This window comes from Microbacterium sp. NPDC056057 (genome assembly GCF_042266945.1).
Taxonomy (GTDB): Bacteria; Actinomycetota; Actinomycetes; order Actinomycetales; family Microbacteriaceae; genus Microbacterium; species Microbacterium trichothecenolyticum_C.
Window position 1 is genome coordinate 1,750,179 of record NZ_JBHJWS010000001.1, and the last position, 53,622, is coordinate 1,803,800.

At 71.4% G+C, this 53,622-nt stretch carries 58 protein-coding genes (1 of these 58 cut by a window edge); 28 read left to right on the plus strand and 30 right to left on the minus strand.

Annotated elements, in window-relative coordinates; translation table 11 throughout:
- Positions 1-141 carry the beginning of a cytochrome ubiquinol oxidase subunit I gene (locus tag ACFC1K_RS07405; protein WP_375871066.1) on the minus strand. Its footprint begins 1,305 nt before the window's first position, so only the first 141 of its 1,446 coding nucleotides appear in the window; the start codon lies at positions 139-141; its stop codon lies off the left edge, out of view.
- Between the two features lie 260 nt (positions 142-401).
- On the opposite strand from ACFC1K_RS07405, the gene moaA reads away from it, so the two are divergent.
- Positions 402-1,466, plus strand: a complete 1,065-nt coding sequence (gene moaA / locus ACFC1K_RS07410) for a GTP 3',8-cyclase MoaA (protein ID WP_375871165.1) — start codon at positions 402-404, stop codon at positions 1,464-1,466.
- 1 nt (position 1,467) lies between these two features.
- A complete protein-coding gene (fdhD, locus tag ACFC1K_RS07415) occupies positions 1,468-2,382 on the plus strand; it encodes a formate dehydrogenase accessory sulfurtransferase FdhD (protein ID WP_375871067.1) in 915 nt (304 codons plus the stop codon).
- Positions 2,383-2,393: 11 nt separating this feature from the next.
- Here the strand turns inward: fdhD and ACFC1K_RS07420 are convergent, their stop codons facing one another.
- Both ACFC1K_RS07420 and ACFC1K_RS07425 read right to left on the minus strand, forming a co-directional pair.
- The gene (locus tag ACFC1K_RS07420) at positions 2,394-3,002 is read right to left on the minus strand and encodes an ArsR family transcriptional regulator (RefSeq protein ID WP_375871068.1); all 609 of its coding nucleotides are present in this window, start codon (positions 3,000-3,002) and stop codon (positions 2,394-2,396) included.
- A gap of 59 nt (positions 3,003-3,061) precedes the next feature.
- A complete protein-coding gene (locus ACFC1K_RS07425; protein WP_310285004.1) occupies positions 3,062-3,433 on the minus strand; it encodes a hypothetical protein in 372 nt (123 codons plus the stop codon).
- Positions 3,434-3,758: 325 nt separating this feature from the next.
- Here ACFC1K_RS07425 and ACFC1K_RS07430 point away from each other — a divergent pair, with 325 nt between their 5' ends.
- Positions 3,759-5,174, plus strand: coding sequence for an amidase (locus ACFC1K_RS07430; protein WP_375871069.1), 1,416 nt, complete (start codon positions 3,759-3,761; stop codon positions 5,172-5,174).
- A gap of 118 nt (positions 5,175-5,292) precedes the next feature.
- Complete coding sequence (locus ACFC1K_RS07435) at positions 5,293-6,228, plus strand: SDR family oxidoreductase (protein ID WP_375871070.1); 936 nt, start codon at positions 5,293-5,295, stop codon at positions 6,226-6,228.
- A gap of 13 nt (positions 6,229-6,241) precedes the next feature.
- On the opposite strand, the gene ACFC1K_RS07440 is transcribed toward ACFC1K_RS07435, so the two are convergent.
- Complete coding sequence (locus tag ACFC1K_RS07440; protein ID WP_375871071.1) at positions 6,242-6,463, minus strand: hypothetical protein; 222 nt, start codon at positions 6,461-6,463, stop codon at positions 6,242-6,244.
- A 143-nt stretch (positions 6,464-6,606) separates the two neighbouring features.
- Between ACFC1K_RS07440 and ACFC1K_RS07445 the strand changes: the two genes are divergently transcribed.
- Together ACFC1K_RS07445 and ACFC1K_RS07450 are read left to right on the plus strand one after the other, a co-directional pair.
- Positions 6,607-7,350 carry a sulfurtransferase gene (locus tag ACFC1K_RS07445; protein WP_375871072.1) on the plus strand — a complete coding sequence of 248 codons (744 nt, stop codon included), beginning with the start codon at positions 6,607-6,609 and terminating at the stop codon, positions 7,348-7,350.
- Entirely contained in the window at positions 7,347-7,748 is a 402-nt protein-coding gene (locus ACFC1K_RS07450) for a DUF3054 domain-containing protein (RefSeq protein ID WP_375871073.1), read from the plus strand. Before ACFC1K_RS07445 ends, ACFC1K_RS07450 begins: the two co-directional genes overlap by 4 nt.
- Positions 7,749-7,759: 11 nt before the next feature.
- Here the strand turns inward: ACFC1K_RS07450 and ACFC1K_RS07455 are convergent, their stop codons facing one another.
- The 6 genes from ACFC1K_RS07455 to ACFC1K_RS07480 form a co-directional block, all read right to left on the minus strand.
- Entirely contained in the window at positions 7,760-8,059 is a 300-nt protein-coding gene (locus tag ACFC1K_RS07455; RefSeq protein ID WP_375871074.1) for a hypothetical protein, read from the minus strand.
- Between the two features lie 19 nt (positions 8,060-8,078).
- On the minus strand, positions 8,079-9,242 hold the full coding sequence (locus ACFC1K_RS07460) for a hypothetical protein (protein WP_375871075.1): 1,164 nt from the start codon (positions 9,240-9,242) through the stop codon (positions 8,079-8,081).
- A 149-nt stretch (positions 9,243-9,391) separates the two neighbouring features.
- The gene (locus ACFC1K_RS07465) at positions 9,392-10,306 is read right to left on the minus strand and encodes a glycine betaine ABC transporter substrate-binding protein (RefSeq protein WP_375871076.1); all 915 of its coding nucleotides are present in this window, start codon (positions 10,304-10,306) and stop codon (positions 9,392-9,394) included.
- Between the two features lie 29 nt (positions 10,307-10,335).
- Entirely contained in the window at positions 10,336-11,064 is a 729-nt protein-coding gene (locus ACFC1K_RS07470) for an ABC transporter permease (RefSeq protein WP_375871077.1), read from the minus strand.
- Positions 11,061-11,735, minus strand: coding sequence for an ABC transporter permease (locus ACFC1K_RS07475; RefSeq protein ID WP_375871078.1), 675 nt, complete (start codon positions 11,733-11,735; stop codon positions 11,061-11,063). The genes ACFC1K_RS07470 and ACFC1K_RS07475 overlap by 4 nt, the downstream gene beginning before the upstream one ends.
- A complete protein-coding gene (locus ACFC1K_RS07480) occupies positions 11,732-12,556 on the minus strand; it encodes an ABC transporter ATP-binding protein (RefSeq protein ID WP_375871079.1) in 825 nt (274 codons plus the stop codon). The genes ACFC1K_RS07475 and ACFC1K_RS07480 overlap by 4 nt, the downstream gene beginning before the upstream one ends.
- Before the next feature lie 151 nt (positions 12,557-12,707).
- Between ACFC1K_RS07480 and ACFC1K_RS07485 the strand changes: the two genes are divergently transcribed.
- From ACFC1K_RS07485 to ACFC1K_RS07500, 4 genes are all read left to right on the plus strand, one after another.
- On the plus strand, positions 12,708-14,126 hold the full coding sequence (locus ACFC1K_RS07485) for a dihydrolipoyl dehydrogenase family protein (RefSeq protein WP_375871080.1): 1,419 nt from the start codon (positions 12,708-12,710) through the stop codon (positions 14,124-14,126).
- Between the two features lie 79 nt (positions 14,127-14,205).
- Positions 14,206-14,700, plus strand: a complete 495-nt coding sequence (locus ACFC1K_RS07490) for a DUF427 domain-containing protein (RefSeq protein WP_310284975.1) — start codon at positions 14,206-14,208, stop codon at positions 14,698-14,700.
- Between the two features lie 125 nt (positions 14,701-14,825).
- The gene (locus ACFC1K_RS07495; RefSeq protein WP_310284973.1) at positions 14,826-15,386 is read left to right on the plus strand and encodes a PadR family transcriptional regulator; all 561 of its coding nucleotides are present in this window, start codon (positions 14,826-14,828) and stop codon (positions 15,384-15,386) included.
- A 121-nt stretch (positions 15,387-15,507) separates the two neighbouring features.
- Positions 15,508-17,208 carry an AarF/UbiB family protein gene (locus ACFC1K_RS07500; RefSeq protein WP_310284971.1) on the plus strand — a complete coding sequence of 567 codons (1,701 nt, stop codon included), beginning with the start codon at positions 15,508-15,510 and terminating at the stop codon, positions 17,206-17,208.
- Between the two features lie 49 nt (positions 17,209-17,257).
- On the opposite strand, the gene ACFC1K_RS07505 is transcribed toward ACFC1K_RS07500, so the two are convergent.
- Positions 17,258-17,803, minus strand: coding sequence for a hypothetical protein (locus tag ACFC1K_RS07505; RefSeq protein ID WP_375871081.1), 546 nt, complete (start codon positions 17,801-17,803; stop codon positions 17,258-17,260).
- 55 nt (positions 17,804-17,858) lie between these two features.
- On the opposite strand from ACFC1K_RS07505, the gene ACFC1K_RS07510 reads away from it, so the two are divergent.
- The 3 genes from ACFC1K_RS07510 to ACFC1K_RS07520 are packed head-to-tail and all read left to right on the plus strand — an operon-like array spanning position 17,859 to position 20,319.
- Complete coding sequence (locus tag ACFC1K_RS07510) at positions 17,859-18,554, plus strand: DUF1345 domain-containing protein (RefSeq protein ID WP_375871082.1); 696 nt, start codon at positions 17,859-17,861, stop codon at positions 18,552-18,554.
- 59 nt (positions 18,555-18,613) lie between these two features.
- Positions 18,614-19,702 carry a phosphogluconate dehydrogenase (NAD(+)-dependent, decarboxylating) gene (gnd, locus tag ACFC1K_RS07515; RefSeq protein ID WP_375871083.1) on the plus strand — a complete coding sequence of 363 codons (1,089 nt, stop codon included), beginning with the start codon at positions 18,614-18,616 and terminating at the stop codon, positions 19,700-19,702.
- Positions 19,699-20,319 carry a GyrI-like domain-containing protein gene (locus ACFC1K_RS07520; protein ID WP_375871084.1) on the plus strand — a complete coding sequence of 207 codons (621 nt, stop codon included), beginning with the start codon at positions 19,699-19,701 and terminating at the stop codon, positions 20,317-20,319. Before gnd ends, ACFC1K_RS07520 begins: the two co-directional genes overlap by 4 nt.
- 3 nt (positions 20,320-20,322) lie before the next feature.
- On the opposite strand, the gene ACFC1K_RS07525 is transcribed toward ACFC1K_RS07520, so the two are convergent.
- The 3 genes from ACFC1K_RS07525 to msrB form a co-directional block, all read right to left on the minus strand.
- Positions 20,323-21,270 carry a hypothetical protein gene (locus ACFC1K_RS07525; protein WP_375871085.1) on the minus strand — a complete coding sequence of 316 codons (948 nt, stop codon included), beginning with the start codon at positions 21,268-21,270 and terminating at the stop codon, positions 20,323-20,325.
- Positions 21,271-21,406: 136 nt separating this feature from the next.
- On the minus strand, positions 21,407-21,961 hold the full coding sequence (gene msrA, locus ACFC1K_RS07530; RefSeq protein ID WP_310284961.1) for a peptide-methionine (S)-S-oxide reductase MsrA: 555 nt from the start codon (positions 21,959-21,961) through the stop codon (positions 21,407-21,409).
- A complete protein-coding gene (msrB, locus tag ACFC1K_RS07535; RefSeq protein WP_375871086.1) occupies positions 21,958-22,425 on the minus strand; it encodes a peptide-methionine (R)-S-oxide reductase MsrB in 468 nt (155 codons plus the stop codon). The genes msrA and msrB overlap by 4 nt, the downstream gene beginning before the upstream one ends.
- A 202-nt stretch (positions 22,426-22,627) precedes the next feature.
- Between msrB and ACFC1K_RS07540 the strand changes: the two genes are divergently transcribed.
- Positions 22,628-23,092, plus strand: a complete 465-nt coding sequence (locus tag ACFC1K_RS07540) for a VanZ family protein (protein WP_375871087.1) — start codon at positions 22,628-22,630, stop codon at positions 23,090-23,092.
- Here the strand turns inward: ACFC1K_RS07540 and ACFC1K_RS07545 are convergent.
- Positions 23,067-24,569 (minus strand): SulP family inorganic anion transporter, encoded by a 1,503-nt coding sequence (locus tag ACFC1K_RS07545; RefSeq protein WP_375871088.1) that lies wholly within the window; start codon positions 24,567-24,569, stop codon positions 23,067-23,069. The genes ACFC1K_RS07540 and ACFC1K_RS07545 overlap by 26 nt on opposite strands.
- A 160-nt stretch (positions 24,570-24,729) precedes the next feature.
- Between ACFC1K_RS07545 and ACFC1K_RS07550 the strand changes: the two genes are divergently transcribed.
- The 4 genes from ACFC1K_RS07550 to ACFC1K_RS07565 all read left to right on the plus strand — a co-directional run bounded on the left by ACFC1K_RS07550 (position 24,730) and on the right by ACFC1K_RS07565 (position 29,723).
- Entirely contained in the window at positions 24,730-25,950 is a 1,221-nt protein-coding gene (locus ACFC1K_RS07550) for an MFS transporter (RefSeq protein WP_375871089.1), read from the plus strand.
- Between the two features lie 111 nt (positions 25,951-26,061).
- Positions 26,062-28,080, plus strand: coding sequence for an acyltransferase family protein (locus tag ACFC1K_RS07555; RefSeq protein WP_375871090.1), 2,019 nt, complete (start codon positions 26,062-26,064; stop codon positions 28,078-28,080).
- A gap of 71 nt (positions 28,081-28,151) precedes the next feature.
- Complete coding sequence (locus ACFC1K_RS07560; protein ID WP_310284949.1) at positions 28,152-29,105, plus strand: NAD(P)-dependent alcohol dehydrogenase; 954 nt, start codon at positions 28,152-28,154, stop codon at positions 29,103-29,105.
- 273 nt (positions 29,106-29,378) lie between these two features.
- Complete coding sequence (locus tag ACFC1K_RS07565; RefSeq protein WP_375871091.1) at positions 29,379-29,723, plus strand: DUF2200 domain-containing protein; 345 nt, start codon at positions 29,379-29,381, stop codon at positions 29,721-29,723.
- On the opposite strand, the gene ACFC1K_RS07570 is transcribed toward ACFC1K_RS07565, so the two are convergent.
- From ACFC1K_RS07570 to ACFC1K_RS07600, 7 genes are all read right to left on the minus strand, one after another.
- A complete protein-coding gene (locus ACFC1K_RS07570; protein ID WP_375871092.1) occupies positions 29,654-30,511 on the minus strand; it encodes an FAD:protein FMN transferase in 858 nt (285 codons plus the stop codon). The genes ACFC1K_RS07565 and ACFC1K_RS07570 overlap by 70 nt on opposite strands.
- Entirely contained in the window at positions 30,508-31,068 is a 561-nt protein-coding gene (locus ACFC1K_RS07575) for an FMN-binding protein (protein WP_375871093.1), read from the minus strand. Before ACFC1K_RS07575 ends, ACFC1K_RS07570 begins: the two co-directional genes overlap by 4 nt.
- Before the next feature lie 30 nt (positions 31,069-31,098).
- Complete coding sequence (locus ACFC1K_RS07580; RefSeq protein ID WP_375871094.1) at positions 31,099-32,517, minus strand: ferric reductase-like transmembrane domain-containing protein; 1,419 nt, start codon at positions 32,515-32,517, stop codon at positions 31,099-31,101.
- Between the two features lie 29 nt (positions 32,518-32,546).
- Entirely contained in the window at positions 32,547-33,074 is a 528-nt protein-coding gene (locus ACFC1K_RS07585) for a hypothetical protein (protein WP_375871095.1), read from the minus strand.
- An 84-nt stretch (positions 33,075-33,158) separates the two neighbouring features.
- Positions 33,159-34,196 carry a sensor histidine kinase gene (locus ACFC1K_RS07590; RefSeq protein WP_375871096.1) on the minus strand — a complete coding sequence of 346 codons (1,038 nt, stop codon included), beginning with the start codon at positions 34,194-34,196 and terminating at the stop codon, positions 33,159-33,161.
- Positions 34,193-34,873, minus strand: a complete 681-nt coding sequence (locus ACFC1K_RS07595) for a response regulator transcription factor (protein ID WP_375871097.1) — start codon at positions 34,871-34,873, stop codon at positions 34,193-34,195. The genes ACFC1K_RS07590 and ACFC1K_RS07595 overlap by 4 nt, the downstream gene beginning before the upstream one ends.
- Positions 34,874-34,949: 76 nt before the next feature.
- Positions 34,950-35,936: a lytic transglycosylase domain-containing protein gene (locus ACFC1K_RS07600; protein WP_375871098.1), complete on the minus strand. Its 987-nt coding sequence runs from the start codon at positions 35,934-35,936 to the stop codon at positions 34,950-34,952.
- A 248-nt stretch (positions 35,937-36,184) separates the two neighbouring features.
- Between ACFC1K_RS07600 and ACFC1K_RS07605 the strand changes: the two genes are divergently transcribed.
- The gene (locus ACFC1K_RS07605; protein WP_375871099.1) at positions 36,185-37,486 is read left to right on the plus strand and encodes a M18 family aminopeptidase; all 1,302 of its coding nucleotides are present in this window, start codon (positions 36,185-36,187) and stop codon (positions 37,484-37,486) included.
- 96 nt (positions 37,487-37,582) lie between these two features.
- Here ACFC1K_RS07605 and ACFC1K_RS07610 read toward each other — a convergent pair whose 3' ends face one another.
- Complete coding sequence (locus ACFC1K_RS07610; RefSeq protein ID WP_375871100.1) at positions 37,583-39,211, minus strand: FAD-dependent oxidoreductase; 1,629 nt, start codon at positions 39,209-39,211, stop codon at positions 37,583-37,585.
- Positions 39,212-39,364: 153 nt separating this feature from the next.
- Here ACFC1K_RS07610 and ACFC1K_RS07615 point away from each other — a divergent pair, with 153 nt between their 5' ends.
- Complete coding sequence (locus tag ACFC1K_RS07615; RefSeq protein ID WP_310284935.1) at positions 39,365-40,102, plus strand: CoA pyrophosphatase; 738 nt, start codon at positions 39,365-39,367, stop codon at positions 40,100-40,102.
- Positions 40,103-40,112: 10 nt separating this feature from the next.
- Here the strand turns inward: ACFC1K_RS07615 and ACFC1K_RS07620 are convergent, their stop codons facing one another.
- Positions 40,113-40,688: a DUF2510 domain-containing protein gene (locus ACFC1K_RS07620; RefSeq protein WP_375871101.1), complete on the minus strand. Its 576-nt coding sequence runs from the start codon at positions 40,686-40,688 to the stop codon at positions 40,113-40,115.
- A 244-nt stretch (positions 40,689-40,932) separates the two neighbouring features.
- Here ACFC1K_RS07620 and ACFC1K_RS07625 point away from each other — a divergent pair, with 244 nt between their 5' ends.
- Together ACFC1K_RS07625 and ACFC1K_RS07630 are read left to right on the plus strand one after the other, a co-directional pair.
- On the plus strand, positions 40,933-42,606 hold the full coding sequence (locus ACFC1K_RS07625; protein ID WP_375871102.1) for an ATP-binding cassette domain-containing protein: 1,674 nt from the start codon (positions 40,933-40,935) through the stop codon (positions 42,604-42,606).
- A gap of 44 nt (positions 42,607-42,650) precedes the next feature.
- Positions 42,651-43,052 (plus strand): PPOX class F420-dependent oxidoreductase, encoded by a 402-nt coding sequence (locus ACFC1K_RS07630; RefSeq protein ID WP_310284930.1) that lies wholly within the window; start codon positions 42,651-42,653, stop codon positions 43,050-43,052.
- Positions 43,053-43,218: 166 nt separating this feature from the next.
- On the opposite strand, the gene ACFC1K_RS07635 is transcribed toward ACFC1K_RS07630, so the two are convergent.
- The gene (locus ACFC1K_RS07635; RefSeq protein ID WP_375871103.1) at positions 43,219-44,094 is read right to left on the minus strand and encodes an SDR family oxidoreductase; all 876 of its coding nucleotides are present in this window, start codon (positions 44,092-44,094) and stop codon (positions 43,219-43,221) included.
- 108 nt (positions 44,095-44,202) lie between these two features.
- On the opposite strand from ACFC1K_RS07635, the gene ACFC1K_RS07640 reads away from it, so the two are divergent.
- The 4 genes from ACFC1K_RS07640 (at position 44,203) to ACFC1K_RS07655 (ending at position 47,630) form a co-directional block, all read left to right on the plus strand.
- Positions 44,203-44,565, plus strand: a complete 363-nt coding sequence (locus ACFC1K_RS07640) for a helix-turn-helix domain-containing protein (RefSeq protein WP_310245260.1) — start codon at positions 44,203-44,205, stop codon at positions 44,563-44,565.
- Positions 44,566-44,600: 35 nt separating this feature from the next.
- Positions 44,601-45,833 carry a glycosyltransferase gene (locus ACFC1K_RS07645; RefSeq protein ID WP_375871104.1) on the plus strand — a complete coding sequence of 411 codons (1,233 nt, stop codon included), beginning with the start codon at positions 44,601-44,603 and terminating at the stop codon, positions 45,831-45,833.
- A 94-nt stretch (positions 45,834-45,927) separates the two neighbouring features.
- A complete protein-coding gene (locus tag ACFC1K_RS07650) occupies positions 45,928-46,545 on the plus strand; it encodes a dihydrofolate reductase family protein (protein ID WP_375871105.1) in 618 nt (205 codons plus the stop codon).
- Positions 46,542-47,630, plus strand: coding sequence for a DNA glycosylase AlkZ-like family protein (locus tag ACFC1K_RS07655; RefSeq protein ID WP_375871106.1), 1,089 nt, complete (start codon positions 46,542-46,544; stop codon positions 47,628-47,630). The genes ACFC1K_RS07650 and ACFC1K_RS07655 overlap by 4 nt, the downstream gene beginning before the upstream one ends.
- Before the next feature lie 26 nt (positions 47,631-47,656).
- On the opposite strand, the gene ACFC1K_RS07660 is transcribed toward ACFC1K_RS07655, so the two are convergent.
- On the minus strand, positions 47,657-47,992 hold the full coding sequence (locus ACFC1K_RS07660; RefSeq protein WP_310284923.1) for a cupin domain-containing protein: 336 nt from the start codon (positions 47,990-47,992) through the stop codon (positions 47,657-47,659).
- A gap of 148 nt (positions 47,993-48,140) precedes the next feature.
- Here ACFC1K_RS07660 and ACFC1K_RS07665 point away from each other — a divergent pair, with 148 nt between their 5' ends.
- Entirely contained in the window at positions 48,141-49,835 is a 1,695-nt protein-coding gene (locus ACFC1K_RS07665; RefSeq protein ID WP_310284922.1) for a Na+/H+ antiporter, read from the plus strand.
- Positions 49,836-49,850: 15 nt separating this feature from the next.
- On the opposite strand, the gene ACFC1K_RS07670 is transcribed toward ACFC1K_RS07665, so the two are convergent.
- The 3 genes from ACFC1K_RS07670 to ACFC1K_RS07680 form a co-directional block, all read right to left on the minus strand.
- On the minus strand, positions 49,851-50,459 hold the full coding sequence (locus ACFC1K_RS07670) for a TetR/AcrR family transcriptional regulator (RefSeq protein ID WP_375871107.1): 609 nt from the start codon (positions 50,457-50,459) through the stop codon (positions 49,851-49,853).
- A 66-nt stretch (positions 50,460-50,525) separates the two neighbouring features.
- Positions 50,526-50,882 (minus strand): SPW repeat protein, encoded by a 357-nt coding sequence (locus tag ACFC1K_RS07675; RefSeq protein WP_310284920.1) that lies wholly within the window; start codon positions 50,880-50,882, stop codon positions 50,526-50,528.
- Positions 50,883-51,019: 137 nt separating this feature from the next.
- A complete protein-coding gene (locus ACFC1K_RS07680; protein ID WP_375871108.1) occupies positions 51,020-52,051 on the minus strand; it encodes an LLM class flavin-dependent oxidoreductase in 1,032 nt (343 codons plus the stop codon).
- A gap of 135 nt (positions 52,052-52,186) precedes the next feature.
- Here ACFC1K_RS07680 and ACFC1K_RS07685 point away from each other — a divergent pair, with 135 nt between their 5' ends.
- Positions 52,187-53,140, plus strand: a complete 954-nt coding sequence (locus ACFC1K_RS07685) for an aldo/keto reductase (protein WP_375871109.1) — start codon at positions 52,187-52,189, stop codon at positions 53,138-53,140.
- A gap of 24 nt (positions 53,141-53,164) precedes the next feature.
- Here the strand turns inward: ACFC1K_RS07685 and ACFC1K_RS07690 are convergent, their stop codons facing one another.
- On the minus strand, positions 53,165-53,617 hold the full coding sequence (locus ACFC1K_RS07690) for a MarR family winged helix-turn-helix transcriptional regulator (RefSeq protein ID WP_375871110.1): 453 nt from the start codon (positions 53,615-53,617) through the stop codon (positions 53,165-53,167).
- Positions 53,618-53,622 lie beyond the last annotated feature (5 nt).

The following is a 53,622-nucleotide window of genomic DNA, read 5'->3' on the forward strand; positions in this document are numbered from 1 at the left end:
GTTGCCGGTGCGGAACCACGCGGTCTGGAAGATCGCGACCGTCAGCGCCATGCCGAGCGTGAGGGGGACGAAGAGGAAGTGGTACAGCGTCGTGAGGCCGAACTGCCAGCGCGCCAGCAGCAGAGGGTCCAGCAGATCCACGATGCGTTCTCCGATCGTTCCGGACTGGGTCTGATCACCGTAGCATGTGGTCAGACCACACGGGCGACGAATCCCCAGGGGCGCCCGATGGTCCCAGATTCCCAGGAATCCGCGCAGGGGGCGAGTCTCCTCGCCGTGAATAAAGCGGTTGCACCGGCGCCCGTCGCCCGTCGCGCGACTACCCTCGGAATCATGGCGAGCCGGGCACAGCGATCGGAGCCGGACGCGTGAGTGCGATCCCGGTGACGATCGGGCGACGGATGCCTCTTCCCGCGGCATCCGCGGACCTCGGCGCGTTCGAGGGGACAGCGCCGGCGGCTGCGATCGGTGCAGCACTGGTCGACACGCACGGGCGTGTGCATCGCGATCTGCGGATCTCGTTGACGGATCGGTGTTCGCTGCGGTGCACGTACTGCATGCCGGAGCAGGGCAACGAGTGGCTCGCGAAGACGAGCATCCTGACGCTGGACGAGATCGTCCGCATCGCGCGGGTGGCCGCGGCCGACGGCATCACGACGTTCCGGCTCACCGGTGGGGAACCGCTGCTGCGCACCGACATCGTCGAGGTGGTGCGGCGGCTGTCGGCGATCACCGGACCGGACGGCCGGCCCGTCGAGATCGCGATGACCACGAACGGCATCCGGCTGCCCGAGCTGCTGCCCGCGCTGGTGGAGGCCGGGCTGACCCGGCTCAACATCTCGATCGACACGCTGCGCCGTGACCGGTTCCACGCCCTCACCCGCCGGGACCGGCTGGACGATGTGCGGGACGGGATCGCGGCGGCCGGAGCATCCGGTCTGCGTCCGTTGAAGCTGAACGCGGTGGCGATGCGCGACGTCAACGACGACGAGCTCGTCGACCTCGTCGAGTTCGCGACCGCGCATGATGCGCAGATGCGGTTCATCGAGCAGATGCCGTTGGATGCCGGGCATACGTGGGATCGGTCGCGGATGGTGACGCAGGACGAGATCCTCACCGCCCTGTCGGCGCGGTGGACGTTGACGCCGGTGCCGGGTCGGGGTGGGGCGCCCGCGGCGCGGTGGACCCTGGACGGCGGGCCGCACACCGTGGGCGTGATCGCGTCGGTGACGGCGCCGTTCTGCGGCGACTGCGACCGGTTGCGGCTCACCGCGGACGGGCAGTTGCGCAACTGCCTGTTCTCGACCACGGAGTACGACCTGCTGCCGATCCTCCGCGGCGGCGGCGATGACGGCGAAGTGGACGGGATGCTGCGGTCCTGCGTGCACGGCAAGCTGCCGGGGCATGCGATCAACGACCCGTCGTTCCTGCAGCCCGCCCGGGGTATGAACGCGATCGGCGGCTGACATGGGCCGCATCACGACCCGCACGCCCGTCACCCGCATCGCGCTGAACGACGGAGACGTGGCGGTGCGCCGCCGCGCCGACACGCTCGTCGTGGAGGAGCCGCTCGAGATCCGCATCGCCGGCGAGCCGCTCACCGTCACGATGCGCACCCCCGGCAACGACCTCGACCTCGCCGCCGGATTCCTGGTCTCGGAGGGCGTGATCTCGGCCGCCGCAGACCTGCATTCGGCGATCCACTGCGGCGGGCCGGGCACCGGGGCTGTGCCGTCCACCCCGCTGCTCACGATCGGCATCGGACCCACGGAGCCGACGACCTCGAACGAGAACACCTACAACGTCCTCGACATCGCGCTCGCGCCTGAGCTCGCACCGCTCGTCACCGACATCGCCCGCAACTTCTACACGACGAGTTCGTGCGGTGTCTGCGGCACGGCGTCCATCGAGGCCATCGAGAAGCAGTCGCGCTACGACGTCGGGACGGATGCCGCAGCCGTCGACGCGACCATGCTCGCCGGTCTTCCCGACGCGCTGCGCGCCGGACAGACGGTGTTCGACAAGACCGGAGGCCTTCACGCGGCGGCGCTGTTCGACGCCGCGTCCGGCGAGCTGCTCGTGCTGCGGGAAGACGTCGGCCGGCACAACGCCGTCGACAAGGTCATCGGCTGGGCAGTGCTGGAGGATCGCCTGCCGTTGAGTGGAACCGTGCTGCAGGTGTCGGGCCGCGCCAGCTTCGAGCTCGTGCAGAAGGCGGTCATGGCCGGCATCCCGATCCTGTCCGCCGTGTCGGCACCGTCGTCACTGGCCGTCGAGCTGGCCGCGGCCTCGGGGCTCACCCTCGTCGGGTTCGTGCGCGGGTCGTCGATGAACGTCTACGCCCGGCCCGACCGGGTGCGGGTCACCGCTGCGGTGCGCTGACCGCGCCGGGATCAGCCGCGCGAAGCGGCGAGCTGCACGACGCACTGCGTCGGGTCGCACGACGGTGCGATGCCCTCGACGCGCAGCGGGCCGCCGGCCTGCGCGAGCACGCTGTCCATGAGTGCGATGTGCACGCTGCACAGCACGCCGCGGTGCTCGACGGCGGGCACGTGCGGGCACGGCGTCAGATCGACCGTGAGGTCGCGTTCGTCGACGAGAGGGTCGAAGCCGGCGTCGCCGAGGTCCTCCACGAGCGCGTCGAGCTGGTGCAGCGCGTCTGCGCCTAGTGCGGCATCCGTGTCGGATCCGTACACGCGACGCAGCAGGTCTCCGCGACGAGCCGCCTCCTCCGCCCGGCGGACGGCGACAGGGCTCGAGGCCTCGTCGGCGCCGGTGGCCGCGGAGTAGAGCATGCGCGGGCGTCCGCGCGTGGTGCGGTGCTCGGTCTCGGCGATCACGTACCCGGCGTCGATGAGGCGCTGCACGTGCTCGCGCACGGTGTTGGCGTGCAGACCTGTCGCCTCGACGAGCTCGGAGATCGCCCGCTGCGGGCGCTCCTGCAGCAGGTGCATGATCTCGACGCGGGAGTAGCTCGAGATCGCGCTGTACCCGGTCGTCATGGTCCCATTATCGCGGGGCGCCACGACGACCGGGTGCCCGCAGGTTCACCCGTGTCGGATCAGAACAGCTGGCCGAAGATGAGGATCGCGATGAAGAACACCGCGACGATGCCGACGATGATCGCGAGCGTGCGGCCGGAAAGCTTCGCGACGCCCCAGCCGACCAGCACGGGGATGGCGAAGAGGAACAGCGCGACGATCCACCAGAACGCGGAGTAGGCGCCGCTGGTCGCGTCCTCGAGGCGTCCGCCGAACAGCGACTGCGTCGCCGGGTGCGTCGCGAAGCGGACCGCGATCGAGATGGGAACCGCCACGAACACGAAGACGATGAGTCCGATGAGCCAGCCCCAGAGGGTGGAGCTTCCGCCGCCCGAGAGGACGCCGCCGTGGAGCTCGGGTTCGGGCTTCTGCTGCTGCTTGCCTGATGCCATGGGCATGACTCTAGTGGCGCGCGGTGGCGGGGCATCGCATGATTCGCACGATTTCGCCCGGACATGGCGCTGTCCGCCGGCGGGGACGGGCGGACAGCGTCGGGGCGCCAGGGAGAACCGCCACTGGGGGAGCGATCTCCGCGCTCACCATCCACGATCGCCGTCCGTCAGGGGGTGGAGCTTCTGGGCGCGCGGTCGCGGGGTCTGAGGGAGAAGCTACGCCCGCCGCCGGTGTTCGCAAGGGGGATTGCCTGTGCGTCTCCTGAGTGCTATCCGGCCGTGCCGATCGCCGGCGTTCGCACACTCGTGGTGGGATGGGACCGACATGAGCCAGCCGCCGCCTCCCCTCGATTCCGCCACCGCGATCGCCGCTGCCGTGCGGCAGGGGGAGGTGACCGCGCAGGAGGTCGTGGAGGAGCATCTGGCCCGCATCGCGCGGATCGATCCGGCACTCAACGCGCTCACCGTGGTCTTGGCAGACCGTGCGCGGGCCGCTGCCGCTGACGTGGACGCCGCAGTCAAGGCGGGTCGCGACCCTGGGCCTCTCGCGGGCGTGCCGATCTCGGTGAAGGAGAACATCGACCTCACCTGGTCGGCGACGACGAACGGCTGGCGAGGGCTGACCGACGCCGTGCCGGCCCGAGACGCCACCGTCGTGCGGCGGTTGCGGGATGCCGGGGCGGTGCCCGTCGCCCGGGGAAACATGTCCGACTTCGGGATGCGGTGGGACACCGACAACGACGTGTTCGGCCGCACCGTGAACCCGTGGAACCGCGCACGAAGTGCCGGCGGATCCAGCGGAGGCGACGCCGTCGCCGTGGCGACCGGGATGAGCGCCATCGGCCTCGGCAACGACTTCGGCGGCTCGGTCCGCCTCCCCGCGTACGCGGCAGGCGTGGTCGGACTCCGCCCCTCGCAAGGGCGTGTGCCACGTGCGGCCGTGCGTGAGCAGCCGGTGGCGCTCACGCTTCAGCAATTCTCCGTGAACGGCCCCATGGCGCGGCGCGTCGACGACGTCGCGCGCGCACTCGGTGTGATGCAGGGATGGGATGCCGACGACCCGGTGTCGCTCGCCGCTCCCGCGGTGCACCCCGACACGGTGCCGCGCCGCGTCGGCGTCGTGCGCGATCCTGCGGGCCTCGAGGTGGATCCGGATGTGGCGGTCGGAATCGACCGGGCCGCGGCATCCCTCGCGCGGGAAGGCTGGGAAGTCGTCGACGTCGGCGTTCCGCTGCTCGAGGAGGCGGCCGTGCTGTGGCGGCGGCTGTCGTGCACCGACATGCTCATCTCGCTCGACCCCGCGGCCCTCGGCCTGCCGCTGGGGCGCTCCGCCACGGCATTCCTGCGCGACAGCACGGCGGCGGCGCGCCCGTACGAGTCGGCGCGCGAGTACGGGGAGGCGTGGGCACGGCGAGCCGCGATCGCGGCGGAGTGGCGACGGCTGCAGGTCGAGGTCCCCGTGATCCTGGGACCTGTGTCGACCTCGCGGATGCGCGAGCCCGACTACGATCTGGGCGGTCAGGAGGCCGCGGACCGCGCATGGCGCGATCTGTGGCTGACGGTGGTCGTCAACTTCCTCGGACTGCCGGCGCTGGCCCTGCCCACTGGTCTCGGCGCCGACGGAATGCCCACCGGTGTGCAGCTCATCGGCCCCGCGTTCGGCGAGGACGTGCTGTTCGAGGCGGGACGCGCGGTCGAGGCCGGAGTACCGGCTCTTCCCCCGGTTCCTTCGCTGGTCTGAGGCACCTCTGGCGCACGGAGGCGCCGCTGCGCCAGGCTGAGGCAGGCCCGCCGGGGGTGCGGGCGGTATCAGCGGCATCCGTCCCTCCTCTTCCGAGACGGAGCCGAACGGAGGACCCATGTCTCGCACGCAGGCGTCGCCGGTCGCGCTGCCCGATCTGCGGGGGCGCACCGCGCTGGTCACGGGCGCGAGCGACGGCGTCGGCGTCGAGATCGCGCGTGGCCTTGCGGCGGCCGGCGCCGATCTCGTGCTGCCGGTGCGCAATCGCGTCAAGGGAGAGCGGGCGGTCGAACGCATCCGGGAGAGCGCGCCCGACGCCCGTGCCGACCTGGTCGACCTCGACCTCGCGCGCCTCGACTCGGTGCGCGCGCTCGCCACGGCGGTCCTGGCCGATCGCACGCCCCTCGATCTGGTCGTGCTCAACGCCGGCATCGTGCTGCTCGGCGACCGCGACCGCCACGTGAGCACCGATGGGTTCGAGCTGCACTTCCAGACGAACTTCCTGGGGCACTTCGCGCTCACGACGGCGCTGCTGCCGCTGCTGCAGGCGCGGGGAGCGCGCGTCGTCGTGCAGCTGAGCCTGGCCGCCCGCTTCGGGCGGCCCGCCTGGGACGATCTGCAGAGCGAGCGCCGCTACTCCCCGCTGCGCGCCTACGGGGCGTCGAAGGTGGCGTTGGGACTGTTCGGCTACGAACTCGCCCGTCGCGTGGCGACGGGAGACGGTGGCGTCACGGTGCACCTCAGTCATCCCGGCGTGGTGCCCGACACCGGGATCGCGCCGGCCATGCGCGCCCGCGATCGCGGCGGCCTCGGACGCCGACTCGCCGACGGCCTCGGCAATACGCCCGCGCGGGCCGCGCAGCCGGCGCTGCTCGCTGCGGTCACAGATGAGGCGCCCCCGGGCTTCTTCGGCCCCACAGGTGAGCTGCACTTCGGTGGGGCCGCCGGCCCTGTGCGCCCGTACCGACGTCTCGCCGACCCCCTCGACGGTGCGCGGATGTGGGCGGTGGCCGAACAGCTGCTGCAGGACCGCAGCGACGCCGTGCGCGCCTGACCCGGAGCGTCGGCTACGGTCCGGGCGTCTCGGGCGTCTGCGGGAACGGCGGCTCCTCCGGGTGAGGCGCCAGCGGCTCATCGGGCCAGGGCGCCATCGGCTCGTCCGGCGGCGACGGGATGCTGGGGCCGGGGCCCGGGTCAGGGCTTCCCGGTCCGGGAGAGCCCGGCCCGGGAGGCATCTCGCCCGGCGGGGTCTGGTCCGGCATGGGCTCGGGGACTGTGGGGTCGGTCATGACGTCTCCTGGGAGGAACGAGGGCCGCGCGTCGTGCCCTGCATCACTTTCAGCCTGCGGCGCGGGCGACGACGCGGCGAGGCCCTTGACCTACGCGCACACAGGGATTAGTCGTGCCCCGGACCGCTCCTTAGGCTGGAGGGGTGGCATCCATTCTCAACATCTCGGCGTACCTCTTCACGCGCATCGACAACACCGGCGAGTTGCGCCCGCTGCTGCGTGAGCGCGCGGTCGGTGCCGGATTGAAGGGGACGATCCTGCTCGCCGAGGAGGGGATCAACCTCTTCCTCGCGGGTGACGCCGAGGGGGTGCGCGGCTTCGTCGCGGCGCTGCGGGCGGATCCGCGCTTCGCCGCACTCGCGACGAAGGAGAGCTGGTCGGACGCGCAGCCGTTCGGCAAGATGCTCGTCAAGGTCAAGCGCGAGATCATCCGCATGGACCACCCCACCATTCGCCCCGAGGGCAATCGCGCGCCCGCCGTCGCTCCCACCACGCTGCGCCGCTGGCTCGACAGCGGTCACGACGATGACGGTCGCGAGGTCGTGCTGCTCGACACCCGCAACGCCTTCGAGGTCGACTACGGCGCCTTCGACGGCGCTCTCGACTGGCGCATCGAGCGGTTCACGCAGTTCCCGGATGCCGCGGCCGCCGCCGCGGCCGACCTCGAAGGCAAGACCGTCGTGAGTTACTGCACCGGCGGCATCCGGTGCGAGAAGGCGGCGATCTACCTGCGCGAGGCCGGCGTCGAGGCCTACCAGCTGGACGGCGGCATCCTGGGCTACTTCGAGCACGTGGGCGGCGACCACTGGAGCGGCGACTGCTTCGTGTTCGATGAGCGGGAGGCTCTGACGCCGGGCCTCGCCCCGCGGCCGGGAGCAATCGCATGACCGCGCAGGAACCGGCGGCCGCAGCTCGTCCCGTCGGCCGCGCCGCGGTCCTGGGTGCGCTCGGGGTCGATGTGGTCCTCGTTCTCGCGTTCGCCGCCATCGGTCGCGCGAGCCACGACTCCGACGTCTGGGCCGGCCTCTGGCAGACCGCTTGGCCGTTCCTGGCGGGCCTCGGCATCGGCTGGCTCGTCACGCGAGCGTGGTGCGCACCGGCGGCGCCGGTGCGCACCGGCCTGGGCGTCTGGGCGATCACCGTCGGCGGTGGGATGCTGCTGCGCTGGGTGTCGGGTCAGGGCACCGCGCTCGCGTTCATCATCGTGGCATCGCTCACGCTGCTGGTTGCACTCGTGGGCTGGCGGGTCATCGTCGCGATCGTGCGTCGCGCGCGCCGGCGCTGAATCGGGCGGGCTCAGGCGGTCTTGCGCAGGCCGGTCTCGATCACGATCCGGTTCCCCTCGATCACGCCGGGGCCGTCGCCGGAAAGCGGGGCGGGTGCCGGCGTGATCTGCTCCGCCTCCCACACCGCGCGGGCGTTCTCGGCCGTCGGGTAGAAGAACTCCTCGACTCCGAGCAGTCCGCCCGACGAGTGCGACGGCGTCTCTCCGCGCCGGCGACGACGGTGCGTGTCGAACGCGAACCACAGGAAGTACACCGGCAGCGCGACGACCGCGGCGACGAATCCCCACACCATCGCGTCGCCCACGGTCATGCCGACAGCGTACGTCGCCTCAGCGGTGAGCGGAGGCCTGGAGGGTCACGTCGGCAGGGAACTCGGCGAACCACGCCTCGAAGGGCACCGGAGTCCCATCGCCGGGCACCTCGTCGACATACGCCGTGGCGGCGCGCACGATGCGGCCGTCGATCGCCCGCGCGACCACGGTGACGGCGACGTAGCGCTGGTCGTCGGCGAAGCGCCCGCTCACCGTGCCGGTCGCCGTGCCCGGCGGGGTGCGCGTCGACGTGCCGCCGGGATCGGGCGTGCCCGCGAGCCCGTCGACGGTGAACGAGCCGGTCTCGTCCGCCGGCGAGAGCGTCGCCTGCGAGGCCTCGGGTGCGGTCACTTCGATGGTGTCGATCAGCTCTTCGCCCTCGATGGTGAAGGAGCCGACGACCGCGGTCTGGCCCGACAACAGGGTCGCGATGGCGGTCGAGGAACCGATGACGGTGCCGTCCTCGGCGTACGCCTGTGCGTCGAGGAAGGCGTCGAACACATAGTCGGCGTTCGGGTTGTCGACCACGACGACGTACCACCAGATGTCGCCGAAGTCGTGCCCGAAGGCGGTCTCCGTCACCGTCGGCCGCTGGGGCGTCGGGAACTGCGCGCCGGGGTCGGGCTGGCCGTCCGTGCCCGGCGCGGCGACGCCGGGGATGGCGTCATCGTCGTAACCGTCGCCTGCGTTCGGGACGACGTCATCGCCGGAGGAGGTGCCGCACGGCCCGAGCACCGAGACCACGACCACGACGGACACCAGGCCCCCGAGGACCGAGGTCACCAGCGCGCCCGCGCCGAAGCCCTTGCCTCCCTGATTCCGGCTGAGGAGAGCCACCAGCGACAGCACGAACGCCGCGAGCAGCAGCAGGGGAGCGAGCAAACCGGCGCCCGATCCGAGCCCGACACGGACGAAGAGCAGGAGCACACCGGCACCGGCGAGGACCAGCGCGACGATGGCGAGCGCCTTGGGCCGGCTGTCGCGACCTCCGGGCACCGGGTACGCGCCTTCGGGCGCTGCCGTCGGGGAGCCGGGTGCGGCGTCGCCGGGTTCCGGCGCCGCGTACGCCGGGATCGCGTACTGCGGGGCGTCGAGGTCGGGTGTGCGATAGCGCCGCGGGGTGGGCGCGCCGTCCGGAGTCGCCGCGTCGGCGGGGTCGCCCGCAGGCAGGGGATCGGGCATGCGGCTCCTGTTCGCGGTCTCCTGGGTGCCCAACCTAGCGAAGGTGCGTGCGCGCGGTCGGGCGACTCGGGCGCGCCGACATGACGACAGCGCCCCCTGCGCGGCCCTGGACGGGCGGCGCAGGAGGCGCTGTCGGTGGCTTCGCGGAGTCAGCTCAGGCCGTTCGCGGCGAGCCAATCCTTGGCGATGTCTTCGGACGAGCGCTGGTCGACCGTTGATTCGACATTCAGTGCGACGAGGCCCTCGGGTGTCAGCGCGGCGCTCACCGCATTGATCACGTCGGCGATCTCGTCGGCGATGTCGGCGTTGACCACGGGGACGACGTTCGACGCCAGGAAGAGGCCCTTCGGGTCCTCGAGCGTCACCAGATCGTCGGTCTTGATGCGGGGGTCGGCGCTGTAGACGTTCGCCACCTGGATGTTGCCGGCGACCAGCTCATCGACGGTGGTGTCCGCGGTGGCGTTGAAGGTCACGTCGACGTCGTACAGGTCCTTGAGACCCTTCGGACCGTACGGCCGCTCCTCGAGCTCGGGCGCCCCACCCAGCACGAGACCCTCGATGCCGGCGAGGTCGGCGATCGAGGTGAGGCTGTGCTCCTCGGCAAACGCGGCGGTGACGTTGTACGAGTCCTGATCCGTGGCCGGTGACTGGTCGAGCACGGTCAGGCCGTCGGGCAGCGCATCCTTGAGGGCCGCGTACACGTCATCCGATGTCGTGGCCGTCGTCTGAGGATCGAAGAACTGCAGCAGATTGCCGGTGTACTCCGGGAACAGGTCGATGGATCCGTCTTCGAGCGAGGGGATGTACGTGTCGCGCTGGCCGATGTTGAAGTTGCGCTCAACCGTGAAGCCGGCGCCCTCCAGCGCCTGCGCGTAGATCTCGGCGATGATCTCGTTCGAGTAGTACGCCTGCGAGCCGATGACGATCGTCGATGAGTCGGGCGTGGAGCCGCTGTCGGTGCTGTCGCCGCCGAGCGGGTCGCTCGAGGCGCAGCCCGCGAGGGCGAGTGCCGCGACGGCGGTTCCGGCAAGGACGGCCGCGAGGCGGGTTCGTGCTGTGGACATTGTCGTACCTCCGGTGTGGTGGTGGGGGATCAGTGGGAGACCTGCAGTGAGCGAACCGTTTCGGTGCCGGTGGCTCGTGACGGCCGACGGCGCAGGCGGTCGGTGCGTGGCACGGCGAAGCGGGCGAGCAGCGCGAAGAGTCCGTCGAGCACGAGTGCGAGGGCTACGACGATGATCGAGGCCCCCAGGATCTCTGCGAAGTCGCGCAGCGCGATTCCCTGGAGGATGTAGAACCCGAGGCCGCCCACCCCGATATACGCCCCGATGGTCACCGTGGCGACCACCTGCAGCGTCGCGGAGCGGAAACCGCCGATGAGGAGAGAGAGTCCGAGAGGCACTTCGATCCGGAACAGGATCTGCCACTGGGTCATTCCCATCGCGCGGCCGGCGTCGATCACAGCGCGGTCGATCGCCTCGATGCCGGCATACGCTCCGGCGAGGATCGACGGGATGGCGAGCACCACGAACGCGGCGACGGCGGCCTCGGTCTTGAGCGTGACCCCGAACAGCAGATACAGGAGTACGACGAGCCCGAGGGCGGGCAGCGCGCGGGCGGCCCCCGAGAGGAACACCGCTATCTCGCGGCCCTTGCCCGTGTGACCGATCAGCCAGCCGATGGGGACGGCGATCACGGCCGCGATCGCAACCGAGCCGAACGTGTAGGCGAGGTGCTGGGCGATGGCGGTCGGCAGCGGCAGGGAGCCCGTCAGCCGTGCGGGGGAGAAGATCCAGGCGAACGCGTCCGCGAGCAGGTTCATGCGGTCACCGCCCGGAGCCTGGCGCGGCGCGGCGGGGCGATCCGCCGCGTCCACGGCATGAGCGCGCGCCCCGCCAGCATGAGCAGCAGGTCGATGACGACCGCGATCACGACGACGGCGACGACGCCTGCGAACACCTCGGCGAGGATGCGGCGCTGCGACCCGTTCGTGAACAGGTAGCCCAGGTTCTGCACGCCGATCAGCGCTCCGACGGTCGCCAGAGAGATCGTGGACATCGCGGTCACGCGCAGCCCCGCGAGCACCACGGGACCGGCGAGGGGGAAGTCCACCGTCCAGAAACGTCGCCAGGCGCCGAAGCCGACCGCGATTGCGGCGGACCTCGTGCCGGTGTCGACCGAGGCGAGTCCGTCCGTGACGGATCGGGTCAAGATCGCCACGGCGTAGATCGTGAGCGCGACGATGAGATTCAGCTCGGACTGGTAGGGGATTCCGAACAGGGTGGTGAGCAGGGCGAAGAGCGCGAACGACGGGATCGTGAACAGCAGTCCGACGATGGTGAGGATGGTGCCTCGAAGCCGTGTGTACCGGAAGGCCAGCCACCCGAGCGGCACCGACAGGACGAAGCCCGCGATGATCGCGATGGCGCTCTGCCGCAGATGATCGAGTGTCAGCGCCCAGATCAGGTCGACGTTGTCGGCGACCCAGCTCACCGCTCGTCCTCCACGAGAACGCCCTGCGTGCGGCCGGCGTCGTCGACGAGCACCGTGCCGCGCGCGGTGCGCTTGGCGCGCAGCGCCCGCGTGCCGCGCTCGACGCCGATGAAGTCGGCGACGAAGTCGCTCGCCGGGTTCTCGATGATCTCGCTGGGGCTGCCGATCTGCGCGATGCGCGCGCCCTTCTCGAGGATCACCACCTGGTCGCCGAGCAGGAACGCCTCGTCGATGTCGTGGGTGACGAAGACGATCGTCTTGTCGAGCTCCTTCTGCAGGCGGAGCGTCTCGGTCTGCAGTTCGCGACGCACGATGGGGTCGACGGCGCCGAAGGGCTCGTCCATCAAGAGGATGTTCGGGTCGACGGCGAGGGCGCGGGCGACGCCGACGCGCTGCTGCTGGCCGCCCGAGAGCTGGCTCGGATACCGCTTGGCCAGACCGCGCTCGAGGCCGACGACATCCATGAGCTCCAGGGCCCGCTCGCGCGCCTTCGCCTTCGGGACGCCGTTCAGCACCGGCACCGTCGCGATGTTGTCGACGACCGAGAAGTGGGGGAGGAGGCCGGCGTTCTGCAGCACGTAGCCGATGCCCCGGCGCAGCGTGACGGGGTCGCGTTCCGAGATCGGCTCGTCGTCGATCGTGATGACCCCGCCGGTGGGGTCGACGAGCCGGTTGATCATGCGCAGCAACGTGGTCTTGCCGCTGCCGGACGAACCGACGAGCACCGTGGTCTTGTGTGCGGGGATGAGCACACTGAAGTCCTCGACCGCGGCCGTGCCATCGGGGTACCGCTTCGAGACCCCACGGAATTCGATCGCCATGCTGCCCTTTCGGCCGGGTTCCCAGATAACCACAGCCTTCGGACATGACGGCGGCGCTGGACAGAGGCCGTAACCTGGGCCATCCTTCCGCCTGCAGGCGCCGCAGGCAATGGCTTCGCCGCTGTCACCGGCGGCCGCTACCGTGGGGCGCATGACTGCTCGGGAGTACGACCTCATCGTCATCGGCGGCGGTCCTGTCGGCGAGAACGTCGCCGACAGGGCGACCCAGGGCGGCCTGTCGGTCGTCGTGGTCGAGAGCGAGCTCGTCGGCGGCGAGTGCTCGTACTGGGCCTGCATCCCCTCGAAGGCGATGCTGCGCGCAGGCGCCGCGGTGCGTGCCGCGCAGCGCGTGAAGGGCGCCGCCGAGGCGGTGACCGGAGACGTCGACGTGGCCAGGACCCTGGTGCGACGCGACGAGCTGGTGCACAACTGGGACGACACGTCGCAGGTCGAGTGGCTCCAGGGTGCGGGCATCGATCTCGTCCGCGGGCACGGGCGCCTGACCGGCGAGCGCGAGGTCACCGTCACCGGTGCCGACGGTGGTGAGACCGAGCTCGTCGCCCGCCACGCGGTCGTGGTGTCCACCGGGTCGGCGGCGCTCCTGCCCGATATCCCGGGGCTGGGCGACGTCGCACCGTGGACGAGCCGCGAGGCGACCGGCGTGCACGATGTCCCGGCGTCGCTGGCGGTGCTCGGCGGGGGCACCGTCGGCACCGAGATGGCGACCCTGTACGCGTCGTTCGGCTCCACCGTGACCGTGATCGCCCGTTCCGGCCTGCTGCGAGGCGTCGAGCCCTTCGCGGGCGAGGCGGTCGAGAAGGCGCTGACGGATGCCGGAACCACCGTCAAGACCGGCGTCGAGGTCGAGCGGGTCTCGCGTGACGACGGCGGCGACGTGGTGCTGGCGCTGTCGGACGGGTCCGAAGTCCGGGCCGCCGAGGTGCTGGTCGCGACGGGCAGGGTGCCGCGGACGGAGGATCTCGGGCTCCAGGCGATCGGGCTCGAGCCCGGTTCGTGGCTCGACGTCGATGACACGCTCCGCGTGCGCGGCGTGGACTGGCTGTACGCAGTCGGCGACGTGAACCACCGCGCGCTGCTCACCCACCAGGGCAAGTACCAGGGGCGGGCCGCGGGCGACGTCATCGCCGCGCGCGCGAAAGCCGCCGACGTCGACGACGCCCCGTGGGGGAGGCACGTGGCCACGGCCGATCACGCGGCGGTGCCGCAGGTGGTCTTCACCGACCCCGAGGTCGCCGCGGTGGGGCACACCGAGAAGTCGGCGCGCGAGGCAGGTCTCAGCATCCGTGTCATCGATTACGACCTGTACTGGATCGCGGGTGCGAGCGAGGTCGCCGACGACTACCAGGGACGAGCTCGGGCGATCGTCGACGAGGAGCGCCGCGTGCTCGTCGGCGCCACGTTCGTCGGCCAGGACGTCGGAGAGATGCTCCACGCGGCCACGATCGCGATCGTGGGCGAGGTGCCGATCGAGCGCCTGTGGCACGCCGTGCCGTCGTATCCGACGATCAGCGAGGTCTGGCTCCGCTGGCTCGAGGTGTACGGCCGCTGAGCCGCGCCTGGTCCGCCGAGGATGCTCGGAGCATCGCGCTGTACGCTGACCGCGCACCGCCACCGTGAGGAGGACCGCCATGCGACCCGAGCCCCTTCCCGCCGGTCCCGGCCAGGAGTCGGTCTGGGACTACCCGCGCCCGCCGCGTCTCGAGCGGGTCGCACGCCGGGCGCGGATCCGGCTGGGTGGCGAGGTCATCGTCGACACCGACGATGTCGTCCGCGTCCTCGAGACGAGCCACCCGCCGGTCTACTATCTGCCGATCCAGGCATTCGCCGAGGGGACGCTCACGCCCGGCGAGGGGTCCTCGTACTGCGAGTTCAAAGGCGGTGCCGCCTACTTCGACGTGCGCGGTGGCGACGAGGTGCGCCCGCGCGCGGCGTGGACGTACCCGCGTCCTTCCGCGGGGTTCGAGCAGCTCGCGGATCGGGTCGCGGTGTACGCCCGTGAGATGGACGACTGCACGCTCGACGGCGTGGAGGTCGTGCCCCAGCCCGGGCGCTTCTACGGCGGCTGGATCACCCCCGACGTCGTCGGTCCGTTCAAGGGGGAGCCGGGTTCGCTCGGCTGGTGAGACACCCGGATGCTTCGGCATCCGTCCTGCGAACTGCACAGCGAACGCTCAGGCCCGACTCTTGTTCACCGATATATCGGTAAGTATCGTCGGGGTATCGGCACATGCTCGTTCAGGAGGTTGCCATGAGCGGTTCATTCCAGGGATTCGGTTCGCGTCCGGGAGGGCAGGGCTCGGGGCTTCCGAGCAGCTTCTGGGACGCGATGGATCAGTTGAAAGAGACGTTCGAGAAGAGCTTCTCGCCGCGGGCCACGAAGGGAGACGTGCGCGCAGCGGTGCTCGCGATCCTCGCCGAGAAGCCCATGCACGGGTACCAGATCATCCAGGAGATCGAGGAGCGCAGCGACGGCGCGTGGAAGCCGAGCCCCGGCTCGGTGTACCCGACGCTGCAGATGCTCGCCGACGAGGGGCTCGTCGCCGCCGAGGAATCGAACGGCAAGAAGACCTACTCGCTGACCGAGGCGGGTCGTGCGGCGGCGGCGGCCGCCGAGGGGCAGTCGGCCCCGTGGGAGGCGGCAGGGTCACGCGACGCGGGGCGCGCCACAGCGCTCCCCAAGGCCGGCGCGAAGCTCGCTCAGGCGGCCGCGACGGTCGGTCGCAGCGGCACGCCCGAGCAGGTGGCCAAGGCCGTCGAAGTGCTCGACGACGCGCGGCGTAAGCTCTACTCGATCCTGGCTCAGGACTGACGGCCGGCGTGCCGGCAGACGGCGTCGGCCCGAGTCCGCGGGTTCGGCGGGGCGCACGATCCCGGGCGACCGGGATCGCAGGCACCGTTAACCGCTGAACAGCACCGTCCGAGGAGCTTCGATGGCCGACGTCGGGAACCCGCGCGCCCGCTACCGCCGGATCCTGCGCTTCGCCGGCCGGTACATCGTGCAGGCCTGGTGGTACGAGCTGTTCCTGCCGCGGTTCGGCTTCGGCGCGCTCGCCGCGCGCGGCCGCACCCAGCGCTTCCAGAACATCGCCCGCCGGTTCCACGTGCTCGCGGTCCAGTACGGCGGGCTCATGATCAAGGTGGGGCAGTTCCTCTCGTCCCGACTCGACGTGCTGCCGCCCGAGATCACGAAGGAGCTGGAGGGGCTGCAGGACGAGGTCCCGCCGGTCGCCTTCCCCGCGATCCGCGCGCTCGCCGAGGCGGAGTTGGGCATTCCACTCAGCCGCGCGTTCGAGTGGATCGACGAGACCCCTCTGGCCGCGGCATCCCTCGGTCAAGCGCATCGTGCGCGGCTGACGCCGGCCGACGCGGCTGAGACCGGGTTCGCCGGCGTCGTCGTCAAGGTGCAGCGGCCCGGGATCGAGGAGATCGTCGACGTCGACCTGGCGGCGCTGCGCCGCGTGGCCGGCTGGCTCACCCGCGTGCGGATCGTGCGCGATCACGTCGACCTGCCCGCGCTGGTGGAGGAGTTCGCGCACACGAGCCGTCTGGAGATCGACTACCTTCACGAGGCGCAGAATGCGGAGCGGTTCGCGACGGACTTCGCGGGCGACCCCCGCGTCACGGTGCCCGAGATCGCGTGGGAGCGCACGACGCGCCGCGTGCTGACGCTCGCCGACGTCACGGCGATCAAGATCAACGACATCGACGGGCTGCGGGCGGCGGGCATCGACCCGTCGGAGGTCGCGGTCGAGTTCGCGAACGTGATGTTCGACCAGCTCTTCCTGCGCGGGTTCTTCCATGCCGATCCCCACCCCGGGAACATCTTCGTGACGCCGGTCACGCGGGCCGCCGGCGACAACCGGCATCCGTGGACCCTCACCTTCATCGACTTCGGCATGATGGGCGAGGTCCCCGACAAGCTGCGCCACAACCTGCAGCAGCTCATGATCGCCGTCGCCTCGCGCAACAGCGCGCAGATGATCGACAGCATCCGTGCCGTCGGCGTGCTCCTCCCGTCGGCGGACACGGTCGAGCTCGAGCGCGCCATGACGGCGCTGTTCGGGCGCTTCGGGGGCATGGGGTTCGCGGAGCTGCAGGAGGTCGACCCGCGCGAGTTCCGCCAGTTCGCCAAGGAGTTCGGCGACGTCATGCGGTCACTGCCGTTCCAGCTGCCCGAGAACTTCCTGCTCATCATCCGCGCGGTCTCGCTCACCAGCGGCATGTGCAGCTCGCTCGACCCCGCCTTCAACGTATGGGACGCCGTCGAGCCGTATGCCGCGCGCCTGCTGCGCGACGAGCGCGGCAACGCCGCGAAGGCGATCGCGCAGGAGGCCGTATCGACCGCCGGTGTCATGGCCCGCCTGCCACGTCGCCTGGACGACATGGTCACGCGCATCGAGGATGGGCGCCTGGTCGCCGACGTCCCCAAGCTCGACCGGTGGCTGCGCCGTCTCGAGCGCCTGATCCGGCGCGTGGTGGCGGCCGTGCTGTTCGCCGGGCTGCTGATCAGCGGGGCCGTGCTGCGCGCCGAGGACCTCACGATCGGCACCGTGCTCATGATCGGCTCACTCGTGCCGCTGCTGTACGCACTGTTCGCAGGCTTCTCCGGCAGGCGCGGCCCGCACGACTGAGGTCACGTCGACCCGGGAGATCGGGTGACGGATGCTGCGCCCCGGCGCGTCAGCGGCCGTCGAGGTCTGCGATCGCGGCCTCGACCTGCGCCAGCCGAGCCGTCGGGTCGCCGGCGACCTCGATCACCTGCGCGTCACCGCGCAGGTCGGGGTCGTCCGAGAGCTCGAGCAGCGCACCGTCCATGGCGTCGCGCAGCTCCGGATCCTCGTCCTCGGGCACCCGGATGTCTCCACCGAGCGGCAGGATCACGAGCAGATCCACGTGCGCCATCGCGGCCACGGCGAGGTCGATGGCCCGGGCCGGGTGACCGCCGGGGCGCGACGCACGACCCAGCTCGTCGAGGGCCGTGAGGTACGCGAGGAAGTCGAGCGGGCCGCGCTCGGCGATGACGCGGGCGCCTCGCTCGAACTCGAGCAGCCGGCGGCCGGAGATGCCGAGCTGCGCCAGGAACAGTCCGGCGTCGGGCTCGTCGCCGGCTTCGTCGATGAGCTCGTACGGATCGGGAAGCACTTCGTACGCCGGGTGCGCCGCCGAGAAGTCGCCGATGAGGGTGCTCTTCCCGCTGGCATGGGTGCCGGAGACCACGATCCGCATGATCGGAGCATACGGGTGGCGCGCGTCCTGCTCGGCGGGCTCCTCACCCGCTACGGTGGCACGCAGGAACTCGTCCTCGGGGGTGCGTGCGGTCTGGGCGGTGATCGTGCGGGTCGCGGATCTGCTGGTGCAGCTCGCCCTGATCTGGCTCGGGCTGCTCATCATCTTCGTAGAGGGCGAGGAACCGACCCTCGACACGCTCGTCGGATGGTGCGCCCTGGGCGCGCTCTACTGGCTCGCATCCGCGATCGTGGTCGGCGCGAGCGTGAAGCGCTCCCGCAACGCCGCTCCGCGCTGGATCGGAGCGTTCGACGCGCACCCGCTCGTCGCGGCGGTCACCGTCACCGCGACCTTCCTGGCGAGCATCGTCGGGATCATCGCCGCCGCCGAGATACTGGTGCTCCGCAACGACCCGGGCTGGGCGGGCTGGGTCGAACCCATCGGAGTGGTCGCGATGCTGTTGTCGTGGGCGCTGTACCACTGGGGCTTCGCGCGCATCTATGACCGCCGCTACCGCCTCGCCGTCATCCCACCGCTGATCTTCCCTGGCACCGAGAACCCGCGACTCGCCGATTTCGTGTACTTCTCCTTTACGAACGCGACGACCTTCTCCGTCTCCGACGTGCAGGTGGTCACGACCCGTATGAGGTGGACCGTCGTCTGGCACACGACGACGAGCTTCTTCCTCAATGCCCTCATCATCGTGCTGGCGTTCAGCACGATCATCAACGCGGGCCCGGTGGATCTCTAGACTGCGAGGACGAGCGCCCGGGCGCGGCGCTTTCGCCACAGGCGAGCGAAGGAGACGCGATGCAGCTGGGAATGGTGGGCCTCGGCCGGATGGGCGGCAACATCGTCCGGCGCCTGATGCGGGACGGTCACGAATGCGTCGTGTACGACGTCAGCCCGGATGCGGTGTCCACTCTCGCTGGCGAGGGCGCCGTCGGATCCGCGAGCCTCGCCGATCTCGTGTCGAAGCTCGAGGCACCGCGCGCGATCTGGCTCATGATCCCCGCCGGACTCACGGGCAAGGTCGTGGACGAGGTCGCCATGCTGCTCGAGCCGGGCGACATCATCATCGACGGCGGCAACTCGAACTACCGCGACGACGTGCGCCGCGCGTCCGCACTGCAGGGCAGCGGCATCCACTACGTCGACGTGGGTACGAGCGGCGGTGTGTTCGGCCTCGAGCGCGGCTACTGCCTCATGGTCGGCGGGCCCGACGAGGCGTTCGCACGCATCGAGCCGATCCTGCGCACGATCGCTCCGGGCAGCGGCGAAGTCGAGCGCACGCCGGGCCGCGCCGGGGACTTCGCCCCCGAGGAGCAGGGCTACCTCCACTGCGGTCCGTCCGGTGCGGGCCACTTCGTCAAGATGGTGCACAACGGCATCGAGTACGGGGTGATGGCGGCGCTCGCCGAAGGCCTCAACATCCTGGAGCACGCGGATGCCGGCGTTCAGGAGGCCGAGCACTCCGCCGAGGTCGCACCGCTCGAAGAGCCCGAGTTCTACCAGTTCACGATCGACACCCCGAAGGTCGCGGAGCTGTGGCGCCGCGGATCGGTGATCTCGTCGTGGCTCCTCGACCTCACTGCGGCGGCGCTCCAGGGCAACCCCACGCTCGACGGTCTCGCAGGGCGCGTCTCGGACTCGGGGGAGGGGCGCTGGACGGTCAAGGCCGCGGTCGACACGGGAGTTCCGGCGCCGGTGCTCGCAGCATCCCTGTTCGAACGATTCGCCTCGCGCGGCGAGGACCATTTCGCCAACCAGGTGCTCTCGGCCATGCGGCTGCAGTTCGGCGGCCACCAGGAGCTGCCCGCCGGTGACGTGCTCGAGGCGGGCTCGCGCAAGGCCGAGTCGTCGAGCGGCGGTCGGTCCGGGTCCGACGGCGCTTCGTGACCAAGGCCGACCTCAAGAAGTCGATCGCGGCGTACACCGCCCCGCGCGGGTCGTTCGAGATCGTCGACGTTCCACCGATGCAGTACCTCATGGTCGACGGCCACGGCGACCCCAACACCTCGGACGAGTACGGCGAGGCCGTGGCGGCGGTGTTCGGGGTCGCCTACAAGCTGAAGTTCCTGAGCAAGGCCGAACTCGGCCGCGACTACGTCGTGATGCCGCTCGAGGGCTTGTGGTGGTCCGACGACATGGCGGCGTTCACGTCGGAGCGCGACAAGTCCCGGTGGAGCTGGACGATGATGAGCCTCGTCCCGGAGTGGCTCGACGGCGGCCATTTCCAACGCGCGCGGGACGCGGCCGTCGCCAAGGGCACGTCACCCGCCCTGGAGCGGCTGCGCCTGGCGGAGCTCGCCGAGGGCCGGTGCGTGCAGACCCTGCACGTCGGGTCGTACGACGACGAAGCGCCGGTGCTCGCCCAGATGCACGAGCGCTTCATCCCCGACGCAGGGCTGCGCATGCGAGGGCTGCACCACGAGATCTACCTCGCCGACCCCCGCCGCACGGCCTCCGAGAAGCTCCGCACGATCCTGCGCCAGCCCATCGACCCCTCGCGCTGACGTTCAGGCGGTCGGCGGCTTCACGGCGTCGGGCGCGTCCTGCGCCGGGTGGCCGTGGGTTCCCTCCGCCGTGCCGCCCGGACCACGCGAGATGAGGTTGGTCGCCCAGCGTTCGTTGAACCCTGCCAGGAATCCGACGGCGCCCCAGAAGAACCAGCTCGCGATGTGATCGTCGGGGACGGTGAAGATGCCCGCGAGCAGTCCGCTCTTCAAGAAGAACACCACGGCCGCGGCGAAGAACCAGCCGAGGAAGATGCGGTAGATCGCCGCACCCCGGGCGGCCGACTCGATCGTGAGATTGTGCATCCGGTGCATGCGCAGCATGACGCTCACGCAGGCGCCCGCCGCCCCTGCTCCGACGGCGACCAGCACATCACGCAGAGCCTCGCTCTGGTCCACCGGCATCGGCCCATGGCGCCACAGCGTGATGACGGCCGCGCCGCCGGCGCCGATGAGCAGGAGGAGGAAGAACGTCATCGTGACGCCGCCGAGCAGGCCTCGCGCGTAGCGTCGGCGCGCGATCTCGCCCTCTCTGCGCTGGAGGAAGTCGGCGGCGTAGATGATGCGGCCGTCCAGGGCGGTGAGCTCTGAGGGGTGGGGGCCCGGTCCGTCGAAGCCGATCGCGGCGATTCTCACCGCTTCGTGCACGAGTTCGTCGAGCGTGGCGACGTCTTCGCCGCGCAGGACGAAACGCCCGCGCAGGATGATCTCGTCCAGCCTGCCGAACTGCTGCGGGGCGTTCACGGCGACGATCAGAGCCGCCTTCTGGAACTGCGCGTCGTCGACGTGGAGGAGCCCGATCGGCTTCTTCCGCGAAGTCGCACGCTTGCGCGCGGCCGCGCGTCCTCGCGCAGCCTCCCGCATCCGTCCGATCTCGAGGGCGATCCATGACCTGCCCTCGGGGATCTTGATGCCGACGGTCGGTGGCGCCGGCAGCGTCGCATCAGCCACGATCGCTCTCCCTTGGCCTCGCGGCGCGGGTTGCGCCGCATGCTGTGAGGAGAGTGCTCACGCGCCTCGTGATACCCCGACGGACGAACGGATGCCGCGACCCGGCCGGGTCGCGGCATCCGTTTCTCGTCTGTTCCTACGCCGTCGCGTCGGCGCGCTTGGGGAGCACCCAGCCGGCCCGCGGGAAGTGGCACGTGTAGCCGTTGGGGATGCGGATCAGGTAGTCCTGGTGCTCGGGCTCGGCCTCCCAGAACGGACCCTCGGACTCGATGGTGGTGACGGCCTTGCCGGGCCAGAGACCCGAGGCGTCGACGTCGGCGATGGTGTCGCGCGCGACCTCGGCCTGCTCGGCGGACAGCGGGAAGATCGCGGAGCGGTAGCTCGAGCCGATGTCGTTGCCCTGGCGGTTCATGGTCGACGGGTCGTGGATCTGGAAGAAGAACGCCAGGATGTCGCGGTACGAGGTCTTCGTGGGGTCGAAGACGATCTCGACCGCCTCCGCGTGACCGGGGTGCTTGCGGTAGGTCGCGTGCGCGTTCTCGCCGCCGGTGTAGCCGACACGAGTGTCGAGCACGCCGGGCTGGCGGCGAATGAGGTCCTCCATGCCCCAGAAACAGCCGCCGGCGAGGACCGCCGTCTCGGTGCCGGGGGTGCGGGTGATCTCGCCGGTGTCGAAGGGACCGCTGGTCATGATGCGTGCTCCTGGTTCTCGGTGGTGAAGAGGTGTCGGTAGGCGCCGTAGCCCTCGTCCTCGAGCGACGAGGCGGGCACGAAGCGCAGTGCGGCCGAATTCATGCAGTATCTCAGGCCCCCGGCCTGCCGTGGGCCGTCGGAGAAGACGTGACCCAGATGACTGTCGGCGCCCGATGAGCGCACCTCGGTGCGCGGCAGCAGCAGCTTCCAGTCCTTCTTGGTAGAGACGGCGTCGGGCTCGATGGGCTTGGTGAAGCTCGGCCATCCGGTTCCGCTGTCGTACTTGTCGGTCGACGAGAAGAGCGGCTGGCCCGAGACGACGTCGACGTAGATGCCGGGCTCGTGGTTGTTCCAGTAGGCGTTGCGGAAGGCGGGCTCGGTGCCCTCCTCCTGCGTGACGCGGTACTGGGTGTCGGAGAGGCGGCTCAGCGCCTCGGGTGTCTTGCGGTACTCGTTGCTCACGATTCCTCCAGGTTCGACGCGGCTGGCTGCGGCGTCATAGAGGAGAACGGATGCCTCACGGGTTTTGGTCCCGCGAACCTGGGAGCGAGCTTCGAGTTCTGGGCGACGAGTGTCTCCGGCCGTTTCGCATACGCCGACGAAACATCGGTTCGCGTGGACTGGTTCGGCCGGAGCACCCGATCCCGGCCGGAAGGCGTCCACCATGCACGACCGCATCACCACGGCCCCGCGCGTCGTCGCTGCCGCGGTGGCCCTTCTCGGAGTCGCGGCACTGACGCTCGGGCCGCGTGCCATCGTCGCGCCCGCGCGCGGTTCTTTCCTGCGCGCCACGGAGGCCGTGGCCGCACCCGTGTCCGCCCTGCTTCCGCACGCGAGCGTCGATCAGATCCTCAACGCGCTCCTGTTCGTGCCGCTCGGCGCAGCCCTGGCACTTCTTCTCCCGCGGAGGCTCTGGTGGGTGGCGATCGGCGGCGGCCTCGCACTGTCGGCCACGGTCGAGTACGTGCAGGCCTCGATCCCCGGCAGGGTGCCCGATGTCGACGACGTGCTGTGGAACACCGTCGGAACGACGATCGGCGTCCTCGCGATGACGCTCGTGGGTCTGGCCGTCGGGGCGGCCGGACACCTGCTGCGTCGTTCGGTCAGGCCGAGCCGAGCTCGCCGCTGAGTCGGCGGTGGAAGCCTGCCGCAGCATCCGTCATCCCGTGCAGATCGACGGCCGTTCCGCGCGCCTCGTACTTCGTGACGATGGCGTCGAGGGCGGCGACCGTCGAGGCGTCCCAGACGTGGGTGCGCGAGAGGTCGATGACGACGTGCGGTGGGTCGGCGGCGTACTCGAACTGCGTGGTGAGGTCGTTGCTGGAGGCGAAGAAGAGCTCGCCGTCCACGCGGTAGCGGGCGGTGTCGCCGTCGACCTCGCGCGTCACGGTCGTGAAGTGCGCGACGCGGCGGGCGAACAGCACCATGGCGGCGAGCACGCCGAGGATCACGCCGACGGCGAGATTGTGCGTCCATACCGTGGCCACGACGGTGACGAGCATCACGAGGGTCTCGCTCAGCGGCATCCGTTTCAGCGTCGACGGACGGATGCTGTGCCAGTCGAACGTCATGACCGACACCACGATCATCACGGCGACGAGGGCCGCCATCGGGATGAGCCCGACGATGTCGCCCAGGGCGACGACCAGGATCAGCACCCACACGCCCGCCATGAACGTCGAGATCCGCGTGCGACCGCCGGAGGTCTTCACGTTGATCATCGTCTGGCCGATCATCGCGCAGCCGCCGGTGCCGCCGAAGAACGCCGAGGCGATGTTGGCGACGCCGAGTCCCCACGCCTCACGGGTCTTGCGCGAGTGGGTGTCGGTGATGTCGTCGACGAGCTTCGCGGTCATCAGCGACTCGAGCAGACCCACCAGCGCGGCGGCGAACGCATAAGGCGCGACGATCTGCAGCGTCTCCCACGTCAGCGGGACGTTCGGGATGAGGAGCTCCGGAAGGCTCCGGGGGAGCTCGCCCTGGTCGGCGACGTTCGGCACCGCTGAGAGCCCGAACACCACGACGACCACGGTCAGCACCACGATCGCGATGAGCGGTGCGGGGATCGCGCGCGTGATGCGCGGCCAGACGAAGAGGATGCCGAGACCCGCGGCCACGAGCACGTACACCGCCCAGGGCACGTCGACGAGCTGCGGCATCTGCGACAGGAAGATCAGGATCGCGAGGGCGTTCACGAAGCCGACCATGACGCTGCGGGGGATGAACCTCATGAGCCGGGCGACGCCCAGCACCGCGAACAGCACCTGGAGGATGCCTGCCAGTGCGATCGTGACGATGAGGTAGTCCGACCCGTATTCGCGCGCGACGGGTGCGATCACCAGCGCGACCGCGCCCGCGGCGGCGGTGATCATCGCCGGACGCCCGCCGGTGAACGCGATGACGATGGCGAGCACGAACGATGAGAACAGCCCCACCCGGGGGTCGACGCCCGCGACGACCGAGAATGCGATCGCCTCGGGGATGAGGGCGAGCGCGACGACGAGCCCGGCGACGACCTCGCGCGTGACGAGGCGGGGGCGCCGCAGCGCCTGCAGCACGGTCGGCTCGCTGCGGTAGCGATCGGCGGATTCGGCGACGGCGGACACGGGCGCTCCTCGGGTTTCGCGCGCACCGTTGCGCCCGCAGGGGGTGGATGAGGGGAGGGATGCCGCGACCCGCGCGGCCCTCCGACTCTAGCGGCGTACCTGACGACGTCACTGATCTCAAGGGCCGCCGGTCAATCGGTCCGGAGTAACGTGGAGGCCGATGTCGGCCTCCGTGTTCACAGGGCATCTGCCCGGCGATCGGGCGTACCGCCGGCTCATCGCGGGCCTGTTCTTCGCCGGCATCGCGACCTTCGCGCAGCTGTACTCGCCGCAGGCGGTGCTGCCGCTGATCGCGGCCGAGTTCGCCGTGCCGCCCGCGACCGCGGCGCTCACGGTGTCGGTGACGACGCTCGCGCTCGCCGTCACCGTCATCCCGTGGTCGGCCGTTGCCGACCGCGTCGGGAGGGTCCCGGCGATGACGGCAGGAATCATCGCCGCGACGGTGTTCGGCCTGCTCGCCCCGTTCAGTCCCGACTTCGGCACGCTGCTCGCGCTGCGCCTGCTCGAGGGTGTGGGCCTCGGCGCGGTTCCGGCGATCGCGCTCGCCTACCTCAGCGAGGAGGTGGATGCTGCGCACACGGCGGCCGCCGCGGGCAGCTACATCGCCGGCACGACGATCGGCGGGCTCGCGGGCCGCATCGTCGCGGGGCCGGTCGGCGATTTCGCCGGCTGGGAGACCGGGGTCCTCGTCGTCGCCGTCGTGTGCGCGGTCTCGGCGGTCGCGTTCCTGATGCTGGTGCCGAGGGCGCGCGGGTTCGTCGCGCTGCGCCATCGCCCGGACCCTGGGCCGTCGCTGCTGCACCGGCTGGCAGTGAACCTGCGGTCGCGGCGGCAGCTCGCGCTCTACGCGCAGGGGTTCCTGCTGATGGGCGGCTTCGTCGCGCTCTACAACTACCTCGGCTTCGCCCTCGCCGAGCCGCCGTACTCGATGCCGCACTGGGCGGTCAGCCTGCTGTTCCTCGCCTACCTCGCCGGCACCGTCGCATCGCCGATCGCGGGAACGCTCGCGTCGCGCTTCGGGCGGCTCCCTGTCCTGCTGGTCTCGAGCACCGTCATGGCCGCGGGAGGGACCCTGACGCTGGTGCCGGCCGTCCCCGTCATCTTGGCGGGTCTCCTCGTCTTCACGGCCGGCTTCTTCGCCGCGCACGCCGTGGCGTCGGGCTGGGCGCCGGTCGCGAGCACGCCGGACGCGAAGGCGCAGGCCTCGTCGCTGTACTACCTCGGCTATTACGGCGGCTCCAGTCTGTTCGGCTGGGCGTTGGGCCTCGTGTTCGTCGCGGCGGGATGGGACGGCGTCGCGGTGGCAGTGCTCGCGCTGATCGCGACGTCCGTGCTCCTGGCGGTGGCGTGGCTGCGACCGACGGCGCGGCGCGCGCCGTGAGGGAAGAGCGGATGCCGCGGGCCGAGGCATCCGTGACCGAATGGTGGAGTGTCGCCGCGCTCTCGTCAAGGGGGTGTCAGCTGTTCACCCCGGCGACCTAGAGTCGCTCGAGTGGTGGACCGAGCCAGCGCCCAGCCCGACCACTCGGGTTTTCGCGCCGATATCCAGGGACTGCGTGCGATCGCAGTCGGGTCTGTCCTGCTCTATCACGCGGGCCTGCCGTTCCTGCCGGGCGGCTACGTCGGCGTGGACGTGTTCTTCGTCATCTCGGGCTTCCTCATCACGTCCCACCTCCTGGGTCAGCTCGAGCGCCACGGCAGGCTGAGATTCGGGGAGTTCTACGCGCGACGTGCGCGCCGGATCCTCCCGGCGTCGTTCGTCGTGCTCACGCTCTCGGTGGCCGCCGCGCTCATCTGGTACCCGCCGCTGCTGATGAAGGACCTCTGGGCGGCGGCCGTCGCCACGGCGCTCTACGTGCCGAACTACTTCTTCGCCTCTGCGAACTCGGACTACCTCGCCGAGTCGTCGAACCCGTCGCTCTTCCAGCACTACTGGTCGCTCGGCGTCGAGGAGCAGTTCTATCTCCTGTGGCCGGCGGTGCTCGCGCTGGTGTGGGTGCTGGTCCGGTCGCGGCGCGCGCTCGTCGGGGTGCTCCTCGTCGTGGTGGCCGCGTCGTTCGCGCTCTGCGTGTGGCTCACCTTCGCCGCCCAGCCGTGGGCGTTCTTCTCGCTCCCCTCGCGCGCATGGGAGCTCGGCATCGGCGGGCTCGTGGCCGTGCTGCTGCAGCGGAGGCGCGGGATCGTGGGGCCGCGGTGGGCGGCGCCCCTGGGGTGGGCAGGCATCGCGGCGGTGGCGGCATCCGTCTTCCTCTTCTCGTCCGAGACGCTCTTCCCGGGCGCGGCGGCCGCGGTTCCCGTCCTCGGCACGGCTGCTGTGATCGCGGCGGGCGAGTCGCGGCGCGGACCGACACGGATGCTGTCGGCCCGGGGCATGGTGTTCCTCGGAACGATCTCGTACTCGCTGTACCTCGTGCACTGGCCGGCGCTCGTGCTTCCCGGCACCGCGCTGCCCGGGGAGCTGCCGCTGTGGACGACGCTCGGCATCGCGATCGCGTGCGTGCCCGCGGCGTGGTTGCTGTACCGGTTCGTGGAGGACCCGGTGCGCCGGACGCCGCTGCTCACGAAGCGCCGGGCGCGCGTCACGCTGGTGGGCGCGCTGGCCGGATCGCTCGCGTGCCTGGGGCTCGCCAGCGCCGCGTACGCGGTGGCCGACACCCGGTCGCTGCACGCGGAGCGCGCGGCGTCGGGCACCGTCATCGCCGACGCTCCGCGCGGCACCGACTTCGTGCCCGACAACCTCGCGCCCGCGTTGCGGGATGCGCGCGACAGTCTTCCCGAGGTCTACGACGACGGCTGCATGCTGGGCATCGCCTCGACGGACGCCGAGGGCTGCGTCTACGGGGATCCCACGGCGCCGCGCATCGTGCTCTTCGGCGATTCGCACGCCGCGCAGTGGTTCCCGGCGCTCGAAGGGTTCGCGACCTCGGCGGGGTACTCCGTCGAGGTGCACACCAAGAGCTCCTGCCCCGCCGCCGACATCGAGTCGCTCCGCCGCGGTGCACCGTACCCGCAGTGTCCCGAATGGCGCGATGCCGTGATCGATCGCATCAACGCCTCGCCGCCCGCGCTGGTGCTCGTGGCGACGTTCACCGATCCGGAGCTCGCCCCGGGGGTCGACGACGACGCCAAGACGTGGGCGGCGGCGTTCGGCCGCACGCTCGACGCGATCGACGCGCCTGTCGCGATGATGGCCGACACCCCCGACATGCGGGAGGATCCGGCGCCCTGCCTGTCGGCGCACCTGTCCGACGCGGCGGCCTGCGCGCAACCGCGGACGGTCGCGCTCGAGGGGCCGGCGCGTGACGGCGAGGCGACAGCGGCCGCGAAGCGCGGCATCCCGCTCGTGGATCTCAACGAGTACCTCTGTGACGCCGAAGCCTGCCCGCCGATCATCGGCAACACGCTCGTCTACCGCGACTCGCACCACCTCACCGCCGCCATCAGCGCCGACATGGCCGACGTGCTCGGCCGGGCGCTGCAGCCGCTGCTGCCGCCCGCTTCGGGCGGCTGATCGGCGCGACGCCCAGCCGCCGGCAGGACGGCCGTTGCGCGCGGCCCCTCGCGCCCGGAACGATGGGGGACATGCGCGCGGTCGTGTACGAGCGGTACGGGTCGCCCGAGCGGCTCGAGTTGCGCGACGTCCCCCGGCCGGTGCCCGGCGCCGGCGAGGTGCTCGTAGAGGTCGTCGCGACGTCGGTCAACCTGTCGGACTGGGAAGGGCTGCACGGCAGTCCCGCCTATGCCCGACTCGGCGGGCTGTTCCGGCCCCGCCGGAGGATCCTCGGCTCCGACATCGCCGGCCGGATCGCGGCCGTCGGCGACGGCGCGACCCGCTTCGCGGTCGGCGACGCGGTGTTCGGCGACATCATGCCCCGCTACGGCGGGTTCGCCGAGTTCGTCGCCGTGCCCGAATCGATGCTGGCTCCGAAGCCTGCCGAGCTGTCGTTCGCCGAGGCGGCCGCTCTTCCGCAGGCTGCGGCGATCGCGACCCATGCCGTCGCGCTGGCGAAGCCGGGAGCACGGATGCTGCTCAACGGCGCCGGCGGAGGCTCGGGGAGCCTCGCGATCCAGCTTGCGGCCCAGCAGGGCGTGCACGTGACGGCGGTCGACAACGCGGGCAAGCTCGACTTCCTCCGCGCGCTCGGCGCGGACGAGGTGATCGACTACCGTCGCGACGACTTCACGCGGCACGGGCCGTATGACCTCATCGTGGACCTGGTCGCCCGCCGTTCGGTGTTCGCCTACGCCCGCGCGCTTGCGACGGGCGGCCGGTGCGTGATGGTGGGCGGAACGGCACGGACCCTGATACGGATGCTGACCGCCGGCGCGCTGCTCGGGGCCCTGACCCGCACGCACCTGGGCGTGCTCTTCGTGCGCCAGGGGCCGTCCGCGTTCGTCCCGGTCGCCGAACGCTGTGCGGCGGGCGAGGTGCAGGTGCACATCGACCGTGTGTTCCCGCTCGACCAGGTGCCCGAGGCGCTCGCGTGGCACGGTGAGGGCCATGCCCTCGGCAAGGTCGTGGTGGCGGTGCGTTGACGGGGGCTCGACGCGATCCTCGAGTCGGCGCGGCTATCAGTCCGGCGCGGCGCGTGTCAACGGGCAGACGCATGCGGGAGTCCCTGAGTAACCTGGCGGAGCAACACAAGCAGTTCAGCGCGTAGCGGTCGAGCTTCGGCGTTCGGGTCGCCGTACCGTCTCCCGTCGACGCGCGATGGTCCCGGTGGGAGGGCAACCCACCGGGACCATCTTGTGCGTCGGGGACTCCGGATGCCGCGTGCCGAGGCATCCGTCCGGCATTAGCCTGTCGGCATGCACCGGATCTTCTCGATCAGCTTCGCCTCGGTCTACCCGCTCTACGTCACCAAGGTCGAGAAGAAGGGACGCACGACCGCGGAGCTCGACGAGGTCATCGAGTGGCTCACGGGGTTCGACGACGCCGCGCTGAAGCAGCACATCGACGAGCACACGACCTTCGAGGACTTCTTCGCGGACGCCGACCTCAACCCGAACGCCTCGCTCATCACGGGAGTCATCTGCGGCATGCGCGTCGAGGAGATCGAGGACCCGCTGATGCAGAAGATCCGCTACCTCGACAAGCTCGTCGACGAGCTCGCCCGCGGAAAGTCGATGGAGAAGATCCTCCGCGCCGCCTGATCGACCGGGTCGACGCCCACTTCGACGCCGTCGAGCCAACGGCGGACGCGCCCGGCGTCGTCGACGATCAGGCCGGTCGTCGGGCCGGCGCGTCCGATCCACCCGAGGTCGTCGAATCCGGCCACGACGGCTGCGGTCGCCCAGACATCGGCATGGGCGAGGCTCGTCGACACCACCGTCGCCGACGCGGCTCCCAACGCCGCGCGGCCGGATCTCGGATCGATGATGTGCGCGCCGCGCTCGGCGCTCCCCGAGGTGGCGACGGCTCCATCCCGCACGGGCACGGTGGCGAGCACCCGCGCCCGGTCGGAGGGATCGACGATCGCGACGTTCCAGGTCCAGTCCGTTCCCGGCGCGGTGAACAGCTGCAGGTCGCCGCCCGCATTGATCCCCGCGGCGACCACGCCCGGGCGCTCGAGCAGCGGGGCGAGGTGCGCGCGGGCGGTCCGCTCCGCGGCCCATCCTTTGACGTATCCTGTCGGGTCGAACACCCCGGCCCACGTCGCGGTGAACAGGCCGCCGGTGTCGGACTCGGCCTGCGCGCACGCCCTGGCCACCTCGGCGACCCAGGGCGAGGCATCCGCCATCGCGAGCTCGCCGCGCGCCACGCGCAGCAGGTCGGAGTCGTCGCGATACGGCGAGAAGACCCGATCCACGAGGCGCAGCTCGTCGAAACAGGCGGCGGTGGCGGCGGCGAAGACGTGGGCGTCGATGTCACCGATCACATGCACGCTGATCGCCGTGCCCATGATGTCGGCGACTTCCACGTGCCGGGGCGGACGCCTCATGCCCGTGCCTGGTCGATCGCGCTCTGCAGCGACTGCAGGTAGCCCTGGCTGGTGTACGTCGCGCCCGACACCATGTCGATGTCGGCGGACTGGGCGGCGGTGGTCTCGGCGACGAGCACGGGCAGCGCGCGCTCGTTGATCTGGCGGTCGCGAGGGTTGCCCGACGGGTACTCCGGCACCTGGACGTCGGTGATCTGCCCTCCCGAGACCGTGATCTGCACTTGGACCGGGCCGAAGCGGGTGTTCGCCGACGAGCCCGTGAAGGTGCCGTCGGAGAGTCCGGTCGACGACGTGGATCCTGTCTCCGAGCCCGTCGCCCCGGAGGTCGAATCGCTCGAGCCCGCGTCGGTCTCGGCGCCGCTGCCGGTCTGAGTGCCGGTGTCGGTTTCGCTGCCCGTGTCGCTGCCCGTCGAGCCCGACGAGCCGGACGAGCTCGACGAGGTGGTCGCGGTGTCCGCGGCGACGGGCTGGATCGCGTCGACGTGCGACGTGCGATAGCTGAACAGCAGCACCAGGCCGCTGAGGGTGGCGAGGACGGCGTAGACGATCTTCTTCATCGCGGACTCCTGGAACGGTGCATGACGGCCTCAGATCGTGAAGGACTCGGTGTGGATGCGGGCCGGCGCGACGCCCGCCGCACGCAGGTCGCGGGTGACGGCATCCATCCACAGCTGCGGACCGCAGACGAACACGTCGTACGCGGCGAGGTCGGGCGCGAGATGACGGAGGGCATCGGCGCCGTTCCAGGCGGCATGCGTCGCGGGGAGCCACGGCGTCGCGGACGACGCGCGTGGACCGTCGAGGGGAATGTGCCGCACCCCGCGATCACGCACGAGCGCGGCGATGGCGGCGCCCCGCAACGCGGCGTCGAGGGTCGAGTCACGGGTGACGAGCGTCGCGTCGCCCGGCGCGTACGGCTCGGACTCGAGCAGGGACACGAGTGGTGCGACCCCGGCGCCGGCACCGACCAGGAGCAGCTTGTGCCCGCGGCGTTCGTCTCCGGTCATCCGGCCGTACGGGCCCTCGATCAGCACCCTCGTGCCCGGGCGCAGGGCGGCGAGCCGGGCGGTGCCGTCGCCGACGATCCGCGCCGAGATGACGAGCTCGTCACGGCGGGGTGCCGAGGAGAGGGAGAACGGATGGCCGCGCGACCACCCCGCGCCGTCGAGGAAGCGCCAGACGAAGAACTGGCCGCCGCGTGCGGCGAGGCGCTCGAGTCGGCGTCCGCGCATCCGCACGGTCACCCCGCCTGAGCCGTCGGCCTCGACGGCGGCCACCCGCAGACCATGCCGCCATGACCGCACCGCCGGAGCGCCGAGGCGGAACACGACGACGGCGGCGGCCGCGAGCGCCCACAGGGTCCACCAATAGACGGTGGCCCACGCTGACGCGGTGAAGTCTGCCCCGGCCCACAGCTGGTGCGGCAGTGCGATGCCGACGCCGATGTACGCGTACAGGTGGAGCAGGTGCCACGACTCATACCGCAGCCGGCGCCGGGCCCGTCGCATCGACGTCACCACGACGAGCACGATGAGCGCGGCGCCCGCCGTCGCGAGCAGCACGCCGGGGTAGTCCCACACGAACTCCCACAGCTGCACGAACGGGTTGATCTGCGCGACCGCCGCGTAGCCGGCGACGAGCAGCGCGATGTGCGCGAGCATGAGCCAGAACGACCAGAACCCGACGACGCGGTGCATCCTCGTGATGCCGTCGTGGCCGAACCCCCGCTCGAACAGCGGCACCCGCGCCATGAGCAGCACCTGGTAGAGCAGGAGGTTCGCCGCGACCAGGCCGCACAGGCGACCGGCCGCATTGAGCGCCTCCGCGCCGCCCCCGAGAACCGCGTCGACTCCGCCACCCGACACCCACAGGGCCGCCACGAACAGGCTCGTCAGCCAGATGACGACGATCGCTCCGCCATTCCACATGGCGGCGCGGCGCGGGCCCGTCGAGACGGACGGATGCCGCAGCGCGACCGGTGCGGTCGGTGACACGATCGTCGCCATGGCTGCTCCTCAGGTTTCGGGGGGAAGGTTCAGGACCCGTCGGAGTCGGTCCCGGAGCCGGAGTCGGAGTCGTCCCCGCGCGGGTCGCCCTGACCAGGGCCACCGCCGGGTCCGCCGTCCTGCCGGCCGTCGTCGGGGCCGCCGCGCTGCCCGGACCCGTCTCCGGGTCGGCCCGGCGCATTGCCGTCCTGGTTCCAGCCGACCGGACCGCCAGCGGGTCCGCGCGAGCTGCCCGCGGCCCAACCGGTGCCGAAGCCGACGCCGAGGAGCAGGACGGCGGCGACCGCGGCACCGGTGACCTTGACCCACGTGCGCCGCAGGAACGGCGGCTTCTCCGTGGCGGGCGCGGGGGCGGCCGCCACGGCCGGAGCGACCGGAGCGGCCGCTGTCGCATCCGACGCGGGGGTCGACGGCGCGACGGGTGGCTGCGGCGGGAGAGGCGTCGTCGCCTGGGTGGGCGCCGCAGGGGCGGGCGTGGTGGGCTCGGGCGTGACCGGCTCGGTGGAGGCCGCCTCGTCGGGCGTGCCGGCGGGCTTTTCAGGGGTGCTGTCGGACATGACCACACTGTCCCGCCGCGGTTCCAAGAATGCTCAAAGAGTCGGTCGATCTGGGCATTCTCATAAGTTCGCGCCGCGTCATCCTCAGCGTTCGCGCGTGCGCCGGCCGCCCGACGGCAGATCCAGCAGGAACGTCGTGCCGGCGGGCGACGTGTTCTCGACGCGTACGCCGCCGTCGAAGCGCGCGACGATGTCGCGCACGAGCGCGAGGCCGAGCCCGAACCCGCGGCGCCCGCCATCGCGCGGCGCGTCGTTCGAACGGGCGAAGCGGTCGAACAGTCGATCGGGGTCCATGCCGGCGATGCCGCTGCCCTCATCGACCACCCTGATCTCGACGCGGCGCCCGGCGGGTCGTGCGCGGACCGTGATCGTCGAGCCGGCGGGGGAGTAGCGCACCGCATTGTCGAGGAGCGCCATCAGCGCCCGCGTCAGCGACGTGGGGTCGGCGGCGACGTGCAGATCCGCGGATGCCTCAGCGACGAGCGCGACGCCGCGCTCGACCGCTCTCGGCTCGATGACGGCGATGGCGTCGTGCGCGGCGGCGGCGACCGATGCCACGGCGTCGTCGTCCCCGGCGTGGGCGCCGGCGGTCTCGGCCGTGAGCAGCAGGTCGGTGAGCACCGCGTCCATCACCGCCGCGTCGCGGCGCAGATCGGCGAGGACGGCGTCGACGTCGCCACCGCGTTCGACCCGATACTGCGCGAGCTGGATGCGGCTCGTCAGGGTCGTGAGGGGAGTGCGCAACTCGTGGCTGGCGTCGGCGACGAAGGCGCGCTGCACCTCGAGGGCGTCCGCCAGCGGCTGCGCCGCCCGCTTGGACGCCCACCACGCGACGAATCCCAGCGCGACGACGCCGATCAGCCCGACGAGGATCGCGAGGGGAACGACGTCGTCGAGGTCGATCACGCGATCCCCCGGTCCGTCCCAGCCCCCGCCGCCCGGACCGGGGTGCGGCGGACCATGCTCGGGCCGTGAGGTCGCGAACATCACGGCGACGATGACGGTGGTGATGATCGCGACGACCGCCGCCGCGGCGACGGCCACCCAGACCCCGGCACGCAGGGCAGCCTGCTGCACGCGCCGCCGGTCGGCGGCGGTCGCAGCATCCGTCCGCTCGCTCATCGGGGCGTCCCGCTGCGATACCCGCGCGTGCGGACGGTCTCGATGATCTCGGGCGTCGACTTGCGGCGCACGTAGTGCACGTAGGTGTCGACGGTGGCGGCCGAGCCGCCGGGGAACACGTGAGCGAGGATCTCGTCGCGCGAGAACACGTGCTCGGGGCTCGAGGTCAGCAGTTCCAGCAGCTCGGACTCGGCCTGCGTGAGCGGGATGCGGCCGTCGGCGGGGGAGTAGAGCGCCTGCGAGGCCGGCGTGAACACCCAGTCGCCGAGCTCGCGGCGGTCACCGGCTCCGCGCCCGCGGCGGAGCGCGCGCAGCCGGGCGCGCAGCTCGGCGACGTCGAACGGCTTCACGAGGTAGTCGTCGGCGCCGGCGTCGAGCCCGGTCACGCGGTCGTCGACCGCGCCGAGCGCCGTGAGCATGAGTGCGGGCGTCGCGATGCGCGCCGTGCGGACCGCGCCGACGAGTTCGACGCCCGACATCCCGGGCAGACGGCGATCGACCACGATCACGTCGTAGCGGCGACCGAGTGCAAGGCGCAGGCCCTCCTCGCCCGTCGACGCGTGGTCGACGTCGTATTCGTCGCCCAGCATCTCGACGACGATGCCGGCGATCTCGGCCTCGTCCTCGACGTACAGCAGGCGCGGCGCGAGCGACGGCGGAGACGACGAAGAGGGCACGTCCACAGTCTGGACGTGCCCTCTTCGAGGCTGTCAGGCGAGCGCTATGGATCGCCTATGAGCTTCGCGGCGGTGATCAGTACCAGCCGGTCGACTGCGAGTGGCTCCACGCGCCGCAGGGGCTGCCGTAGCGGCCCGAGATGTAGCCGAGGCCCCACGCGATCTGCGTCGCCGGGTTGGTCTGCCAGTCGGCGCCGGCGCTGCCCATCTTGCTGCCGGGCAGGGCCTGCGGGATGCCGTAGGCGCCGCTGCCGCGGTTGTAGGCCTGGTAGTTCCAGCCCGACTCCTTGTTCCACAGCGACACGAGGCAGCCGAACTGGTCGTCGCCCCAGCCGTAGCCTCCGAGCATCGATCGAGCGGTCGCCTGGGCGTCGGCCGGGCTGGTGCCGCCCACGGCGCCGCCGGTGGCGAACACCGGCGCACCGCCGCCGGACGAACGCGGCGCCGACGACTTCTTCGCTGCAGCCGCGGCGGCGGCCTCCTCGGCGGCCTTGGCGGCTGCGGCGGCCTCGGCCTCCTTGCGGGCCTTCTCCTCCGCCTCGCGCTGCGCCTTGAGCGCGATCGCGGCGTCGAGCTTGCCGCGCAGTCCCTGCGCCTGCTCGTTGACCGACGCGGTGAGGGTGGTCACGGCATCCGTGACCTCCGTCGTGTACTCGGCCGGGAGCGACTGCGCGCGCTTCAGCTGAGCGACGGCGCCCTCGAGCTCCGCGGTGTCGACGGTCGTGTCGGCCGTGCCGACGTCGAGGCCCGACGCGGCGATGTCGGACGAGACGGTCGTCGCCGCAGACACCGCGGCGCTCGCGTCGGCCACGGTCTTGTCGAAGTCGCTCGGCGCGGCAGCGGCCTCCGCCGTGACGGAGGCGGTGGAGTACGAGGCCAGCGCGAAATCGGTCAGCGAACCGGAGGCCTCGGCCTGCGAGGCGGGGGTCGCCGTGCTGAACGCGGCGGTGGCCAGCACGCCGACCGCGAGTGTCGCCGCGACCAGCACCGGGCGGCGGCGGAGGCGGCGTTCGGCGCGGCGGAGAGTGCGGCGGGCGGGCGGAAACGACGTGTGGGAGCGCATGTAAGACCGGGTTCCGTATCAGCGAAATGCGCCTTCGGGAGGCGCGTCGTGACCGTTCGGGCGGGCACAAGTCCCCGAGTCTCCCGGGCCTTTCTGGACGCTTCCGGTGCGTTACCTGAACGTTACATGTGAGTGGAATGTTCGAAAAGGCCAGATCAAGAGGTCGGATCCCGGTCTGCGGCGCCGCCTGGGAGGGTCCTCCGAACTACGATCGAAGCACCCGTCGCACCTCTACAGGAGGCCCATCCGTGCCCTCGTCCACCGCTCCCGCCCGCCCCGCAGCCCTCGCGCACGCCGACGATCTCGCCGCGTTCGTGGCGGCGTCGCCGTCGAGCTTCCACGCCGCTGCCGAGGTCGCGAGACGCCTCGAGGACGCGGGGTTCACGCGTCTCGACGAGGCGGCCGGGTGGCCGGCTCCCGCCGGTGGGAAGTACGTCGTGGTGCGCGACGGCGCGGCGATCGCGTGGGTGGTGCCGCAGGGCGCGTCGGCGTCGACCGGTGTGCGCATCTTCGGCGCCCACAGCGACTCGCCGGGGTTCAAGCTCAAGCCCAAGCCGACCACCGGCAAGCTCGGCTGGCTGCAGGCCGGCGTCGAGATCTACGGCGGCCCGCTCCTGAACTCGTGGCTCGACCGGGAACTGCGTCTGGCGGGTCGCCTCGTGCTCGACGACGGCACGGCCGTGCTCGCCGCGACGGGCCCGCTGCTGCGGCTGCCGCAGCTCGCGATCCACCTCGATCGAGAGGTCAACGATCACCTCGCCCTCGACAAGCAGTCGCAGACCCAGCCGGTGTGGGGCCTCGGCGAGGCGGAGTCCGCCGACATCCTCGACGAGCTCGCCCGCGAGGCCGGCGTCGACGCCGCGCGCATCCGCGGCTACGACGTCGTCACCGCTGACGCCGCGCGCGGCGCGACCTTCGGGCGCGACGATGTGTTCTTCGCCTCCGGACGCCTCGACGACCTCGCGTCCGTGCACGCCGGCGTCGTCGCGCTCGAGCGTGCGGCCGACGGGCACGACGCCGACCACATCGCGATGCTCGCCGTCTTCGATCACGAAGAGGTCGGCTCGGGCACCCGGTCGGGCGCGGCCGGTCCCTTCCTGTCCGACGTGCTCGAGCGGCTGTGGCTGTCGCTGGGCGCCGACCGCGAGCAGCAGCTGCGTGCGCTCGCCGCGTCCTGGTGCGTCTCGAGCGACGTGGGCCATTCGGTGCACCCCAACTACGCCGACAAGCACGACCCCGTCGTGCAGCCCGTGCTCGGCTCCGGCCCGATCCTCAAGATCAACGCCAACCAGCGGTACGCCACGGATGCCGCGGGCGCGGCCGCCTGGAACGGCTGGTGCGCCGCGGCGGGCGTCACCAGCCAGGAGTTCGTCTCGAACAACGCGGTGCCGTGCGGCTCGACGATCGGCCCGATCACGGCGACTCGCCTCGGCATCCGCACCGTGGACGTCGGCATCCCGATCCTCTCCATGCACTCGGCACGCGAGCTCGCCGGCGTGAGCGACCTATGGGACCTCGCCCGCGTCGCGGAGACCTACTTCCGCGGCTAACCCGGCAACACAGCGTCGGAGGTTGTAGACGGCACGCCGGGAGATGGATGCCGCGACCCGGCGCGTCGCGCGAATCCTCCGATTCTGTGCACGGCGTCAGGTGCCGGGCGCGCCGAGCGCGAGGTACTGGTGCGTGAACGCGATCGACGCGCCGCCCTCGCCGACGCCCGCGACGACGCGCTTCACCGAGCCCGACCGCACGTCGCCGATCGCGAAGACGCCGGGCACGGTCGTCTCGAGGGCGAACGGGCGGCGCGCCTCGCGCCACGAGCCTGATTCGGCCGCATCCGCTCCGGTGAGCACGAACCCCCGGGCGTCGCGCGCGATCTCGGCCGGCAGCCACGCGGTCTCGGCGTCGGCCCCGATCATGACGAAGAGCACGTCGACGTCGCGCTCCTCGACGGCGCCCGTGCGCCGGTCGGCGATGTCGGCGGCTCGGAGCGCATCGGCACCGTGCAGTCCGACCACCTCGCTGCGGGTCTCAACGCGGATGGCCGGGATCGCCGCGATCTGGTCGATGAGGTAGCGCGACATGCTCGCCTCGAGGGACTCGCCGCGCACGAGCATCGTGACCGACCGTGCGTGCCTGCTGAAGAACAGCGCCGCCTGCCCGGCCGAGTTCCCGGCGCCGATGATGCAGACGTCGGCACCCTGCGCCACGGCCGAGTCGCTGCGCGCGGCGCCGTAGTAGACGCCGCTGCCGAGGAAACGCTCGACGCCCTCGACCGGGAGCGTGCGCCACACCACGCCCATGGCGAGGATGACGACCTCGGCGCGCACGACGTCGCCGCCGTCGAGTGTCAGCTCGCGCGTCTGCGGGTCCAGTGCCTCGACCGTGCGCGTGACCACGATCTCCGCGCCCAGCCGCTTCGCCTGCGTGAAGGCGCGTCTGGCGAGGTCGTCTCCCGAGATGCCGAACGGGAAGCCGGTGTAGTTCTCGATCCGCGTCGAGGTGCCCGCCTGGCCACCGGGGGCGAAGGTCTCGACGACGAGCGTCCGCAGACCCTCGGCGGCGGCGTTCACGGCGGCCGTGAGACCGGCGGGGCCGGCGCCCAGGATCACGACGTCGTAGTGACCGGCGGCGGGCATCACATCGAGCCCGACCGCCTCGGCGATCTCGCGCATCGTCGGATTCTCGAACCGCGTGCCGCTCGCAAGCTCGAGCACCGGGTATTGCGTGGCGTCAGCGGCGGCATCCACGTCCACGGGCTCGAAGTCGACCTGGTTGCGCGTGAGGAACCCGATCACGCGGTGCGCGCGGGCGCTGCGCCGCGGATGGATGAGCCGCACCTCGTACTCGTGCTGCTCGGCGGCCATGGTCTGCAGCGAGTCCAGGTAGCGCCGCGCGAGCCCCGCGACCCGGTCGGGCACCGACGGCGCGGCCGCGGCGAGGGAGTAGTAGACCGCGGGCTCGAGTTTGAGCACGCGCGTCGGCTCCCCGGCGCGGCCGCTCGCCGGAAACGGCGTGCTGAGGGTCATCGGCACCTCGCCGAAGAACTGACCCGGCCGGCGCGTGCCGATCACGCGCTCCTCGCCATTGACGACCTTCGTGATCTCCGCGAGCCCTTCGACCACGACGAACAGGGCCCGAGCGTCACCCTCGTGCGCGAAGTACTCTCCCGTCACGAGGCGGATGTCCTCGACCGCGCCGGCGAGGTAGGCGAGGGCCGCGTCGGGCACCTCAGCGAAGACGTGCAGGGCCCGCAGGCCATCGACGGTGATCATGCGGGCTCCCCAGCAGCGCAGGCACACGGGGCGCGGCGCGCCCGATGGCGCCGGTGCGCCACGGGGCGAACGTAGCGGCGCGGCCGAGCGGCGGTCAACACAAGGTTCCCTCAGCAGCGACCGCGTGTCGTCGATGCGGCGTAGCCTGAACGGATGCCGCAGCCGTCGACTCCGCAGACCGGCGAGGCACGTCCAGGTCTCGCCCTCGGTGCGCGTGCCCAGCTCGCCGCGCTCGCCGACGCGTCCGCGACCGGCGCGGGCGCGCTGCTCGATCTGCCCTCACCCGCCGATCCCCGCCCGGCGGCGGTGCTCATGCTCTTCGGGGTGCTCGACACGCTCCCCAGCGACCACGACGCGCAGGCCCACGCGGTGTCGCGAGACCTCGACGTCCTGCTCCTGTCGCGCGCGACGACGCTGCGCGCGCACCCGGGCCAGGTCGCGTTCCCGGGCGGCCGTCTCGATCCGGGCGACGACGGCCCCGTGGCCGCGGCGCTGCGCGAGGCGCAGGAGGAGACCGGCCTCGACCCCGCCGGTGTCGAGGTGCTGGGCGAGCTCGTCGACATCCCCCTCGCCTTCTCGCAGCACGTGGTGACTCCGGTGCTGGCGTGGTGGCGGCATCCGTCACCGGTCCGCGTCGTCGACGAGGCGGAGTCCGCCGACGTCTTCCGCGCGCCCGTCGCCGACCTGCTGAACCCGGCGAACCGCGGCGTCACGGTGATCCGCCGCGCCGGCCAGGAGTGGCGGGGCCCGGGATTCCTGGTGCGGCATGCGACCGGAGAGCACCTGGTGTGGGGGTTCACCGGCATGGTGCTCGACGCGCTGTTCGACCGCCTCGGCTGGACCGAGCCGTGGGACGAGGAGCGAGAGCTCCCCCTCACGGTTCCCGACTGACCACGGGCCGTCAGCGGTAGCGGTAGTGATCGGCGCTGCTGTTCACCCAGGTGATGAAGCGCCGGGCCTCGGCATCGCGCGCCGGCGGGAACGGCACGACCCACAGCTGCGAGCCGGCGACCACGAGGTGCGGCGCGGCACGATTGATCGCCCGGTTGAGCGTGCGCGGCGTGATGGGACCGGCCGGCCCGAACATCCGCCGCTCGACCGCCGCCTTCGTGAACTCCGGGCGTCGCAGCAGCGCATCGCCCGAGTCCGCCGAGGCGGCGATCTCGCTCACCGGCTGGCTCAGGTCGCCGAAGTGGATCCACCGGCCGTCGATCACCACGCCGGCGAAGTCCTGCTCCTGGCCGCTGTAGCGCACCTCGCCGGTCCAGCGCCGGCCGTCCCACCAGCGGGTGCGCCCGCGCTGGTCGTCGTACCAGCCTGGCTGCGCCTGGCCGGAGGCGGCGGGGCCGGCGTCCGTCCGCAGCTCGGTGGCGTGCTCGCGCAGGTCGATGTACTGGTCGGTCCAGTGCGTGCCGTCCCACCAGCGCTGCTTGCCGGAGCCGTCGTCGTACCACCCCGGTGCGGGCTGCGTCGCCATGGTCCGAGCGTAGTTCGTGCCCGGGCGGTGTCCAGCCGGGGCGGTTATGCTCGACCCGTGCATTTCTACTTCTTCATCTGATCCGACGGAGCGGCCACGCCCGCACGTCGCTCGTCGAGTCATCCGAGCGACGCGTGCCCGCAGCATCCGGCCCTTCCCGGGCCTTCCGTCAGATCATCCGCACGCGCGCGCCCCCGGCCCGGCGTGCCCGCAGAGACCTCGGTCTCGGAAGTGGACACACCACATGCCTTCCCTCACGCACACTCCTGCGCGCGACCGCGCTCAACTCACCGCCGCGCGCGTCTCGTTCTCGCGTGCGGGCCACCGGATCCTGAACGACGTCGATCTCGTGGTCACGCCCTCCTCGCGTATGGCGATCGTCGGCGAGAACGGCCGTGGCAAGTCCACGCTGCTGCACCTGCTCGCCGGCGTGCTCGTGCCCGACGGGGGCGAGATCGCGCGCGTGGGCACCCTCGCGCTCGCCGAGCAGGAGATGCCGAAGGGCGATCGCCGGACGGTGGGCGACGCCGTGGCCGAGGCCATCGCCGACGCCCTCGCCGCTCTCCATGCGTTGGACGAGGCATCCGTCGTCCTCAGCACGGATGACCCGACGGGCGCCGCCGCCGACGGGTACGCGGAGGCGCTCGAACGCGCCGTCTCGCTGGACGCCTGGGACGCCGAGCGGCGCGTCGAGGTCGCGCTCGAGGCGCTCGGGGCCGAGACGGACCGCACGAGGCCGCTTGCGGAACTCTCCGTGGGGCAGCGCTATCGCGTGCGTCTCGCGTGCCTGCTGGGCGCGGACCACGACTTCCTGCTGCTGGACGAGCCGACCAACCACCTCGACCGGCACAGCCTCGACTTCCTCACGGCGCAGCTGCGCGCGCGGGCCGGCGGCATCGTCGTCGTCAGCCACGATCGTGCGCTGCTCGCCGATGTGGCCGACACGTTCCTCGACCTCGACCCGACGTCCGACGATCGTCCGCGCGTGTACGGCGGCTTCGACGCCTACCGCGAAGGGCGCGAGGCCGAACGTGAGCGCTGGGAGCAGCTGTACGACCGCGAGCAGGCCGAGCGGACACGGCTGCAGGACGACCTGAGCGCGGCGCAGAACCGGCTCGTGACCGGCTGGCGACCGGAGAAGGGATCGCCGAAGCACGGGCGGGCCACCCGCGCCGCGGGCATCACGCAGACGGTGCACCGCCGCCGCGCCGCGCTCGAGGCGCACGCGGTCACCGTGCCCCCGCCGCCGATGCGGTTCGCATTCCCGGGGCTCCCGTCCCGCGGCGGGGCGGCGCTGCTGGTCGCCGAGGACGTGCACCTGGACGGACGGATGCCGCGGCCTGTCTCGCTGGTGCTCCACAGCGGCGCGCGGGTCGTCGTCACCGGCCCCAACGGCGCCGGCAAGTCGACGCTGCTGGCGGCGCTGGCCGGCGCCGTCGATTCCGACCACGCGAACGCTGCGGCCCCGGAAGCGGGTGCCCTGGCGGGCGCGGTGCGCCGGGGCGGGAGCATCCGTCTCTCCCTGCTGCGTCAGGAGTCCGTGCTCGATCCCGACCGTCGCGCATCCGAGCTCTATGACGAGCGGATCGGGAAGGCGGTCGCGTCGGGCGCGCTCGCGGCGTCGCAGGCGACGGGGCTGAGTGCGCTCGGGCTGCTCACGTCGCGGGAGACCGGGCGCCGCGTCGGGGAGCTGTCGATGGGGCAGGTGCGCAGGCTCGATCTCGCGCTCGCCCTCGCGGTGCGCCCGCACGTGCTGCTCCTCGACGAGCCCACGAACCACCTCTCGTTCACGCTCGTCGACGAGCTGACGGCGGCGCTGCAGGCGACGGATGCGGCCGTGGTCGTGTCCACGCATGACCGGCAACTGCTCCGCGACGTCGGCGAGTGGGACCGCATCGACCTGGAGGTGCGCGTGTGACGCCGTTCGACCCTCGCCCGCGGGGGCCACGGCAGACTGGAGCCATGCCCCACGTCGACGACATCGTCCCCGCTGACCGCCGCCACCTGCTCGAGCTCCCGGTGTACGCGCACCTCGGGACCATCCGGCCCAACGACACCGTGCAGGTCAACCCGATGTGGTTCGAGTTCGACGGCGAGCACGTCCGGTTCACGCACACGAACTACCGGCAGAAGTACCGCAACCTGCAGCACAACCCGTCGATGTCGCTGTCGATCATCGACCCCGACTCGCCCTTCCGGTACCTCGAGGTCGCGGGCAAGCTCGTCGACGTCGTCCCCGACCCTGACGGCGCGTTCTACGTGCGGCTGCAGAACCGCTACGGCAACCCGAGCTCGACGCCGCCGCGCGACAAGGAGGACCGCGTGATCCTCGTCATGTCGATCGACCGCGCGACCCAGCAGTAGGGCGCGCCGACGCCCTCCCTGGCGTCGGTCTCGTCGAGCCAAGGTATCCGGGACGAAACCGGGGACCTCGCCCTCGGTCTCGGCGAGAATGCCTCGACTCGGCGAGACGGCGGACGGGACGGATGCCGCGGGCTGCGGCATCCGTCCCGATCCTCGTCGTGCGGAGTCAGGCGTTGACGCGCGACGCCTCCACGGCGGCGCGCAGGCCGTCGGCGACGGGCGTGGTGGGGCGGCCGATCAGGCGCGCGAGCGTCGGGTCGGCGTCGGCCAGCACGCCGCGCGCGATGCCGGCCTCCATCTCGGCGACGAAGCCGACGGTGCCCGCATCGAGCCCAGCCTCGGCGAGAGCCGCCTCGAGCTGCTCGCGAGAGACCGACACATAGGCCACGTCGCGGCCGAGCACCTCGGCGGCGGCGGCGGCGAGGTCGGCGTACGACACGGCGGTGTCGCCCGAGAGCTCGTAGGTGCGGCCCAGGTGGCCGTCCTCGGTGAGCACGACGGCCGCGGCCTCGGCGTAGTCGGCACGGCTCGCGGCGGCGACGGTCGCGTCGCCGACGGATGCGGCGACCACACCGGTCTCGGCGGCACGCAGCACGTCGGGCGTGTAGTTCTCGGTGTACCAGTTGTTGCGCAGCACGACGGCGGGGACGCCGCTGGCGGCGAGGTACTCCTCGGTCGCCTTGTGCTCGGGTGCGAGCACGAAATCGACGGAGTCGGCGTGCGCGAGGCTGGTGTACACGACCTTCGCGGTGCCCGCGGCCTTCGCCGCGTCGATCACGTTCACGTGGCCGTCGTAGCGCCGGCCCGGCTCGGATCCCGAGATGAGCAGCACGGCGTCGACGCCCTCGAGCGCGGCGGCGACGGACTCGGGAGCGTTGTAGTCGAGCGTGACGACACGGATGCCGCGGTCCGCGAGATCCGCAACCTTCGAGGTCGTGCGGGCGCCGGCGACGATGTCCGCCGGGGCGACGCCACGCTCGAGGAGCGCATCGATGACGAGGTGGCCGAGCTGTCCGCCGGCGGCGGTCACGAGGATGGTCATGGGTGTCCTTTCGGTGGGGAGGCGCATCGCGCACTCACCCACGCCAACGCCGGCGACGATCGAGCGCATTCCGGTCGGAGGGTACCCACTTTGAGGTAAGGTACCCACGTGGTGGTGAGTTTTGCAGAAATCCGGGCAGAGATTCCCGGCGTCTTCGACGAGGCGTGCCCGACGCGGGTCGTCCTCGACCACGTCATGAGCAAGTGGGGTGTGCTCGTGCTCATGGCCCTCACCGAGGGCACGATCCGGTGGGGCGAGCTGCGTCGCACCGTCGAGGGCATCAGCGAGAAGATGCTCGCCTCGACGCTGCGCACCCTCGAGAAGGACGGTTTCGTCGCGCGCACGTCTTATCCCGAGGTGCCGCCGCGCGTCGAGTACTCGTTGACACCTCTTGGCGACGAGCTGATGGAGCGCATGATGCCGCTCATGGCGTGGATCGGCGTCCACGCGGGCGACATCGTCGAGCGCTGAGACGCCCCGGGTTGCCCGCCTGCCAGGATGACGGCATGGCGACCGTCCTCTTCTGCCCCGTGACGTTCAACCTCGCCGAGGTGACGCGCATGATCGAGGTGGCGCGGGCCCTCGATCCCGCGCATCGGCCCGTGTTCATGGGGTACGAGCTGGACTTCGCGCATCTGATCACCGACGCGGGCTTCGACTACCGCTCGACCGAGCCTTCGATGAGCGCCGCGCAGCGCGAGCAGCTGATGCGGTTCGACCAGGGCAAGACGCTGCGCAGTCCGCTCACCGACGAGCTGGTGTCCGCGCGGGTGGACGCCGAGCGCGCGCTGATCCGGCAGACGGATGCCGCAGCCGTCGTGATCGGATCGAACGTGACGTCGATGATCTCGGCGCGGGCAGAGAAGGTGCCGTTGTTCTATCCGGTGCCGTTCGCGCTGACTCGCCCGCAGGTCGCCCAGACCGCGCGACTCGGGATGGTGCGGGGGAGCGGTCGGATCGCCCACGCGCTCGACCGCGTGGCGACGAGCGCGCTGCGCCTGGCGTACAACCGGCGGCCGCTCGCGCCCCGGGCGTTCGGCCGGGTTGCGAACGCCAACGGCGTGCCGCCTCTCACGACCGTGGTGTCGCTGCTCGAGGCCGACCACAACCTCCTCACCGTGATGCCCTGGGAACTCGAGGGCTACACGCTCCCCGCCGCCTACCAGCGGGTCGGGCCGATCTTCGCCCACATCGACGCGCCGATGCCGCCGCTCGTGACCGAGCTCGCGGAGCGCTCCGAGCCGCTCGTCTACCTCGGGCTCGGCTCGTCGGCGAACCGGGACATGGTGCTCGCGGCCGCATCGCAGCTCGGCACGCTTCGCGTGAATGTGATCGCGCCGGTGCGGCACTACCTGCGGGACGCCGACGCTCTGCCTCCGAACGTCCACGTGACCGGGCTCCTGCCGGCGCACCGCCTCGGCGGGCTCGTCGACGCGGCGGTGCTCCACGGCGGGCAGGGAACCGTGCAGACGGCCTGCGCTGCCGGAATCCCGTTCGTGGGCATGGGGCTCCAGCCCGAGCAGGTCTGGAACGTCGACCAGTGCGTCAGGCAGGGCAACGCGCTCGCACTGACGCCGAAGCAGGCGGGCACGCTGGCGCTCGCGGACGCCGTGCGGCGACTCCTGGCGGACGAGGGGATGCGCACCGCGGCCGAGCGCGTGCGCGCCGCCTATGCGAACGAGGACGGTGCTGCAGCATCCGCTCGCGTCATCGAGGAGAGCATCGCGACACGGGGGTGACCGCCCGCGGGAGGGGGGGCGAGACGGGGGCTGTCGGGCTGTCGGCGCCTCGGGCTAGCGTGGGGCGCGACCGTACGTCCCATCGGAGGTTCGCATGCCCGCCGTCGTCGCCACGATGTCGCTCTCGCTCGACGGGATCGGCGCCGGAGTCAATCAGACCGAGGAGCGCCCGTTCGGCGAGGTGCCCGAGGACGCGCTGCACCGCTGGATGTTCGAGACGCCCGACGAGAACCGCCCCGAGATCGACGCGATCGTCGACGCCGGAGCGTTCATCATGGGACGCCACATGTTCGGGCCGGTGCGGGGCGCGTGGGACCGCGACTGGCGGGGCTGGTGGGGGCCGAACCCGCCCTATCACGCCCCCGTCTTCGTGCTGACGCACTATCCGCGGGAGTCGATCGAGATGGAGGGGGGAACCACCTTCCACTTCGTGACCGACGGCATCCACGCGGCCCTGGATCGCGCGCGCGACGCGGCAGGCGACCGCGACGTCCACGTGGCGGGCGGCGTGTCGACGACGAACGCCTATCTGGCCGCCGGGCTCGTCGACGAGCTGGCGCTGCAGATCTCGCCGAGCATCATCGGGGGCGGGCTGCGCCTCTTCGACGGGATCGGCCCGTACCGGCTCGAGCAGATCTCGGGCCGGACGACGTCGCTCGTCACGCATGTCCGGTACCGCGTGCTTCCGGCGGAAGCCGCGGAGTCCGCGTGACGGCGCGTCAGCTCACGCGGGATCAGGCGCGGCGCATCGTGGTGCGCGCGCAGCTGCTCGACGCCGAGCGGCCCGGCGACGTCGTCGAGGTGGCCGAGCAGCTCGGCTACATCAAGATCGACCCGACCGCCACGATCGCGCCGTGCGAGCACACCGTGCTGTGGTCGCGCATCGGCTGGTCGTACGAGCCCGGGCAGCTGCGCAACGTCGTCGAGGACGACCGGCTGCTCTTCGAGTTCGACGGCACATTCCGGCCGATGAGCCTGCTGCCGCTGATGCTGCCGGCCATGCGGCGGTGGCCGCAGCGCGAGAGCAGCCGGCGATGGCTCGAGGCCAATGCCGGCTTCCGCGCCGACGTGCTCGCGCGGCTGCGTGCCGAGGGTCCGCTGCTCGCGAGCGACATCCCCGATACGGCGCAGGTGAGCCGCGCGCCCGACGGCTGGTCGGGGTCGAACCAAGTGCCCCACATGCTGGACTTCCTGCTGCGCCAGGGCGAGGTCGCGGTCACCAGGCGTGAGGGCCGGCACCGTGTGTGGGACCTCGCCGAGCGCGTGTACCCGCAGGACCTGCCCGAGTACACGGACGACGAGGCCGCCGCACTGCTCGCGGCACGCCGGCTCCAGTCGGCGGGCCTCACGAAACCCCACTGGTACTGGAGCGGCGTCGCGAAGGACACCGGCGAACCCGCGGTCGTCGAGGGCAGCACCACGAAGTACCGTGTCGACCCCGAAGCCCTCGCCGGGCTCGACGAGCAGGACTCCGGCGGTCGTGTCGCCTTCCTGAATCCGTACGACAGCCTGCTCTTCGACCGCAAGCGGCTCGAGGAGGTGTTCGAGTTCACCTACGTGCTCGAGCAGTTCAAGCCGAAGGCCCAGCGGCGGTACGGCTTCTTCGCCCACCCGATCCTGATGGGCGACCGATTCGTCGGCATGCTCGACGCAGAAGTCGACCGCGAGCGCGAGGTGCTCAAGATCAGCGCCCTGCATGAATTCCTGCCGTTCGAGCCCGAGGAGTCCGACATGGTGCGCGCCGAGATCGCCGAACTCGCGGAATGGCTCGGCGTCTCGGTGACGGGGCTGCCCTGAACAGGTAGCGCGGGCGGCGGGGAGAGTCAGGGCACGCGGTTCGAGACGGTCAGCAGCACGACCGAGTCTTCGAGCGCCGCGAGGCTGTGGCGCTGCGGGGGAACCGTGAGGTGATCACCGGATGCCCCGTCCCAGGCGTCGTCGCCGGCGATGAGGCGTACGCGCCCGCGCAGCACCTGCAGGGTGGCCTCGTGCGGGGCCTCATGCTCGGCGAGCTCGTGCCCGGCGCGCAGCGCGATGACGGTCTCGCGCAGGGCGTGCTCATGACCGCCGCGGATGGTGCGCGCGGCGCGCCCGCTCGACGCATCGCGCGCCTTCGCGGTCAGGTCGTCGATCAGATCGGCCAGATCCGTGCTGTCCATCCGCGTCGCCTCCATCGCCTCGACAGGCCGGAGTCTACCCGCGCAGGTCGTCGTGGAGACAGGGTTCAGTCCGGGATCAGGCTCAGCCATCCGGGAATCCACACGTGGCGCTCGCGGTTGGAGGATCATTGCGCTGAAGGGAGCCCTCATGAACGGACTCGAGGTCACCGTCCTGCTCGGAATCACCGTCCTCACGGGCGCGATCCTCGCCCCGAGGTTCCGGGTGGCGATGCCGTTGCTCCTCCTGGTCGCGGGACTCGCGCTCGGGTTCATCCCCGAGGTGCGCGATATCGTCCTCCCGCCGGAGACCGTGCTGCTGCTGTTCCTTCCGGTGCTGCTGTTCTGGGAGAGCATGACCACCTCGCTGCGGTCGATCCGCCGCGACTTCCGCGGCATCTTCCTCATGAGCACCGCCCTGGTGGTCGCCAGCGCCTTCGCGGTCGCGGGCATCGCGTACGCGCTCGGGCTGCCGTGGGACGCCGCGCTCATCCTCGGCGCAGCGGTGGCCCCGACCGACGCCACCGCCGTGGCCGCGCTCGGCCGCATGCTGCCCCGTCGCAACTTCATGAACCTCAAGGCCGAGAGCCTCACCAACGACGGCACCGCGCTCGTCATCTACGGCGTCGCCGTCGGTGTCGCGGTGGGCGGGCAGTACACGCCCCTCGACATCACGGGGCTGGTGCTGCTGTCGTACGTGGGCGGCGCGGCCGCGGGCGTCGTCGTGGCCGGGATCGCCTACCTGGTCATGCGGCGACTGCGCAACACGCTCAACCTGAACATCGCGCTCCTGCTGGTGCCGTTCACGGCGTTCCTCATCGCGGAGCTCATCCACGCGTCGGGGGTCCTCGCCGTGGTGGTGGCGGGCCTCATCGTCGCGTACATCCAGCCGCGCATCAGCACGGCCGCCTCGCGCCGCCAGGCGGCGTGGACCTGGCCACTGGGGTCCTTCCTCCTCAACGGTTCGCTGTTCGTCCTGATCGGGTTCGAGGTGCAGGCGGTGGCCCACGAGATCCCCGGCCGCGAGATCGGCTGGCTCGTGGTGATGACCGTCGCCGTGTGGCTCGTGCTGCTCGTCGCGCGGTTCGTGTTCCAGACGACCTCCGTCATGATCATCCGCCTGCTTGACCGCCGCCCGTCCCAGCGTCTGCGCCGCACGACGTACCGGGCGCGCATCGTGAGCGCTGTCGCGGGGTTCCGCGGCGCGGTGTCGCTGGCGATCGCGCTGTCGGTGCCGCTGACCACGGCCGCGGGGGAGTCGCTCCCGGGTCGCGACGAGATCATCTTCGTCACCGCCGGGGTCATCGTGCTGACGCTCCTCGTGCAGGGGCCGCTGCTGCCGGTGGTCGTGCGGTGGGCGCGTCTGCCCGACGACTCCGCGCTGCAGCACGAGCTGGAACTCGCCGAACGTGCCATCACCGGTGCCGCGCTGACCGCGGTCAAGGAGCTCGCCCACGACCACGGCATCAGCGAGGAGATCCGCGATCGCCTCACGCGCGATTACTACGAGTACCTCGAGCGCAACAACGAGCGTGTCCAGGCCCGCGAGCAGGCCGAGGTCGACCGTCAGATCGTGGACCTCGATCGGAGGTTCGAGGGCACGGAGACGGCTGCCGAGGCATCCGCTACCGCCACGGCTCTCATGGAGGCGCCCGCCCCGCTGCCCTCGCCCCGCGAGCGTGACGAGGAGTACTCGCGGCTGCGCATCGCGGTGCTCGACCGCAAGCGCGAGGTGCTCTATCGCCTCCGCCGCGAAGGCGCGGTCGACGATGCCGTGGTGACGCAGATCCAGACGCGCCTCGATGTCGAGGAGCTGCGGATCACCGGCATCGAAGTGCTCGACTGAGTCTGCTCCTGCGGGTCACGCCGCGGACGCGCGCAGGCCCGCCGTGATCAGATCCGCGAGGGCGGGCAGGTCCGCCGATTCTGCGGAGTCGATCGGCGTCTCCTCGCCCGTGATCGGCTCATCCTCCCCGACGCGGTCGAGGAGCGTCGGCGTGGTGATGATCGCGACCCAGGCCGCGGCCGCGGTGCGCACCCGGCGCGCGGCGATCGGGTGGAGGATGCTGGCGCCGAGCACACGCTCGACGATCGCCTGCAGCTGACTGCGGTAGTCGTGCAGCTTCTCGCGCACCTCCGGGTGCGTGCGGTGCTCGCGCCACACGATGACCCGCCGCACCGCCGACTCCGCCTGCAGTTCGCGCAGCCGGTCCGTCACGTTCAGCAGGGTCTGCGCCGGATCCCCCCGCGCGATCAGTCCGGAGGTGTCGATCGGATCGAGGTCCAGACGCTCACCTACGAGCGCCCGCAGCAGATCGGTCTTGGTGGGGAAGTAGTAGAAGAGCAGCCCCTTCGGGACGCCGGCGAGATCGGCGATCGCCATCGTCGGCGTGGCATCGAAGCCGCGCTCCGCGAAGAGGCGCTCGGCCGCGTCGAGGATCAGCGTGCGGCTCTCGCGACTGCGGGTCATGGCGTGTCCTGGAGAAAGACGGCGGGGGCGTCGGTCTGATCCGGCGCCCCCGTCTCGGCTCGCACCTCAGTGCGGGATGGCCTGGTCGTGCATATGCATGGCGGGTCTCACGGCGAGCGCGGCGACGATCACCGCGACCGCTCCGCCGATCCAGCTGACCCAGGCGGCGCCGGATTGCATGTCGGCGTATCCGCCCAGCCACGGAGCCACGAACAGCAGCGCGCCGAGCGCGAGCTGCACGTACTCCATCGCCACCATTCCCGGCATCGCGAGGTTGGCGACGCCGGCGGCGATCAGCAGGACACCCACGATGAGCATCCACGGCATCGAAGCGCCCATCTGCGGCAGCGCGAACGCGCAGACCGCGGCGACAAGGCCGACTCCGGCTGCGACCCAGTCCTCCCAGCGAGTCCACTTCTTCATTCGGATCTCCTCCTTTCGAGATCAGATGGCTCCCGATCGGGGGTCGATTCGAACGCTACGCCTGACTGACCGACCGGTCAAGAAGTCGTGCGCGCGACCCATCGGGGACCCTGCTGCCGCGAGCAGAGGCATTCAGGTCAGCCGCGCGCGGACTCCCAGCCGAGAGCGGGTGCGACGTACTTCGCGAACGACTCGACGACCCGCAGGTTGAACTCGACGCCGAGCTGGCTCGGGATCGTGAGCATCAGCGTGTCGGCCGACGCGATCGCGGCGTCCTCCTTGAGCTGCTCGACGAGCTCGTCGGGTTCGGCGGCGTAGGTCTTGCCGAACGTCGAGCGGATGCCGTCGATCACGCCGATCTGGTCGCCGTCCTGGCGCCCGCCGAAGTACATCCGCTCCTCGGCGGTCGTGATGGGGAAGATGGAGCGGCTCACCGACACCCGCGGCTCACCGGTGTGCCCCGCTTCGCGCCACGCGGCGCGGAACGCGTCGATCTGCTGCGCCTGCAGCAGGTCGAACGGTGTGCCGTCGGCCTCGGTGAGGAGGGTCGACGACATCAGGTTCACACCCGTCCGGCCGGCCCATTCCGCGGAGTCGCGGTTGCCGGCGCCCCACCAGACGCGGGAGCGCAGGCCGGGGGAGTGCGGCTCGATGCGCTGCAGCCCGGTGGCGCCGGTTCCGAAGGGGGACGAGGCATCCCGCTCCGCCAGTCCTTCGCCGTCGATCGCGCGGAGGAAGAGGTCGAAGTGCTCACGCGCGAGGTCGGCGCCGCGCGGATCCGCGGACCCCGTGTAGCCGAACGTCTCGTACCCGCGCACGACGGTCTCGGGTGAGCCGCGGCTCACGCCGAGCGCGAGTCTGCCGCCCGAGATGAGATCGACGGATGCCGCCTCCTCGGCGAGGTAGAGGGGGTTCTCGTAGCGCATGTCGATGACGCCGGTGCCGACCTCGATGTTCTCGGTGCGTGCGGCGATGGCGGCAAGGAGCGGCATGGGAGAGGACTGCTGGCGGGCGAAGTGGTGCACGCGGAAGTAGGCGCCGTTCACCCCCAGCTCGTCCATGCCCTGGGCGAGGTCGATCGCCTGCAGCATCGAGTCGGCGGCGGTGAGCTGTCGCCCGCCGCCGAGCGGGCCGTAGTGTCCGAACGAGAGGGTTCCGAATCGCTGCATGTCGTCTGCAACCGTACGCGCGCAGCATCCATTCCGGTGAATGCACTCTCGTTGCGCGAGGTGCCACGCCCGGTCGCGGGGCGTCATTTCGCGTCATCGGGGAAGCGATCGGCGCATCGCGTGGTTGCCTCGAGCATGACCTTCATCGGAACCAGCTCCCTCGACGTCCTTCCCCTCTCGCTCGGCGGCAACGTGTTCGGCTGGACGGCCGACCGCGAGGCGTCGTTCGCGATCCTCGACGCGTTCCACGCCGGCGGCGGGAACTTCATCGACACCGCCGACTCGTATAGCGCGTGGGTCGACGGCAACTCCGGCGGCGAGAGCGAGACGATCATCGGCGAGTGGCTCGCGGCGCGGAAGCCCGAGAACGTCGTCGTCGCGACGAAGGTGAGTCAGCACCCCGAATTCAAGGGGCTGTCGGCGAAGAATGTGCGCGCCGCCGCGGAGGCGTCGCTGAAGCGCCTGGGCGTCGACACCATCGACCTCTACTACGCACACTTCGACGACGAGACGGTGCCGCTGGAGGAGACCGTTGCCGCCTTCGGCGAGCTCGTCACCGAGGGCCTCGTCCGTTACACCGCGGTCTCGAACTACAGCGCCGACCGCATCCGCGAGTGGGTCGGTCTCGCGCAGGCCGCCGGCAGTGCGCTGCCCGTGGCCATCCAGCCGCACTACAACCTCGTGCACCGCAACGAGATCGAGGAGCACATCATCCCGCTGGCGCAGGAGTTCGACCTGAGCCTGGTGCCTTACTTCTCGCTCGCGAAGGGCTTCCTCACCGGCAAGTACCGGACGACGGATGCCGCGGGCCAGTCGTCCCCGCGCGCCGGCGCCGCGTCCCAGTACGCCACGGCCCAGGGGCTCGAGATCATCGACGCGCTCGAGGGCATCGGGCGTGCCCACGGTGTGTCCATCGCGGCGACGGCGCTCGCGTGGCTGCGTGCCCAGCCGACGGTGGCGGCGCCGATCGCGAGCGCGTCGCGCGTGGAGCAGGTCGCCGACCTGCTGGACGGCGCGCGGGTCGAGCTCACGGCCGACGAGGTCGAGGCGCTCAGCCGCGTGTCGGAGTGGACGCCGGCGACCGTCTGACCTCCGGTCGGGTCCCGCGGCGGTTCATGCCGGCTGCGGCACCCCCGCGTGGAGCACCTCCACGACCGGGGCGAGCTCGGGCTGCTCCGCCGCGTCGGCGAGCACCCGGGCCAGCGTCTCGTCGTGGATGGGGTGCGCGCGGTCGTAGAGCGCGCGCCCGGCCGGGGTGAGCTCGGTGTAGATGCCGCGCCGGTCGTCGGCGCAGAGGATGCGTGTGATGAGGGCGCGGTCCTCGAGGCGGTTCACCAGGCGCGTGGTCGCGCTCGGGCTCAGCGCGGTCGCACGTGCGAGCTGCTGCATGCGCATGTGCCAGCCGTCCTGGCGGCTGAGGGCGTCGAGCACGGTGTACTCCACGACCGACAGATCCACGGATGCTGCGAGCCCGCGCTCGAGTTCGGCCTCGATGAGTCCGTGCAGGGCGGCGAGCGTGCGCCACCCCTGCGCGCGCACCTCGACGGCGTCGTCTGCGATGCCCATGGGTC

Coding starts and splice junctions, on each gene's coding strand:
- moaA (WP_375871165.1), top strand. CDS start 402: ATGCCTCTTCCCGCGGCATCCGCGGACCTCGGCGCGTTCGAGGGGACA.
- fdhD (WP_375871067.1), top strand. CDS start 1,468: ATGGGCCGCATCACGACCCGCACGCCCGTCACCCGCATCGCGCTGAAC.
- ACFC1K_RS07420 (WP_375871068.1), bottom strand. CDS start 3,002: ATGACGACCGGGTACAGCGCGATCTCGAGCTACTCCCGCGTCGAGATC.
- ACFC1K_RS07425 (WP_310285004.1), bottom strand. CDS start 3,433: ATGGCATCAGGCAAGCAGCAGCAGAAGCCCGAACCCGAGCTCCACGGC.
- ACFC1K_RS07430 (WP_375871069.1), top strand. CDS start 3,759: ATGAGCCAGCCGCCGCCTCCCCTCGATTCCGCCACCGCGATCGCCGCT.
- ACFC1K_RS07435 (WP_375871070.1), top strand. CDS start 5,293: ATGTCTCGCACGCAGGCGTCGCCGGTCGCGCTGCCCGATCTGCGGGGG.
- ACFC1K_RS07440 (WP_375871071.1), bottom strand. CDS start 6,463: ATGACCGACCCCACAGTCCCCGAGCCCATGCCGGACCAGACCCCGCCG.
- ACFC1K_RS07450 (WP_375871073.1), top strand. CDS start 7,347: ATGACCGCGCAGGAACCGGCGGCCGCAGCTCGTCCCGTCGGCCGCGCC.
- ACFC1K_RS07455 (WP_375871074.1), bottom strand. CDS start 8,059: ATGACCGTGGGCGACGCGATGGTGTGGGGATTCGTCGCCGCGGTCGTC.
- ACFC1K_RS07460 (WP_375871075.1), bottom strand. CDS start 9,242: ATGCCCGATCCCCTGCCTGCGGGCGACCCCGCCGACGCGGCGACTCCG.
- ACFC1K_RS07465 (WP_375871076.1), bottom strand. CDS start 10,306: ATGTCCACAGCACGAACCCGCCTCGCGGCCGTCCTTGCCGGAACCGCC.
- ACFC1K_RS07470 (WP_375871077.1), bottom strand. CDS start 11,064: ATGAACCTGCTCGCGGACGCGTTCGCCTGGATCTTCTCCCCCGCACGG.
- ACFC1K_RS07480 (WP_375871079.1), bottom strand. CDS start 12,556: ATGGCGATCGAATTCCGTGGGGTCTCGAAGCGGTACCCCGATGGCACG.
- ACFC1K_RS07485 (WP_375871080.1), top strand. CDS start 12,708: ATGACTGCTCGGGAGTACGACCTCATCGTCATCGGCGGCGGTCCTGTC.
- ACFC1K_RS07490 (WP_310284975.1), top strand. CDS start 14,206: ATGCGACCCGAGCCCCTTCCCGCCGGTCCCGGCCAGGAGTCGGTCTGG.
- ACFC1K_RS07495 (WP_310284973.1), top strand. CDS start 14,826: ATGAGCGGTTCATTCCAGGGATTCGGTTCGCGTCCGGGAGGGCAGGGC.
- ACFC1K_RS07500 (WP_310284971.1), top strand. CDS start 15,508: ATGGCCGACGTCGGGAACCCGCGCGCCCGCTACCGCCGGATCCTGCGC.
- ACFC1K_RS07505 (WP_375871081.1), bottom strand. CDS start 17,803: ATGCGGATCGTGGTCTCCGGCACCCATGCCAGCGGGAAGAGCACCCTC.
- gnd (WP_375871083.1), top strand. CDS start 18,614: ATGCAGCTGGGAATGGTGGGCCTCGGCCGGATGGGCGGCAACATCGTC.
- msrA (WP_310284961.1), bottom strand. CDS start 21,961: ATGACCAGCGGTCCCTTCGACACCGGCGAGATCACCCGCACCCCCGGC.
- ACFC1K_RS07540 (WP_375871087.1), top strand. CDS start 22,628: ATGCACGACCGCATCACCACGGCCCCGCGCGTCGTCGCTGCCGCGGTG.
- ACFC1K_RS07550 (WP_375871089.1), top strand. CDS start 24,730: ATGTCGGCCTCCGTGTTCACAGGGCATCTGCCCGGCGATCGGGCGTAC.
- ACFC1K_RS07560 (WP_310284949.1), top strand. CDS start 28,152: ATGCGCGCGGTCGTGTACGAGCGGTACGGGTCGCCCGAGCGGCTCGAG.
- ACFC1K_RS07565 (WP_375871091.1), top strand. CDS start 29,379: ATGCACCGGATCTTCTCGATCAGCTTCGCCTCGGTCTACCCGCTCTAC.
- ACFC1K_RS07570 (WP_375871092.1), bottom strand. CDS start 30,511: ATGAGGCGTCCGCCCCGGCACGTGGAAGTCGCCGACATCATGGGCACG.
- ACFC1K_RS07575 (WP_375871093.1), bottom strand. CDS start 31,068: ATGAAGAAGATCGTCTACGCCGTCCTCGCCACCCTCAGCGGCCTGGTG.
- ACFC1K_RS07580 (WP_375871094.1), bottom strand. CDS start 32,517: ATGGCGACGATCGTGTCACCGACCGCACCGGTCGCGCTGCGGCATCCG.
- ACFC1K_RS07585 (WP_375871095.1), bottom strand. CDS start 33,074: ATGTCCGACAGCACCCCTGAAAAGCCCGCCGGCACGCCCGACGAGGCG.
- ACFC1K_RS07590 (WP_375871096.1), bottom strand. CDS start 34,196: ATGAGCGAGCGGACGGATGCTGCGACCGCCGCCGACCGGCGGCGCGTG.
- ACFC1K_RS07600 (WP_375871098.1), bottom strand. CDS start 35,936: ATGCGCTCCCACACGTCGTTTCCGCCCGCCCGCCGCACTCTCCGCCGC.
- ACFC1K_RS07610 (WP_375871100.1), bottom strand. CDS start 39,211: ATGATCACCGTCGATGGCCTGCGGGCCCTGCACGTCTTCGCTGAGGTG.
- ACFC1K_RS07615 (WP_310284935.1), top strand. CDS start 39,365: ATGCCGCAGCCGTCGACTCCGCAGACCGGCGAGGCACGTCCAGGTCTC.
- ACFC1K_RS07620 (WP_375871101.1), bottom strand. CDS start 40,688: ATGGCGACGCAGCCCGCACCGGGGTGGTACGACGACGGCTCCGGCAAG.
- ACFC1K_RS07625 (WP_375871102.1), top strand. CDS start 40,933: ATGCCTTCCCTCACGCACACTCCTGCGCGCGACCGCGCTCAACTCACC.
- ACFC1K_RS07630 (WP_310284930.1), top strand. CDS start 42,651: ATGCCCCACGTCGACGACATCGTCCCCGCTGACCGCCGCCACCTGCTC.
- ACFC1K_RS07635 (WP_375871103.1), bottom strand. CDS start 44,094: ATGACCATCCTCGTGACCGCCGCCGGCGGACAGCTCGGCCACCTCGTC.
- ACFC1K_RS07645 (WP_375871104.1), top strand. CDS start 44,601: ATGGCGACCGTCCTCTTCTGCCCCGTGACGTTCAACCTCGCCGAGGTG.
- ACFC1K_RS07650 (WP_375871105.1), top strand. CDS start 45,928: ATGCCCGCCGTCGTCGCCACGATGTCGCTCTCGCTCGACGGGATCGGC.
- ACFC1K_RS07660 (WP_310284923.1), bottom strand. CDS start 47,992: ATGGACAGCACGGATCTGGCCGATCTGATCGACGACCTGACCGCGAAG.
- ACFC1K_RS07665 (WP_310284922.1), top strand. CDS start 48,141: ATGAACGGACTCGAGGTCACCGTCCTGCTCGGAATCACCGTCCTCACG.
- ACFC1K_RS07670 (WP_375871107.1), bottom strand. CDS start 50,459: ATGACCCGCAGTCGCGAGAGCCGCACGCTGATCCTCGACGCGGCCGAG.
- ACFC1K_RS07675 (WP_310284920.1), bottom strand. CDS start 50,882: ATGAAGAAGTGGACTCGCTGGGAGGACTGGGTCGCAGCCGGAGTCGGC.
- ACFC1K_RS07680 (WP_375871108.1), bottom strand. CDS start 52,051: ATGCAGCGATTCGGAACCCTCTCGTTCGGACACTACGGCCCGCTCGGC.
- ACFC1K_RS07685 (WP_375871109.1), top strand. CDS start 52,187: ATGACCTTCATCGGAACCAGCTCCCTCGACGTCCTTCCCCTCTCGCTC.
- ACFC1K_RS07690 (WP_375871110.1), bottom strand. CDS start 53,617: ATGGGCATCGCAGACGACGCCGTCGAGGTGCGCGCGCAGGGGTGGCGC.